This is a genomic window from Microbispora sp. NPDC046933 (assembly GCF_040644635.1).
Lineage (GTDB): Bacteria > Actinomycetota > Actinomycetes > Streptosporangiales > Streptosporangiaceae > Microbispora.
Map to the genome: position 1 here is coordinate 168,534 of NZ_JBEYWW010000008.1, position 57,671 is coordinate 226,204.

Consider the following 57,671-nt stretch of genomic DNA (forward strand, 5'->3'; position numbering starts at 1 on the left):
GTCTCGACCTCATGATCCGCAACAGGATCAGAGACAACGTCTTCGCCGAGACGCAGCGTGTGGCGACCGACTGGATCGCGTCGATGAAGCCCGGCCGTTCTCCGGTCGCGACACCGACCACTGAGGTCAACCTCCTGCAACTCGTCGACTCGCGCGGCCGGGTGGTGGCGGCCAGCCCCGCCGTCGCGGGCAAGCCGCCGCTGAGCACTGTCCGGCCGCCCTACGACGACCGCATCCTTCACCTGACCGAGTGCTCCCACGGCGGCTGCGTCATGCTCACCGCCAACCGCGTCTCACCCCAGGAGGCCCGCTTCGTGTGGGGGGGCGAGTCGCACATCGTCTATGCCGGAAAGGCCGAACCGCCCGCCCTGGCCTCGCACATCCTGGAGGTCAGCACGCTGACCGCGGCCCTGCTGACCAGTATCTTCACCACCTGGATGGTCTGGTCGCTGGTCGGACGGACACTGCGACCGGTGGAAGCGATCCGCGCGAGAATGTCGCAGATCAGCGTCAGTGACCTGAGCTTGCGGGTGCCGGAACCGGCCTGCGACGACGAGATCGGGCGGCTGGCGCGCACGGCCAACGAGACCCTGTCCCGGCTGGAAGAGGCAGTGGAGCAGCAGCGGCACTTCGCCTCCGTCGTCTCCCATGAACTCAAAACCCCGGTGACCGGCCTTCAGACCCAGCTTGAAGAAGCGGTGCTGTATCCAGACGACGTCGATCAGGGCAAGGTGATCCAAGCGGGGCTGGCGACGACGGAGCGGCTGCGAGCACTGATCGACAACATCCTGATTTTCGCCCGGATCCGCACGGTCGCTCCCGACCCTCCCGAGCCGGTCGACCTCGGCGCGCTGGTACAGGAGGAGTTGATCACCACAACGCGGCCCGTGCCGGTGCATACCCACGTGAAGAGCGGCGTGACGGTCCTCGGCAATCCTGTCCAACTCGCCGAAGTGCTCAACAATCTGGTCGTCAACGCCCAGCGGCATACCGCGACCGGCGTCGAGGTCAGCGCCGAGCGCAAGGATGGCCAGGCGGTGGTCACGGTGAGCGATGACGGCGACGGCATCGCCCCGGAGGACCGCGAGCGGGTCTTCCAGCCCTTCATGCGACTGGACGGTGGGCAGCGCAGGGATCCCACCGGGTCCGGGCTCGGACTCGCCATCTCCCGCGCGATCGTGGCCGCCCACGACGGGACACTGGAGATCGAGGACAGCCCGCGAGGCGCACGTTTCGTCCTCCGCCTGCCGCTGCTCCAGCCTGGCACCACAGACCGTCAGGCATGACCGCGTTACTCGGCAGGCCCGCGGATCTCGTAGAGGTGGGGGAACTTCTCCTAGTGCCGCCCTTAGCGCAACATGTCACAGTAGGAATGTCAGCCTGGAGCTTGGCGACCACCATCTAGCGCAATGGCCCACCTGACGTGCTCCGATGCCGCTGGACCGCCGTATTACGCGCCGCCGGCACTTACCGCCAAGCCCGAAGAGACCGGCAAATGATCGCCAATCGGCGAGGACTTTCTCTACAGGGTCAAGGCGACGGCGCTCCGCGCCGCCGCGCGGCTCTGCGTCCGCTCGGCGGCCGGGCATGCGGCCTGGGGGCCGCTCCCGGCCGCCAGCGACTCGGGCCGCGCGCAGCGTACAGGAAAGCCATTCATCCTGGCGATCGAGCCCAAGTGAGCTGGAGCGATGCATGGCCCGGAAAGGCCGACCCTGACGGCCGGGCCGCTCCCGACCAGGAAGGACGGCGACGTCATGACCTCTGACCTGCGAGGATCGGTGCCGCATCTGGACGAGCTGCAGCGGCGGCTGCCGCTCGCGGCAGTGGCACTGCTGCGCGAGATGACCGGTTGCACCTCCGCTACGTCGACGTCCAGGTCGGTGCCCTGCGCCGCGACGGCGTGTCGAGTCGGCATCAGTTACGCGCCTTAGTCATGTCGAGGTCCTAGAGTCAGGTCCCGGCTGCGTATCCACGCCTTTCACTCCTCGGCGAGGTCGCCCATCGGCACGGAAATCGGTCCTGTCCTACGTTGGGACGTCACTTCGCATTGCGCCAGTAGGTGAGCGTGCGACTCGTGCTCTTGACTACTTGGGGGATGGACTCATTTTGTGGCCAGATCTGCAGCAGATAACGATCGATGATCGCATCCGTCGAGCAGTCCGATTCTGTGGCCCGGTCCATGTGGACGGCGTGATACCGCAATCGGTACCAGCCCGGGCCCGACGACAAGTCGGGTAGCTTGTGAAATCCCTCGCCTCCCCACTCGATAAGGAAGATCCGTCCTGTTTGGGTGTGGAAGCTGATTTCCACGATGTCCTCGTACTCGTTGACGTCCGGCTCTGGATCGCGGTCCGACACGGTCACCGAGAAGCCGACCGTCCCCGTGTGCAGGCCCGTGACCAGGAGACCTTTACCGTCCTTCACTCGAATGATGCCCACAGGGTGCTCGGGATGGTCATCGAGGAAGGTTTCCGGAGCCCCCATGTCGTCGGCGAGGTCAGCGAGGTAGATCTGACGGTAGCTGACATGGACATCGAACGACACGGTCCGATCGGTAGTCATGGTCGGGAATTCTACGGCTATAACGATTCGGAAGACCGCGCATCTCATCACGCCTGGCTGTCTCTGGAGGAGTGGCGCGGGTCCTAGACACAGGTGCGGCCCCGCCCGAGTGAGCGGGGCCGCGTGTGGGCTGGACCGTCTATCGCATCTCACCGAGCAGCAGGGCATGCCACATACCCTGCGGGCCTTCTCAATGGGCCAGCGGTGTGTCTCCTCGACCTTCGGGGTCGGTTCGGCCTGGGTGGTCTTGCGGATGAACGCCTGCCCGCCGGACTGGAGTAGTTCGTAGACAACGGCCCGGCAGTCGCACGTCCAGGCGAGAACGCGCACGCGTCCCACCCCCTCGAAGGGCTTGTGCCACACGAGCTTCACGTGATCTTTTCGGCGCATCTCCCAGTGAGGACTCAGGCACTCGTCCGGGTCCACGACGATGGCCGCCATCAGAGCCGCCGCCTCACCGTGCCCCGCCGTTGGCCCAGCCGACGATCCACCGCACGGCGGACTGCGGTTGGTCGACCGAGGGCAGCGGAACCACCGTCCCGGACTTCGGCAGCGTGATCAGAAAGCGGCGCGGCTTGTCGGTTGCCGTTCGTGATCTGACGCATGGCTCGCCCATCTGTCTCGCTGACGGGTTGAGCGTACGCCAGCCTTCCTAGTCATACCTGATCCATCTCCTAGGTACCTCTAGGTACCTGTGGCAACGACATGGAACGCTTTCGTTCCTACTCTTGAGCCCGTGATCGAGTTCCGGCCTGACCAGCTCAAATGGGAAGCCGTCCTCGAAGAGATACGACGCCGTATCCGGACGGGCGAATACCAGGTGAGACACCCCATCCCTGGCGAACCCCGCATGGCCGAAGAGTTCGGCATCGCCAAGGGCACCGCACGCCGCGTCATCAACGAACTGCTCAAAGCAGGAGACGTCTACACCGTGCTCGGCAAAGGCACCTTCGTCGCCGACCCCGAGACCGGCGGCCCGCCCCGCAGAGACACCGAAGACGAGTGAAGGCCCCCGAACGAATCCAGGGGCCTTCAGCCTTCTATCGGTTGTCAGCGAGACGATGGAAGGCGCACCAAGCGTAGAGCCGACGAGCCGAGGGCAGTAGCCTCCGGCCGTGGCGCCGCCGGCCCAACCGCTTCGCGGCCCTTCGGGTGCCTACGGCATTGCGCCGGCCGCACCACTCCCGCACTCACATCCGCCGGTCAGGCCGACTCTCCCCGCTCACGAGTGATCCGGCGCGCCGTGGCGAGATGGGTTCGAGCGCGTTCGGGTCGAAGTTGCCCCACGACCCCATGCCCTTGCCGACGGGATGGACGATCACGGCGTGGAACGCCTCCATGACCATCGCGCGCTTGGTGCCCATGGAGAGACCGCCCTGGTCCTCGGGCAGATACCAGCGCCGCCTAATGTCGGCCCCGTCAACGATGCGCCGAGCCCGCTTGCGTTCCTTGGCCGCCGTGTACGCCCGGCCCTCCCGCCGCAACTCGTTGATCCGCTGCTCACAGGTACGGGGCGACCAGGGTGACCGTCACAACCGTGACGATGAGCCCACATTTGGTGAACTGCCAGAAGCTGATCGGGGTGCCGTTGCGTGCGGCGATGCCCCAGGACGACGACGTTGGCGGCGGCGCCGACGGCGGTCGCGTTGCCGCCCAGGTCGGCCCCGAAGGCCAGCGCTCACCACAGCACCTGCGTCGGCCCGCCGCCAGGCGGCGCCTCGTAGCAGGCGCAGGCCGTTGAGGCCGACGATGACGGTGGAGCCCTCGTGTCCGGCCACGCCGAGCGGTAGTGGCAGGTCGCCGAGCAGGTCCCAGGCCACCAGTACGGCGATGAACGCGGCGGCGATGGCGAGGTTGGCGACGACCAGGCGGCGGGCGCGGCGGGCCAGGGCGATCACGGCGGGGATGGTGGCCAGCTCGTCGCGGGTGATGACGACATCGGCGGCGTCCAGGGTCAGGTCGGCGCCGGTGTGGCCCATCGCGATGCCGATGTGTGCGGTGGCCAGGGCGGGGGCGTCGTTGACGCCGTCGCCGGCCAGCGCCACCCGTGCCCCCTGCTGCTGCAGGTCCCGTACGGCGTCGACCTTGTGCTCGGGCAGCAGGCCGGCGCGGACGTCGGTGATGCCGGTCTGGGCGGCCAGGTGGGCGGCGGCGCGGGGGTTGTCCCCGGTCAGCAGGACCGGTGCGGCGTGAGTGAGGGCGGTCAGGCGGGCCACGGCGTCGGCGGCGCCGGGCCGGATGCGGTCGGCCAGGGCCAGCACCGCGGCCGGGCGGCCGTCCAGCAGCATCACCACCGCGGTGTGCCCGCCGTCTTCGAACTCGGCCACCAGGGCGCGGGCCGGGTCGGCATCGCGTTGTCCCTCCGGCAGAAGGTGGGCCGGGCTGCCGATCTCGACCAGGTGCTCGGCGACGTGGGCGCGCACGCCCCGTCCGGGCGTCGCCGCGAAGCCTGTGGCCGGGGGCAGGTGCAGGCCCTTGTCGCGGGCGGCCGCGGCGACGGCCCGGCCCAGAGGGTGTTCCGAGCCGTCCTCGGCCGCGGCGGCGAGCGTGAGCAGCTCGCCCTCGCCCAGGCCGCTGCCGGGCAGGGCGCGGATGTGGGTCAGGTGGGGGCGGCCCTCGGTGAGGGTGCCGGTCTTGTCGAAGGCCACCTGGGTGACGTCGGCGAGCTGTTCCATGACCACCGCCGATTTGACCAGCACGCCGTGGCGTCCGGCGGTGGCGATCGCGGCCAGCAGTGGCGGCATGGTGGCCAGCACCACCGCGCACGGCGAGGCGACGATCATGAACGTCATCGCGCGGAGCAGGCTGCCCTGCAGGTCCTGGCCCAAGGCCAGGGGGATCGCGAACAGCGTGAGGGTGGCGGCGACCATGACCAGCGAGTAGCGCTGCTCGACCTTCTCGATGAACAGCTGGGTGCGTGCCTTGGTGGCGCTGGCCTGCTCGACCATGGCCACGATCCGGGCGATCACCGTCTCGCCGGCGGGGCGGCCCACGCGCACCCGCAGCACGCCGGCGCCGTTGACGGTGCCGGCGAACACCTCGTCGCCGGCCTGTTTGTCCACCGGGAGACTCTCTCCGGTGATGGTCGCCTGGTCGACGTCGCCGGCCCCGGCGACCACCCGGCCGTCGGCGCCGATGCGCTCCCCGGGCCGGACCACGATGACGTCGCCGACGGTCAGATCGGCGGTCTCGACGACCTCTTCCTGTCCCGCCGGATCGAGCCGGGTGGCCGTTTCGGGCGCCAGGTTCAGCAGGGTGCGCACCGAGTCGGCGGTGCGCTTGGTCGCCACCGCCTCCAGCGCGCCTGAGGTGGCGAAGATGACGATCAGCAGCGCGCCGTCGAAGACCTGCCCGATCGCGGCGGCGGCGATCGCCGCGGCGACCATCAGCAGGTCGACGTCCAGCGTCCGCTCGCGTAGCGCCCGCAGCCCGGCCAGGCCCGGTTCCCATCCGCCGGCGGCGTAGCAGGTCAGATACAGCCCCCACCACAGCCAGGAGGGCGCCCCAGCCAGCTGGCAGATGCCGCCGGCGGTGAAGAGCACGGTGGCGGCGATCGCCCAGCGCACCTCGGGCAGTGATCCGGCCCCGGATCGCCACCACGCCCCTGGGCGGCCGGGTGCGGCTGCGGCCCCGGGAACGGGACGCGTTGTCAGGTCTGTCGTCACTCTGTCAGCTTATATGCGCACTCATGCAGATACGTAGGTAGTGGGGTTCGGGGCTATGCTGGCGGCATGCACACCTCGCTGCCCGACTTCGAAATGCCGAACGAGGAACAGGTGCACCTGGCCGCCGAGTCGTTCCGGCTGCTGTCCGATCCCACCCGCATCAAGATCTTGTGGGCGTTGCTGCAGGGCGAGTCGTCGGTGGCCTGCCTGGCCGAGCTCGCCGGCGCCGCGCCGACCGCGGTCAGCCAGCACCTGGCCAAGCTGCGCCTGGCCGGACTGGTCAAGGGCCGGCGCGAGGGGACCTTCGTCTACTACAGCGCGGCCGACGAGCACGTACGCCGCCTGCTGGCCGAAGGCCTGTTCCACGCCGACCACATCGACCGTGGCGACCAGGACTCCGCCGCCACGCCGACCGTAAGCGCCGCCTCCTGACGCTCGCGAGCGCGGCGACCGGCGGTCCGCCCGGCCTCCGATGCGGCTCCATCGCCCGTGCCTCGGCTCACACGTACTTGCCGAGCAGCGACGATTTGGGGTCGTTCGGCTCTATCGATCGGTAGGGCGGGGCGATCGTATGGAGGGCAGCACTCTCATCGTCTCGTCATTGGGGGCGCGACATGCTGCGCTGGCCGGGGCTCTGATCGCGGTGTCGGCGAGGCGGTCCACCGCGGAGTGGTCAACGCCGGCGGTGTGGTCGACATCGAGGTGACGGCCACCGCCGAGGACAGCACGTACGCGCAGATCGTCCGGCTGGCCGAGCAGGCGGGCGCGCGTTCGCGGGACCGAGTACGCGCAGGAGGAAAGCATGGCGGGGCTGACCACAGCCGAGGTCGCCGAGCGGATCGCCCGCGGCCAGGTCAACGACGTCCCCGCCCGGTCCTCCCGGTCCACCGCGGAGATCGTGCGGACCAACGTGTTCACCCGGTTCAACGCGATCATCGGCGCCTTGTTCGCCGTCATCGTGGTCGTCGGCCCACTCCGGGACGGTCTGTTCGGCCTGGTGGTCATCGCCAACACCGGGATCGGCATCCTTCAGGAGCTGCGCGCCAAGCGCACCCTCGACGCCCTGGCCCTCGTCGGGCAGGCCAGGCCCGTGGTCCGCCGAGACGGCGTGCCCGTCAGCGTTCCCGTCTCACAGATCGTCCTGGACGATCTGATCGAGATCGGCACCGGGGACAAGTGCGTCGTCGACGGCACCGTCACCCAGGCGGACGGGTTGGAGATCGACGAGTCGCTGCTGACCGGCGAACCGGACCCGGTGCCCAAGCAGCCCGGCGACGCGGTGCTGTCCGGCAGCTTCGTGGTGGCCGGCAGCGGGGCCTTCATCGCCACCAAGGTCGGCCGCCACGCCTATGCCGCCCAGCTCGCCGAGGAAGCCAGCCGCTTCACCCTGGTCCACTCCGAACTGCGCTCCGGCATCAGCCGCATCCTCAAGTACGTGACCTGGATGATGGTCCCCGTCGCGGTCGCGCTGATCATCAGCCAGCTGTATCTGCAGCACCACGACTGGCCCGAAGGGGTACGGCGGATGGTCGGGGGCATCGTGCCCATGGTCCCCGAGGGGCTGATCCTGCTGACCTCCGTGGCCTTCGCCATCGGAGTGATCAGGCTAGGCCGCAGAAGGTGCCTGGTCCAGGAACTGCCCGCCATCGAGGGACTCGCCCGGGTGGACATCGTGTGCCTGGACAAGACCGGCACCCTCACCCAAGGCGGCATGCGCGTCAGCGACCTCATCACCTTCGACCGCGCGAGTTCGACGCAGCCGGCCCAGGCCCTGGCCTGCCTCGCTGCCGCCGACCCGCGACCGAATGCCAGCCTGCAGGCCATCCTCGACGCCTACGGGACCAGTGAGCGCAATGGCTGGCGCTGTACCGCCGTGCTGCCGTTCTCCTCGGCCCGAAAATACAGCGCGGCCGTGCTCGACAGCCCGGACGGGCCGCGCGGCACCTGGCTGCTCGGCGCTCCGGACGTCCTTCTACCGGCAGGCGACCCGCGTCTGGCCACGGCCGACACGCTCGCCGCACAGGGCCTGCGTGTCCTCCTCCTGGCCACCAGCGGCAACGACCTGAACCATCCCGCACTCACCCAGCACACCAACCCCGTAGCCCTGGTCGTGCTCGACCAGCGTCTACGCTCTGACGCCGCCGCCACGCTGCGCTACTTCGCCGACCAGGGCGTCGCCGCGAAAGTCATCTCCGGTGACAGCGCGGTCTCGGTCGCCGCGATCGCCACCCGGCTCCACCTGCCCCGCACCGAACATCCCGTCGACGCCCGGCGGCTCCCCACCGAACCGGACCAGCTGGCCAGGACACTGGAGGAGACGACGGTCTTCGGACGCGTCACCCCCCGGCAGAAACGCGACATGGTCGCCGCTCTGCAGGCGCGTGGTCACACCGTCGCCATGACCGGCGACGGGGTCAACGACGTCCTCGCGCTCAAAGACGCCGACATCGGTGTCGCCATGGGCGCCGGCAGTGACGCCACCCGTGCCGTCGCGCAGATCGTGCTGCTGGACAACGACTTCGCCGTCTTGCCGGCGGTGGTCGCCGAAGGTCGGCGTGTCATCGGCAACATCACCCGGGTCGCCAACCTGTTCCTCACCAAAACCGTCTACTCGGTCCTGCTCGGCCTGCTGGTCGTCATCTGGCGGGTGCCCTACCCGTTCCTGCCCCGCCACTCCACCCTGCTGTCCGCCCTCACCATCGGGCTGCCCGCGTTCTTTCTGGCCCTGGCTCCCAACACGGAACGCGCCCGGCCCCACTTCGTCCGCACCGTCATGCGGTTCGCCCTGCCCGGCGGGCTCATCGCAGGCACCGCCACCTTCGTCACCTACCTGATCGCCCGCCGGCACTACGGCGCCCCGGGGCTCGCCGCCGCGACCAGCGCCGCCACTCTGACGCTCTTCTTGATCTCCTTGTGGGTCCTGGCCATCATCGCTCGCCCCTACACCCGGTGGCGCGCAACCCTCGTGATCGCGATGGCCGTGTCCTTCATGGCCGTGCTGGCCACCCCCTGGCTCCAACACTTCTTCGCCCTGAAACTGGTCGGCTTCCCCATCCCCTGGACTGCGGCCGGCGTCGCCGTCGTCGCGGCGGCCGGGCTCGAACTGGCCTGGAAACATATCCGCACACCCCAATGAGCCGCCACGACGCGCAGAGAGCGGTGCCGAACTTCCCCCGGTGCACTCCTTCGTCCCGCGCGGCGCGCTTCGAGTCCCGCGCGGCGCGCTTCGAGTCCCGCGCGGCGCGCTTCGAGTCCCGCGCGGGGCGCTTCGAGTCCCGCGCGGCGCGCTTCGAGAAGGGAACCATGCCTCGGCCTCCTCGCCCGTTGGGCATCACCGTCCGCAGGTCGCGGACCAGAAGCGCATGTTCAGCTCCCCACTAATCGGCCTTTACGCGAGCCATCGCAGACCATGGCCACGTTCACGGCACGCGGCCGCTCTGCAGATCGTCCTTGGACGGCTCGCTGATAATCGGCACTGTCGCTTCAAGGAAGACCCACTTCCGGTACGCCCAAAACCGAAAAATTGAGCCTAGACCGATTCCGAGTACGTTCGCTGCGTTGAGCGGTAGCGGTGTGTCCCATTTCAACGTGTACTTAGTGAAGCCGACGAGAAGCAGCCCCATCAGAAGCGCTATGCCATTAAGCAGGTAGAAGAGGAGGTACTCGCGTGTGAGTCCCACGCGCTCGCGATCCTTCCAGGTCCAGTATCGGTTGCCGGTATACGCGAATATGGTCGCCACGCTGGCGGCAAGGACCTTGGAAGTCATCGCGCCAAGCCCGAGCCCGAAGCAGGCCAGGTTGAAGAGAGTTGTCTCTATGAGGAAGCAGGCAGCGCCGACCAGGCCGAATGCCGCGAATTCCCGGAAAGGCCCAGCAAATCGCCTGTAGACGCGGCGCACGAGAGGGGTGGGGCCTCCAGGTTGGTCGGCTCTGACACTGTGAGGACCGTCGGCTGAGATCACGACGGCATTGTGTCAGGTGTTCTGTTCGCCGCCCGTGATGCCCCAGAACTCGCGCGTGCAGGGCATGCACATCTGATTCTCAGCTCTGACCGCGTCGGTCGTACTCCATTTGATGCCTTTGGATTTCGTCCGCGTTGTCGACCGTCCAGTCGTACAACCGGCCGAACGGTTCGCGCAGCGATTCGCCGAGCGGCGTGAGCGAGTACTCGACCCCGACCGGCGAGGTGGGGAGCACGCGGCGCGCGATCATCCCGTTGCGCTCCAGGCGGCGCAGGGTCTGGGTCAGGACGCGCTGGGTGACGCCCTCAAGGCGGCGCTTGATCTCGTTGAAGCGCCTGGGCTCGTTGAGGACCGCCATCACCATCATCGACCACTTGTCGGCGATCTGGTCGAGGATGGGGCGGCTGGGGCAGTCGGCCCGGTAGACGATGTCCGCTGAGGTGCCGGCTTCGGGAATGGCCATATCGGTATCCTTCGCGATCCCTGAGATGCCGAAAGTGCGTTATTGACGGCCGGTCGCAGGCCGCCACATCGTAAGTATGCATCGGGAACCTAGATGCACATCAGATACGGATCGGGGATCTCCATGAACGACGCCTACACGACCTTGCGAGTGAGCCGCGACGCCGGCATCGCCCGCGTCACTCTCGACAATCCACCTGTCAATGTCCTGGACGTCGCCCTGATGGGCGACCTCCGGCGCCTGCTGACCACGCTGCGGGACGACGACTCGGTTCGGGTCATCGTGTTCGACAGCGCCAATCCTGAGTTCTTCATCGCCCACGTCGACATGTCGCTTGGCGACACGCCGGACGCGTTCGACAAGTTCGCGCAAGACCTTCCGGAGGGTGTCAACGTTTTCCAGGCTTTGGGGGAACTGCTGCGGCACCAGTCCCAGGTGACCATCGTCAAGCTCGCTGGGATGGCGCGCGGCGGCGGGGCGGAGTTCGTCGCCTCCGCGGACATGACGTTCGCGGCGATCGGCCGTGCTGGGATCGGCCAGATCGAAGCCCTCATGGGCATCGTGCCCGGCGGAGGGGGCACGCAGTATCTCGCCACCAGGGTCGGCCGCAACCGCGCGCTGGAGGCGGTGCTGAGTGCCGACCTGTACGACGCCAAGACCGCGGAGCGCTACGGCTGGGTCAACCGGGCCGTCCCCGCCGACGAACTCGACGTCGTCGTCGACCGGCTCGCCCGCAACATCGCCGCCTTGCCCGAGGGCGTGATCGCGGCGGCCAAGCGCGCCATCCCGCCGGAGGACCTGGCCGAGGGGCTCCTGCGGGAGAACGACGCTTGGATGGGGCAGATCATTCGCCCTGCGGCCACGGAGCTGATCCGCGACGGACTGGCCCACGGCGCCCAGACCCCCGACGGCGAACGCGATCTGGAGGGCCTCCTCCGGAGACTGGCGGGTTAGGACCAAAGGGGGGGCAGGCCGTAGTGGAGGGGCGTACCGCGGTGCCGAGGCTGGGGAGGTCTGTCTACCCGTGGTTGCTGGTGTGGCGGCCCGGCGAGCGTCATCCGCTGCCTGGGGCAGGCCGAGACGCCGCGTCGATCTTTCCCCACCCTGGAAGGATCACCGGAGAACCGCGTCGGGAGCGTCGAGGAGTGTCAGCTCCGACCTGGAGGGCAGCCCTTCCCAGTCACCGTCGACCATCACTGCCAGCGCGCCCGTCCGCGCGGCGGTGTCGAGACGTACATCCGGTGGCGAGCCTCGAAGCCATTCGCTGAGATAGCCAGCGACGAACGCGTCACCGGCACCGACCGGGTCGACCTCCTTCGCGGGGTAGGCCGGTTGACGTACGAGAGAGCCCTCTGCCAGCGCCAGCGCACCGCGCTTGCCGAGCTTGATGACGACCTCGGAGGGGCCGAGCTCACTTATCGCGCGCGGAAGGTCCTCCAAGGGGGCGGCGGTGAACAGTTCGGCCTCGTGCTGTGAGGCGAAAACGATGTCGCTCATCGTGACGAGGCTCAGAAGAGCCGTGCCCGCCGCCTCCGGTGTCCACAGTCCTGCTCGGTAGTTGACATCGAAGGAGACCGTGACGCCGTGGGAGCGGGCATGTTCCACCGCCGCCGTGACCGCGGCGGCCGGCCCAGGGCCCAGTGCGGGTGTGATGCCTGTGACGTGGAGGAGCCTGGCCGTGCTGATCGCCTCGAACGGGACATCGTCCGGGCCGAGGCGGCTGGCTGCCGAGTTCGCGCGGTAGTACAGCACGCGGGATATTTCGGATGTTCGGCGAATCTTGAGCATGAGCCCGGTTGGCGCCGTGTCGTCGCGCTCGGCGATCGCCGTGACTCCGTTGGCGGCCAGGGCGCTGAGTACGAGACTCCCGAGTTCGTCATTCCCAAGGCGACTGATCCATGTCACCACGTGTCCGAGCCGGGACAGTCCGATCGCGACGTTCGATTCGGATCCGCCGACGCTGAGCCGGAATCGCTGGGACGCATGGACGGGGCCGGCCTCGGCGGTGGTGAGACAGGCCATGCATTCGCCGATGGTGACGACGGTGCCGGGCGAGGGAGCGTTCACGTGCGGTCCCCCATGCCGGCCGCCACAGCTTCCAGGACCTGCTGTGCCCTCTGGCGCAGTGCCCTCCGGTTCCCGCCGGACAGGGCGTCGCCCAGGAGCGGCCCGCCCAGGCCGACCGCGTCGGCGCCGGCGAGGATGTACGACGCCGCGTTGTCGATCTCGATCCCGCCCGTCGGGAGCAGCGGGATCGCCGGCAGCGGCCCGCGTAGTTGCCGGACGAACTGAGGCCCGCCGACGGAGGCGGGGAAGAGCTTGACCGCGGTAGCGCCGGCTTGCCATGCGTGAACCACCTCGGTCGAGGTCCAGGCCGCGGGGAAGAGCGGGATGTCACGATCTCGGCAGGTCCGCATCACCGACGGTGAGAAGTCGGGGGCGACGATGAACGCCGCGCCGCTCTCGACGGCCTGCTCCGCCTGCGAGGGCGTCATGACCGTTCCGCACCCCAGCCGTACGTCGGCGGGCAGGAGCGTACTCCATCGCGACAGGATGGCGAGGGCGTCCGGCGTGGTCAGAGTCACCTCGATGCTCTTGACGCCGGCATCGATCAAGGTCTCGATACACGCGTCGACATAGGTGGACTGGGGGCTTCGAAGAATCGCCATCACGCCGCGCGGAACCATGTCCGCCAAACGGCTGCGCACGCGTGCGCTGTCGGGCACAACGTCTCCGTTCCTGGAAATTTCACTCAATCGGGCAAGGGCGTGAGCAGGAACCTGCTTGAGCCGAGGCGCTTCGAGATGCGATCGGCTTCGGCGGCGACCATCGGGCCGAGACGGGGAACGAGTTCGCGGGTCAGCCGGTTCTCCGGGCCTGACAGGCTGATGGCGGCGGCGGGACGACCGTCGCGGCCGAACACGACGGCCCCGACGCACCGGATGCCGGGCTCGTTCTCCACCTCGTCGACGGAGTATCCCCGCTCGCGCGTCCGTGCCAGATCGCGCCGCAGTTCTTCACCGTCGACGATCGTCGTCGGCGTCCGGGACGGGAGTCCCCTGGCGATGACCTCGTCGACGACGGCGGGCAGGTAGGCCAGGAGTGCCTTGCCCGCGCCCGTGCAATACAGCGGCATCCGCACGCCGACACGGGAGTGCATCCGCAGCGCCGCGGGGCTCTCGACCTTGTCGATGTAGGTCATCTCGGTGCCCGAGTGGAGAACCAGATGTGCGGTCTCGCCCGTGCTCGCCACGAGGGATTCGAGGTGCTCGCGGGCCACGGAGCGCAGGTCGAGGCGGTCCAGGTAGATCCCGCCAAGGTAGGCCGTATGCTGCCCCAACCGATAGCCGTACGGTGATTGCTCGACGAGGCCGGCGTCGATCAGGGGTGCCAGGAGCCGGTGAACCGTGCTTTTGGACATGCTCAGTCGTTTCGAGAGTTCCGGGAGCGCGCAGTCCTGTCCGCCGTCGGACTGCCAGGCCGCGATCTCGTTCAGCACGTGGATCGCCCGTCGCAACGAAGACGAGTTGTTGCGCGTCGGTTGCTGATCTTTCGGGCTCGCCTCTGCCATCACGCCCCACATCGTGTTCGGCCCTGGACATCCGGTCTCTGTGGCCTCGACCTTGGCGGCAATCATGTCAACGCCGTTCGCATATTGCAAGATAGTGTTTTGCATTGCAGAACAGAGCTGGTAGCCCGGCATGTCCGGCCAGGCCGGACTACCCGCTCGGGTAGGCGATCGCGTGACCGCCGCCGAGGTCGAGCCGGGGCAGCGTCACTCCGCGCGCGCCGCGTGCCGGGCCGCGCCCAGTGGTGCGGCCCGGCCAGTGGTGCGGCCCGGCCAGTGGCGCCTACATCGCCGCGCACACCGGCGTGTCCGAAGCGCGATGTCTCCCGCGCATCCCGCGCCGGGACGGCGTTCGACCCGCTGTCATCCCCGGCCGAGGAGTGCCTCGACATCGGTGTAGCGGGCGAGTGCGTCCGGGTCGAGATCAATGCCGAGCCCGGGGGTGTCGGGAATGGCCAGCATGCCGTCCGCGTCCAGGGTCCAGGGGCGGGTGGGGAACTCGTCGACGTACGGCGAGCCGCTGATGTACTCCACCAGGTCGGTGTCCGGCAGTGCGGAGGCCAGTTGCAGATCGGCGGCCAGGCCGATGGCGGTGTTCCAGCCGTGTGGGATGAGCCGGATGCCGTGGTCGGCGGCGGCCCATCCGATGCGTCGCTGCTCGCTCAGGCCACCGACCTTGGTGACGTCCGGTTGGACGATGTCGAACGCCCCGGCGGCCAGCCACGGGAAGAACGCCTGGCGGCGGGTGAACACCTCGCCGCCCGAGATCGCCACATGGGACTTCCGGCGCAGGGCGACGTAGTCGTCGAGCGCGTCGGGCGGGAGCGGCTCCTCGAACCAGGCCACGCCGTACGCGTCGAGCATGCGGGCGGTGCGCAGTGCCCACTTGTAGCCGTTGGACCAGGCGCTGTCACTGGCGCCGGCGTCGACCATGAGCATCGCGTCCCGGCCGACGGCTTCGCGTGCGGCGGCCACGATCTTCTCGTCGAGTGCGTCGCCGACCCGGCCGAACGGCCCCCAGCCGATCTTGAACGCCTGCCACCCCTGGGCGGCCAGGCGGCCGAGCCGCTCGGCCAGCCGTGCGGGCTCCTCCATCAGCAGGGAGGCGTACGGCCGGACCCGGTCGCGGTATCGGCCGCCGAGGAGGCGGCCCACCGGCTGGCCGGTCGCCTTGCCGAGCAGGTCCCACAGCGCCTGGTCGATGCCGGAGATCGCGTGGGTGATCGAGCCGCCGCGGCCCATCCAGAACGTGGTGCGGTGCAGCCGCTCGGCGACCCGTTCCGGCTCAAGCGCGCTCTCGCCGATCAGGGTCGGGCGGAGTATCTCGAGTGCCCCGTTCACCAGGGCCTCGCTGGTGAACACACTGCCGATGCCGACCATCCCGGCGTCGGTGTGCACGGCGACCAGCGTGTGCACGTTGTCGTCCGGGCTCAGCTCGTCCTGCCAGCCGCCCGCCGGGGTGGCTCCGCGCAGCCCGGCCGCCCGCACATCGCGAATCCTCATCGTCCGCCTTTCAGATGTCGTCCTGCCCTGGTCCCCAGGTGCTTGCCGTTCTCGACCACCAGCGCGCCGTTGACCAGGACGTACGGCACGCAGTCCGGATACCGGTCCGGTGTCCGGAAGGTGTCCAGCCGGGCCAGCCGCGCCGGGTCGAACACGGCGAGGTCGGCCCAGGCGCCCTCGGCGATCCGGCCCCGCCCGGCCAGCCCGAAATGGTCGGCGACCATGGCGGTCATCTTGTGGATCGCCGTGGCCAGGCCGAGGGTCCGCCGCCGTAGTACGTGGTGGGCCAGGTAGTGCAGGTGGCCGGAGAAGAACAGCGGGTGCCGGGTGCGTACCGCGAGCGGCCCGTCGAGCCGGCTGGAGAACCCGTCGACACCCAGGCAGAACAGCGGGTGCCCGACCGCCCGGGCGACGTGCTCCTCGGTGAACAGCCGCCCGATGAACTGCACGGCGGACATGTCGGGACCGGCCGCCCGCAGGATGTCGAAGAAGCAGTCCCATTCGTCCCCGCCGAGCTCACGGGCGATCTCGGGGAAGGTCCTGCCTTCCAACTCCGGCGTCGCCGGGCTGGTGGCCAGGGTGACCCGGTCCCATTCGCCGCGGTGAACGAACCGCCAGTATCGGTCGCAGTCGCCGCGCAGCCGCTCCCGCACCTCCCGGTCGCCGAGCATGCGTGTCGCCTCCTCGGCGCCGCAGGCCAGCAGCCAGTCCGGGAGCAGGCCTACAGCCAGGCCGATCCCGTCGGGGTACGGCGTCATGTCGGCGAGCACGTCGAGCCCGCGGTCGCGTTCGGCGGCCAGCCGTTCGACCGCCCGCTCCCAGGCGCCGGGGTCCGCCCCGGTGTTGTGCCGTACGTTCAGATGGGACAGCTGCGCCCGCAGGCCGTCATCGACCCGGGCCACCTGGAAGAACTCGTCCACCGCGGCGGCCAGGCCGGCGTCCCTGTTGCGGATGTGGCTGGCGTACATGCCGCCGCGGCGGGCGACGACTCGGGCCAGATCGAGGAGCTCGCCGGTGGTCGCGTCCCTGCCCGAGCCGTACTCCAGCCCGCTCGTCATGCCGAGTGCGCCCGCGTCCATGGCCTCCTCGAGGTGCCTGATGGCGTCCCCGGTGTTCCTGAGCGCGGTGTGCCCGACGAACCACGCGAGGTTCTGCGCGGTTCCCCCGCCCTGTCCCCGGTCGTGCACGCGCTCCAGCAGTTCACCGAAGGTGCGCCAGTCGGCCTCGCCCTCGTAGCCGTACGCGCGCAGGGCGGCCGTCGCCTCCCCGGCGCCGGTGTCGGTCAGCGGGGCATAGGTGATCCCGCAGTTGCCGACCACCTCGGTGGTCACGCCCTGCCTGATCGTGCTCTGCGCGTCGCGGTTGCCCAGGATGGACCAGTCGGTATGGCTGTGCGGGTCGATCAGGCCCGGAGTGACCAGCATGCCGGTCGCGTCGATGGTGGTGGCCGCGCCGTCGAGGCCGGGCCGTACGGACACGATCGTGTCCCCGCGCAGGCCCACGTCGGCGAGGTACGGCTCGGCGCCACTGCCGTCCACCACCGTGCCGTGCTTGATTATCAGGTCGAACATGATCGATCAGTCCAGTTCCTCTCGGTGCCGGTCGCGGACGGTCGCCAGCAGGACGAGCGAGACGACCGCGCCGACGGTCAGGTAGTACGCGGGCGCGACATGGCTTCCGGTCCGGGTGGCCAGGAATGTGTTGACGAACGGCGCGGTGCCGCCGAACAGCGCGACCGCGACGTTGTACGAGCTGGAGAACGCCGAACTGCGCACCCGGGTGGGGAACATCTCCACGAACAGCGCCGCCATCGGGCCGCACAGGGCCGCGAAGGTGATGACGAACAGGAGTTGCCCGGTCAGTGCCCCGGCCATGGTGCCACCGGTGGCGAGGAGGAACATCGGGTAGGTGCCGACGGTGAAGACCGCGGTGGCCCCGATCATCAGCGGCCGGCGTCCGACCCGATCAGACAGCCACCCGGCCAGCACGATCAGCGGCACCTCGACGGCGAGTGCGATCACATTGGTCGTCAGCGCCTCGGCCAGCGGCAGCTCGGTCACCCCGGCGAGGAAGGCGGGCCAACTCGTGGCCGTGTAGCCGTACAGGGTGATGCCGAAGACGATGCCGAACAGCAGCAGCCAGTTCTTGCGGGTGGGGTCGCGTCGGACCTCGCCTTCCGCCTGGACACGTTCTTCCGTCCGGACGCGCAGGTAGGCGGGAGACTCGTCGAGCTTGAGCCGTACGAACAGGCCGATGGCCGCGACCAGCCCGCCGACCAGGAACGGCACCCGCCACGCCCACTCCTGATCCACCCGGACCAGGAGCGTCGCCACGCCCGTGCCGCTGAGGAAGCCGACCACGGTGGAGGCCTGGACGACACCGCCGAAGAAACCACGCCGGCCGGTTCCCGCGTACTCGATGAGGTAGGTCGCTCCGCCGGTCCACTCGGCGCCGACCGCGAGCCCCTGAATCATCCGCAGGGCCACGAGCAGCACGGGGGCGAGCAGGCCGACGGACGCGTAGGTGGGCAGGAGCCCGATCAGCAGGCTGGACCCGCCGACCACGACCATCGTGATCGCGAGCATGTTCCTGCGGCCGGCCCGGTCGCCGAACCGGCCGAGCACGATCGAGCCGATCGGGCGGCAGACGAAGCCGACCGCGTACGACGCCAGGGCGATCAGCAGTGAGGTGGTCGGATCGTCCGCCGGGAAGAACAGCTTTCCGATCACCGTGGCCAGTGCGCCATAGATGGCGAAGTCGTACCACTCCAGGACGGTGCCCAGGACCGTGGCGGCGACGACTCTGGGCGGCGCGGTAACCGCCGACGTACGTGACATAAAGCTGACCTCCGTTTGGCTGTGATGCGGCACCCTAGTGAGACGGATGGCAGATGGTCAACCATTTGCCATGGACTAGGATCCTGGCCATGACTAGGTCAGGCTCGATATCAGAACCCCTGAGCGCGATCCCCGAGTCTCGCCGCGACTGGCTGCTGCGATGGCTACGGCAGGCGATCTCGTCCGGGGAGCTCAAGGCCGGGGACCGCCTGGTGGAGCGGGACATCTCTGCGCGGTCGGGGGTGAGCCGCGGCCCGGTGCGCGAGGCCATCATGATCCTCGAACAGGAGGGCCTGGTCATCTCCCATCCCTACCGCGGCGCCCAGGTGGCTCCGATCTCCCAGGACGAGATACGGGAGATCCTCGTCCCGATCCGGCTCGTCATCGAGCGAATCGCGTTCAGGCGCGCGGCGGAGAACGCCACCTCCGAGTTGGTCGACCGGCTCACCGCCCTGGTCGACGACATGGAGAGGACCACCTCCCCGGACCGGCTGGCCGATCTCGATCTCGCCTTCCACGAAGCGGTCATCGCGGCCGCCAGCGAACCGCAGACGCTGGCCATCTGGCGGACCATCCAGCCGCGGGTCCGTGCCTACTTCGTCCGGGACGCACCGGCGCACACCGACCCCGCCGAAATCCCACGCCAGCACCGGGCGCTGCTGGAGGCCATCCGCGCAGGCGACCCGGAAGCCACCGAGCGAGCGATCGCCGAACACGTGGAGACCTACCTCGGCGAGTAGTGGGGTGTCCACGAACCTCGGCCGGGTCGGTCACCGCGCCGGAAGGGACCTCCGGTCCTCGCGAAGCCCGCTCCGCTCCACCCGCGGAAATTCCTTCGCGAGCTCGGAATTTCCGCGCCGGGCTGCCCGCATGGCTGCCCGGCGGATTCAAGCTTGCTCACTCCCGCGGACCGGCGCGGCCTGACTCGCTGTTCTCGCCTCCCGGCCGGCCATCGGCGACCACAGTGGCGACCACAGCGGGTCAGCGCCTGCCGACGGGGTATCGGACGGCGGACGGGTCTGAAGCCCTTCCGCGGATGATCCGCGATTGTCCGCGGCGTCCCTGATCGCAGCGGGCAGGGATGTCCGCCGGACGGTCAGTGGCGCTGCCCTGTCATCTGTGGCGGAGGTGGTCCTTGTCGTCAGAGCTGGGGCCGTAGGAAGCATGCCCTCGCGGCAGAGACGGGTCAAAGGCCGGGCTGTATCCCTCTGTGGAGCGCCCACCCTTGCGCTTCTTCAACCCGGCGAGATCACGACGTAGCCCCGCGAGAACCGACCGCAGGCGTCCTTTCACTGCACTGTCCTCCTTCACCGCACTGTCCTCCTTCGCAAGCGCCCCGCCTGGAACCTCACAGGGCTTCCGTCCTGCCCCTGTCCGGAGCCGATCTGGAGTGGTTCGTCGAACACGCCCGGCGCCCGCCGGCAGCTCAGGTGATCAGTGGAATGAAGATGGTGTCGACGATCTCTTGGATGGCTGACGAGGACATCGGTCTCAGGTTCATGAGTACTTCGTGTCTGAGCAGGTCGTAGGGCAACCGCGCGATTCGCGGGGTCAGTTTCGAACTATCGATCTCTCCTCGTTCGGCGGCACGTTGCGTCACGGACTCGATCAGCGACCACCTTTGATCGATCAGGGAGGTACGCAGCCCGGCGGGCGTTGTTCCAGTCTCTTCGAAGTAGGCGGCCAACTGTGCGGTCATGGTCGCGGCGAACATTGTGAACGCTCCGTTGAGCTGTTCGAGTAGCGCAATGGTGTCATCACGCAGGGATCCAGTGTCAGGATCGACGAGCGAGAACTGATCGCTGGCGCGGGTGATGGCGTCACGAACGAGTGTCTCCTTGGTCGCCCAGTGGCGGTTGACGACCGGCCGGCTGGTGCCGGCACGTTGCGCGACCCCAGCGAAGGTGAGCGCGGCATACCCGCGCTCCATCAGTTCGTCCCACGCGGCGTCGAGCAGTGCGGCCTCCAGCTCCGCGCCATGTCGGCGACGGGTGCGGGCAGGCTCTCCCCTTGTAAGATGCACGAATGCATCTTACACTCCTGGCCAAGCCCGCGACATGGGCAAACACGCCTCCTGCGCCAGTCATCCCGACAGTACTGGTGCAGCTACTCGCATCATGAGAGGGGATGCAATGGGCACCACTGCCGATGTGCAGCCGTCTACCTCGGTGACGGTCGACGTACACACAATGGGCCGCACGTTCGATGAGTCGACGGTGGATCAGTGGGAGTTGAAGGCCGCACGGCGAGCCCTGAGGAACCTGAAGACGGTGGCCGGTGGGCAGGTGATGATGGACCTCCTTGCCGAGCAGATCGACGCCGGCGATCGCTTCCACAAGGAGATCATCGAGGCTTCGGACGGCACCTACCGTGAGTCGCGCACCGAATTCACCGTACGCGGACTCAGCGGCACAGACCTGGCCAACTGGTTCCAGTCGCAGACCGCCACCGGCCGCTTCCAGGACAAGGCGTTGCTCCTCAACGCTCACCCCGAGCACTACGTCGAGCCGCCGAACTACACGGGTGGGATGGTGGAGACGATCGGGGGTCACCTCACTCGGTTCAAGGTGGCGGTGGCCCGCGAACTGCCCCCGCTGGTCGCTGAATACCTCGACCCGTCCTATCCGGCGACGCTGATGAATGCCCTGCTGAGCCTCGATGACGGCACGCCTTTCGCGTACGCCCTGCACCAGGCACGGGACACCGATACCGGCGCGGACGTCGTGGTGCGCATCATCTACCCGTCCGCCGCGCCGGACTCGATGATCGAGGGGCACTGCGAACACCTGGCGGTCGAGTTCCGCAGCTGGATCCGAAACGCAGCGACCGCGACCCGGTAACCGGCAAGCGATATCCATCGGCCCCCAGACCGGCGAGGGCTGAGAGCCACACGGCGAACGCCGCCTCGCGGCCCGCGCCCGCTCGGCGGCTCCGTTGGGACGTGGTGGGTCGAGTACCAGGCCACGATGCCGCCCAGGTCGCCATCCTGGAGATCCAGTGCGGTCATCGAACCCACCTCGAACCGCCGCTCAACCGCCGACATGATCATCGCGGGGGACTGGTGAACCAGGGTAGGGCCTGCGGGTTCTACGCTGGGCCGGGGGCGTCCTGGCGGCGTTCCCCCGGTGCCGCTGTGACGGCTTTCGTGCGTCCGGGCTCACGCGTGCCGTCGGCCCTGGTCGCTTGCCAGGCGCCGGCGAGACCGCGGAGTGTGGGGAGTGGGACAGTGAGAGGATTGCGAGGGTGACGGCAAGAACCAGTGACATCGAGAAGGCGGCCGCTGTGCTGCGCGCCGGAGGTCTGGTGGCCTTCCCGACCGAAACCGTCTACGGTCTGGGCGCCAACGCCGAGGATCCCGCCGCCGTCGCGCGCGTCTTCCAGGTCAAGGGGCGCCCGCCCTCCCATCCCCTGATCATCCATATCGGCGGCGCGGAGCACCTGGGCGACTGGGTCGAGGACGTGCCCGTGACCGCGCGCCTGTTGGCCGAACGCTTCTGGCCTGGGCCACTCACGCTGGTCCTGCGGCGCGGTCGCCGGGTGCCCCTCGAAGCGACCGGTGGCCTGGAGACGGTGGCCGTGCGCGTGCCCGACCACCCCGTCGCGCTCGCGCTGCTGTCGGCCTTCGGCGGAGGTGTCGCGGCCCCGTCCGCCAACCGCTTCGGCTCGGTCAGCCCCACGACGGCGAACCACGTCCGTACGGAGCTCGGTGATGCCGTCGACTTCGTGCTGGACGGCGGCCCCTGCGAGGTCGGCGTCGAGTCGACCATCGTCGACGCCACAGGCGACACCCCGAGCGTCCTTCGGCCCGGCGGGGTGACGCGGGAGGACCTCGAAGCGGTGCTGGGGGGCACGCTCGCGGTCCACTCGACGAGCCGCATTCGGGTGCCGGGCCAGCATCCGTCACACTACGCGCCGCGTGCGCGGGTCGTCCTCGTCGAGCCCGAGAAGGTCGTCGTCGAAGCGGAGCTCGCGCAGGAGCTGGGGCACCGGGTGGGTGTCTTTCTTCCCCCTTCCTATGGCGACGCTCAGGTGAAGGCGCATGCCGTGGTGGCGGTCCCCGGTTCGATGGCCGCCTACGCGCGCGGGCTGTACGGGTTCCTGCGCGAGCTCGACCAGCGGGGGTGCGACCTCATCGTCGCGTCCTTGCCGGTGGAGGAGGGGCTGGGGCTGGCGATCGCCAACCGGCTCCGCCGCGCCGCGGGGCCCCGGCCGTCCGAGTGACCGGCGCCCGCGCCGGTCGATGTTCCTGCCGACACCTGATGCGCGTCCGGCCCCGCTTGCACAAGACGGCCGAACGGAAACGCCCGGGTGAGCTCTCCACCCTGACCACCGGGTGGTGACCGAGAAGCTTCACCGCCTTCGCACGCGAGCTGAGCCGGAGCACCGGCGCCCTCGCGCCCTGTCCCGCGCCCGCTGAGGAACGGCTGTTTTCGCCGGGCACACAAAGGGCGCGTAACCCCTGTGACGCGACATGTTGGGTGTGACTTTTCCTCGCCCCCTATATATGGTGGTCGCTGCAGCTGGTTCGGCCGTCCATCCAGGACGGCCGAGGCAAGAGGGAACCCGGTGCGAGTCCGGGACTGCCCCGCAGCGGTGAGTGGGAACGACCGTTGTCACACGCACTGGATCCGGCCTACCGGCGATCTGGGAAGCGACAACCAGTAGGCAACGCGGCGACATGCCGCGCCGCCCACGAGTCCGAAGACCTGCCAGCGCGCCGCGTACTGGATGAATGGGTACGCGGCCGGTCGGAGGCCGCGCGGGACGGCTGATGGCTCTGGCGGACCGCTTTCGCGTGCTCGCCGGGATGCCTCCTGCGCGGTGCCTCGGGCCTTGGGACCGAGTTCGCGAGGAGAGGCTGTGACGGTCACAGGGGTGTCACCGGACGGGGTGTCGTCGGTGGACGCCGAGCGGCAGGTGTCCATGCCGCGACGGGTGCAGATGCACGTACGCAAGCGCAACGGGGCGAGCGAGCCGGTCGACGTCAACAAGATCGTCCGAGCGGTGGAGCGCTGGGCGGACGATCTCACCGACATCGATCCGCTCCGCGTGGCGACCAAGACGATCAGCGGCCTGTACGACGGGGCCACCACCGCCGAGCTGGATCGGCTGTCGATCCAGACCGCGGCGGAGATGATCGGCGAGGAGCCGCAGTACTCACGCCTGGCCGCCAGGCTGCTGGCCGGGTACATCGACAAGGAGGTCCGCGGCCAGGGAGTGGCCTCCTTCAGCCAGGCGATCCGGCTCGGGCACGCGCAGGGGCTGATCGGCGACGCCACGGCCGGCTTCGTCGCCGCGAACGCCCGCAAGCTCGACGACGCGATCGACCCGAGAGGCGACCTCCGGTTCGAATACTTCGGCCTGCGCACGGTGTACGACCGTTACCTGCTGCGCCACCCTTCCACCCGGCTGGTGCTGGAGACCCCGCAGTACTGGCTGCTGCGCGTGGCGTGCGGCCTGGCGACCACACCGGCCGAGGCGATCGGGTTCTACCGGCTGATGTCGTCGCTGGCCTATCTCCCCAGCTCGCCGACGCTGTTCAACTCGGGGACCCGGCACACCCAGATGTCCTCCTGCTACCTGGTCGACTCTCCCCGCGACGAACTGGGCTCGATCTACGAGCGGTACGCGCAGGTGGCGCAGCTGTCGAAGTTCGCCGGAGGGATCGGCATCTCCTGGTCGCGGGTCCGTTCGCGGGGGGCGCTCATCCGGGGCACCAACGGGCACTCCAACGGCATCGTGCCGTGGCTGCGCACCCTCGACGCGTCGGTGGCCGCCGTCAACCAGGGTGGCCGCCGCAAGGGCGCGGCCTGTGTCTATCTGGAGACCTGGCACCCCGACATCGAGGAGTTCCTCGAACTGCGCGACAACACCGGCGAGGACGCCCGCCGCACCCACAACCTCAACCTCGCCAACTGGATCCCGGACGAGTTCATGCGCCGGGTCGAGGCCGACGCGATGTGGTCGCTGTTCGACCCGAACGAGGTCCCGGAGCTGCCCGACCTGTGGGGCGAGGACTTCGACGCCGCCTACCGCGCCGCCGAGGCCGCCGGCCGGTACGTCCGGCAGGTCAAGGCCAGGGACCTGTACGCCAGGATGATGCGCACGCTGGCCCAGACCGGCAACGGCTGGATGGCCTTCAAAGACGCGTCCAACCGGCTGTGCAACCAGACCGCCGAGCCCGGCAACGTGGTGCACCTGTCCAACCTGTGCACGGAGATCATCGAGGTGTCCGGCGACACGGAGACCGCCGTGTGCAACCTCGGCTCGGTCAACCTCGCCGCGCACCTCGCCACGCACCCTGCCGGAAGCGAGATGGACTGGGAGCGGCTGCGCGCCACCGTGCGCACCGCGGTCACCTTCCTCGACCGCGTCATCGACATCAACTACTACCCGAGCCCGCAGGCCGCGGCCAGCAACCCCCGCTGGCGCCCGGTCGGCCTCGGCGTGATGGGCCTCCAGGACGTCTTCTTCGCGCTTCGGATGCCGTTCGACTCCCCCGAGGCGAAGGAACTGTCCACCCGCATCGCCGAGGAGATCTATCTGACGGCGTTGGAGACCTCGGCCGACCTGGCCGCGAAGGCGGGCCCTCATCCGGCCTTCCAGCAGACCCGGGCCGCCCGCGGGCTCCTGCAACCCGACCTGTGGAAGGTCACCGGCACCCAGGACGAGCGCTGGACGGCGCTTCGTGAGCGGATCGCCGAGCACGGGCTGCGCAACTCCCTGCTCGTCGCGATCGCGCCCACCGCGACCATCGCGTCCATCGCCGGGTGCTACGAGTGCATCGAGCCCCAGGTGTCCAACCTCTTCAAGCGCGAGACCCTCAGCGGCGAGTTCCTCCAGATCAACAGCGCGCTGGTGGCGGAGCTGAAGGCGCGCGGCCTGTGGAACGAGGAGATCAGGACCGCCATCAAGCGGGCCGAGGGCTCGGTCCAGGGAATCGAGGAACTCCCGGCGGAGCTGCGGGAACTGTTCCGCACAGCCTGGGAGCTGCCCCAACGGGCGCTGATCGACATGGCCGCCGCGCGGGCGCCGTACATCGACCAGAGCCAGTCGCTCAACCTGTTCATGAGCGCACCGACCATCGACAAGCTCTCCTCGATGTACCTCTACGCCTGGAAGAGCGGCCTGAAGACCACCTACTACCTGCGATCGCGCCCGGCTACGCGGATCCAGCAGGCGACGGTGTCCCTCGCGCCGCAGAAGGCGCAGCCGGAGCGAACGGTCTCCGAGAAGGCGGCGATGACCGCTGAGGCGCTCGCCTGCTCCCTGGAGAACCCGGAGTCGTGCGAAGCGTGCCAATGAGCACGCGGCTCCCAAACCCCCAAGCGTTACTCGAAAGGCGACAGTCATGACCACTGCCCCCGAGGCTCCGATGCTGCTCGACCCGGGAATGAGCCTCACGCTGAGGCCGATGCGCTACCCCCGCTTCTTCGACCGCTTCCGGGACGCGATCAAGAACACTTGGACGGTGGAGGAGGTGGACCTGCACTCCGACCTCAAGGACCTGGACCGGCTCTCCCCCGCCGAGCGGCACCTGGTCAGCCGCCTGGTCGCCTTCTTCGCCACCGGCGACACGATCGTGGCCAACAACCTGGTGCTCAACCTCTACCAGCACGTCAACGCACCCGAGGCCCGCCTCTACCTGTCCCGGCAGCTGTTCGAGGAGGCCGTCCACGTCCAGTTCTACCTGAACCTGCTGGACACGTACGTACCCGACGAGGACGAGCGGTTCGCGGCGTTCGCGGCGGTCGAGAACATCCCCTCCATCCGGCGCAAGGCCGACTTCTGCTTCCGCTGGATCGACTCGGTCTTCGAGCTGCGCGAGCTGCGCACCCGGGAGGACCGGCGGGCCTTCCTGCTCAACCTGATCTGCTTCGCCGCGTGCATCGAGGGCCTGTTCTTCTACGGGGCCTTCGCCTACGTGTACTTCCTGCGCTCGCGCGGCCTGCTCAACGGGCTCGCCTCGGGCACCAACTGGGTGTTCCGCGACGAGTCCATGCACATGGCCTTCGCCTTCGACGTGGTGGAGACGGTCCGCCAGGAGGAGCCGGGGCTGTTCGACGAGGAGATGGCGAACCAGGTCCGCGAGATGCTCGCCGAGGCGGTGGAGTGCGAGGTGCAGTTCGCCGAGGACCTGCTCGGCGGCGGAGTGCCCGGCATGTCGATCGCCGACATGCGAGCCTACCTGGAGCACGTCGCCGATCGCCGGCTGGCCCAGCTGGACATCCCCCCGCTGTACGGGGCGAAGAACCCGTTCGCCTTCATGGAGTTGCAGGACGTCCAGGAGCTGTCGAACTTCTTCGAGCGGCGGGTGTCGGCCTACCAGGTGGGTGTGACCGGCACGGTCAGCTTCGACGCCGACTTCTGATCGCCTCAAGGCGCGCGACGCCAAGTGGCGGGGCTCCGCTCCCTGCGCCGGCCGGGTTCACGGGGAGCGGGGCCGCCGTGGTCGCAGACGACGTCAATTCCTTCTACTTCCGCAGAGGCGTGGCCCAGTTGATTTCGTATCCAGCCTGCTGGAGTTGTATGGCTGTGCGCTCGAGATCGTCATCCCGCAGTTCCCGCCACACCTGGAGGAGGCTTTCGACAGGCGGAGGGAGAGGGACGTTCTCATAACTGGCCGGAGTGTTCCACCGGACGACGATGGCGGGTTCTTGTCCGCTGTTCACTGGCCTCAGCTGGACGTCGATCGGATGCCAATGAAGGGTATGCCCGCCGAATCGCGCGTCGAGGATGACGATGCCTGGGGCGGTGTGTTCCCCCTGGATCTCGAGAGCGGTGCGCAGGTCGAACTCTTCCCAGAGCACGAACAATCGGGTGGCTTTGATAACGGACGGGAGCACACCGAGGCCTGCCAGCGCGGAGGCGGCGTCCGCGCCTCGGTAGAAGCGACGGCACACCACATACCCGAGATAGGCGGCTTCCAGATCCTCTGCCAGAATGTGCACCTGCGGACGAGGGCAGGTGCCATCCGCTCGAATATGAGCGTCCGCCGCCTGGAGAAGGGCGGCGGGTAACTGTTCCGCAATGTCGGGCATTTCCTGAGTATTCCACACTTGCCGGTGGGAGAATGGGGAAATGCGCGACAAGTGGGTAAGCGCTCTGCGCTCGAGGCTCGCCGGCGACGTCGGCCCATATGGCCTCTTGGACCCCATGGCGCTGAACGAGGCGGAGGAGCTGTTTTCCTGCACCACCGATCCCCGTGACATCCCCGAGAGCTGTTACCTGGTCGGCCTGCTGCATTGGCGCCGTGCCGAGCTGTTCGCCGATGAGCGGGCAAAGGGAGAGCTCGACATCGCACTCCCGCTGCTGTTCGCGCTCAACGAGTCCCGATCCCGGCTGCCCCTGCCTGACTCGGTCCTGGCGGTACTCCCGCCGAGCGTCCTGATGCCGGACGAATCCGACACGAACTGGCGGCGTCTCGTCCTCCTGTTCGGATCATGGCTCGAGAATCGGGGTAACCCACACATCCTGCGGCTGGCGGTGAGCGCTGGACGCAACGTCGTGAACGGCACCTGCTCAGGACAACCCGAGAGGGTGAGTCACCTGTGCTTCCTGGCCTCCGCTCTGCACGACCTCTTCGAACACACGGGGGACCTGGCCACGCTGGAAGAGGCCATCCAGGTCGGCACTCTGGCGGCTACGGAAGCGCGCACGGCCGACGAGAGGGTGATGAGCCTGAACGGCCTCGCCCTCAGCCTGCGAGCGCGGTATGAGCGGACAGACGAGCTCCGACCGCTCGAACAGGCCGTCGACGCCTTTCGCCAGGCGCTGAGCGTCACCCGGGAAGGTGACAGCTTGCGACCCGTCCTCCTCGACGGTCTGGGCACCTGTCTGCGCCTCCTGTACGACCGCGGCGGCGACCCGGCATCGCTCGACGAGGCCGTCAGGATGAGCTCCGAGGCCGTCGACACCATGCCGAAGGACCTGCCGGCGCTCGCAGGCGTCCTCGTCAACCACAGCAACGCGCTCCGCGCCCAGTTCGAGCGAACGGGAAGCCGGCCCCTGCTGAACCGGGCGATCGCCGCGGCGTACAGGGCGGCCGACATCGCGCCGCCTCGGAGCCCGCTGTGGCAATCGTGCCTCTACAGCGTCGGGCTCATGCTGGAGACGCAGTTCAAGCAGACCGGAGACCTGCGCGCGCTTCAGGAGGCCATCGAAGTCGGACGTGTGGTGGTCGCGGGCGTGCCGCGGGGTCACCCCGACACGGCGATGCACCAGTCGGGTCTCGCGGTAAAGCTCGCAGAGCTCTTCACCCGGACGGGCGACGTTGCCGCCTTGGACGAAGCGATCGCGTTCGGGCGTGCGGCGGCGGAGACGATTCCGGAAGGGCATCCCAACCGGGGATTGTTCCTGAACAACCTCGCCGCCGCCTTGCGCGCCAAGGCGGTGCACAGTGGCGATCTCCAGATCCTGCGCCAGGCGATCGGCTGCCAGCGGCTGGCGGCCGACGTGGCCTCGGGGCGGTCTCGAGTGGCGGCCCTGGCGAACATGACCGGAGCCCTGACCGCCTATTTCGATGGGACGGGGGATACGGCTGCTCTGGAGGAGGCCGTCGCGGCCGGTCGCCGCGCCCTCGCCGAGGTTTCGGATCACGCTCCCTACCGCGCGCTCTGCCAATTCAATCTTGCTGCGGCGTTGCGCAAGCGAGGGCAGATCGCCGGTGACGATCGGCAGGTAGAGGAGGCGATCGGACTGCTGGAAGCCGCCGCTACGACGGAAGACGCCCGGCCTGCGATCCGGGTGGAGGCGGGCAAATCGGCAGGGCGGCTGGGCATGCTTCTCGGCCAGACCGAGCGTGCGGCCGACGCGTACGCCCTCGCCGTCAAGCTGCTGCCGCGCCTGGCGGCTCGTGGTCTCCACCGCGCCGACGCGAGCCATTGGATGGCCGAGTACGCGAAACTCGCCGGGGACGCGGCGGCCTGTGCCGTAGCGGCCGGGCGGGCCGAGGAGGCGGTCGAGTTGCTCGAAACAGGTCGGGGCGTGTTGCTCGCGCAGTCGATGGACGCGCGTACCGACCTGACTGATCTGCGGGAGAGGGATGCCGATCTCGCGGAAAGGTTCACCTACCTGTGCGGTCGCCTCGACGCCGACGAAGGCGCTTACGAAAGGGCCGGTGAGGGAACCGGGAATGTCACGCCCGGAGCCCATGACGTGCGGCGAGAACTGGCCGAGGAACTGGACGCGCTGGTCGCGCGGATCCGGGCGCTGCCCGGCCTGGAGCGGTTCCTGTTGCCGCTGGAGACGGCCCGGCTCCTCGAAGAGGCGCATGAGGGGCCGATCGTCATCGTCAACGTCAGTGAGTATCGGTGTGATGCGTTGATCCTGACCAGCGAGGGGGTGCAGGTTCAGGAGCTTCCCGACCTGACCCTGGCGGAGACACACGACCGGCTCGCCGAAATGCAGGAAGCGCTGGACAGGAAAAGGTACGCCCGACGTGACCGCCGGCGGGCCGAGCAGGTCATGCACACCACACTGGCCTGGCTCTGGGACACGATCACCGGACCGGTGCTGCGAGGTCTCGGGGTCTTCGGTGGCCCGGGCGAGGGCAATGATCGACGTCGCATCTGGTGGGTGCCTTGCGGAGCACTTGCCTACTTCCCGCTGCACGCCGCGGGCCATCATCTCGACGAGCCTGGTGCGGGACGCCGTACCGTGATCGATCGGGTTGTCTCCTCCTACACCGCGACCGTACGGGGGCTCCTACATGCTCGGGCCAGGGCCGCGCGACACGTGGCCGGGCGTCCGAAGATGCTGGTGGTCGCGATGCCGCGCACGCCGGAGGCCTCCGATCTGGAGGGTGCCCGGCGGGAGCTCGACGAGATCGCCAGACTCTTCCCGGACACAGACAGTTTGGTCGGCGAGGAGGCCACCCACGACGCCGTGGTTTCCCGCCTGGCGGCGAGCGACTGGGTGCACTTCGCCTGTCACGCCGCCAACGATCCGGCCGACCCCTCCGGTAGCCTGCTGCTGCTCCACGACCACGCGTGGCGGCCACTCACCGTGCTGGAGATCTCGCGACTGCGACTGGAGAGACGCGCATTCGCCTACCTGTCGGCCTGCGACACCGCGATCACGGTCGCGGAGCTGGCCGACGAGTGCCTGCACGCCGTCACGGCATTCCAGATGGCGGGATACCCGCATGTCGTGGGCACGTTGTGGAAGATCGACGACGCGGCCGCCGCCGACATCGCCGGCGAGGTGTACGAGGATCTCGCGTCGAACGGGCCCGACGCGACCCGAGCCGGACTCTGCCTGCATCGGGCGACACGAGCGATGCGAGAGCGTTACCCCCGGTCCCCAACCCTGTGGGCCGCGCATATTCACATGGGCGCGTAAGGAGTGATCATGAGCATCGGTTTGCCGGAGAAGCTGGCCGCCCTGTGCCGAGAGCTCGGCGATCCGGAATTCACGCAACAGGCGTGCGCCGCCGGAGGAGGGAAACTGCTCGAACGGCTTCGGGAAGCCTTACGTGACGAACATGACCCATATCCGGAAAGTGAACTGGACGAGCTGAACCGGCTGTTCGCGGAGGCCGACGGGTATGGGTTCTATCCGTACGCCCAGCGCGGGTACGGGCCATTACCAGGTGCGGCGAGCGCGGCGCGCGGCGCGCAGTGGTGGAGCTGTCCGATTTCGCGCTGTGCGGGCTACGGACTGGTCCGTCGCGGCCAGGCCGCACCTGTGTGCGGTGCCACGGGTGATGAGCTCGTCGCTCGGCCGTTGACATCGTGAGCGGCTTTCTCGCCGAGATCGGCAAGAAGGTCGCCGAACGCTGGGTGGCCCTCCTGGCCCTGCCCGGTCTGCTGTTTCTGGCGGCCGCGGTCACGTCATGGACGCTGGGACATCGTCACGCCCTCGATCCGGCAGTGCTGGGGCGACAGGTGACCGTCTGGTCCACCGACCCGGCGACGCGTTCGTTCGGCGGCCTCGTAGTGATCATGGTGGCGTGCACGGTCGGCGCGGTCGCCGTCGGGCTGGCCGCGAGCGGCCTCGGGCACGCGGTGGAGCGTCTGTGGGCCCTTCAGGGAGCCCGTGCCCCTGCCCGATGGCTGGTGACGCTGCGACGCCGGCGGTTCGAACGGGCCGTACGACGGGTCGAGTCGGCCGGCACGGCGGACGCCGCCGCCCGGGCCATCGCCATGGCCGACCGCATCTGCCTGCTGCAGCCCGCCAGACCCACCTGGATCGGCGATCGCCTGCGCGTTCCGCGCGTGCGCGTCGCCGAGGCCTACGGGCTCGATCTGGACTCCTGCTGGCCGCACCTGTGGTTAATCGTTCCTGAGGAGAGCCGGACCGCGGTGCAAGCCGCGCGGGACTCGCTGAACGCCGCCGCACGCCTGACGGGCTGGTCGTCGCTCTACCTGTTGCTGGCCGTGTGGTGGTGGCCTGGCGCGGTCATCGCGGGCCTTCTGTTCGCGACCGCGTGGTCGCGCGCGCGGATGGCCGCCGCCACGCTGGCGGACCTGGTGGAGGCGATCGTCGACCTGTACGTCGGCGACCTGAGCGACCGGTTGGCCCCAGCTCGTCAGGCCGTGCCCCTCACCGGCCGCTCACTGACCAGCCTCCTCAGGAAGAGCCGCTGGGACCCCGATTATCCGGGCGCGTGGAGCTCCGAGAGCGAAACCGGACAGGCACGGGATGCGCATTAGCTCCCGGCTGGCTGACGCCGGGCGGGAGCCCGCCGGACAAGCAGGCGCGGCCGTACGGTTCATCCGGGTTCGCCTGCCAGGAGTATCCTGCTGCGCACCTGTCACCGACCTCCCCCGAACCCGTGTGGGGCCCGCCGGGTGGCAACGGCACGGTACGGAGTCCGACCGGGCCGGCCGGCCTCGGCGCGAACGAAAGGGTGTCAAGTGACGCGCTGTGAGGACGCCGAGCAGGGACCGCCGGCAGCGCCCGGAGCCGGGGTGTTCGCCGCCGACGACGAGGTCGGCGGTGATCTGGCGTCGGTGGACTGGCGGGCGACCCCGCTCGGGCCGCCGGAGGAGTGGCCGCAGAGCCTGCGGACGGCGGTGAGCATCCTGCTGTCGTCCCGGTTCTCCATGTGGCTGGCGTGGGGGCCGGAGCTGACGTTCTTCTGCAACGCCGCCTACCGCCGCGACACGCTGGGCCGGAAATACCCGTGGGCGTTGGGCCGGCCCGCCAGCGAGGTCTGGGCGGAGATCTGGGACGACATCGGCCCCCGGATCGACGCCGTGCTGGCCACCGGGAAGGCGACCTGGGACGAGGCGCTCCTGCTGTTCCTCGAACGGGCCGGCTACCCGGAGGAGACCTACCACACGTTCTCCTACAGCCCGCTCCGCGACGACTCCGGCGCGGTGGTCGGCATGCTGTGCGTCGTCAGTGAGGAAACCGAGCGGGTCATCGGCGAGCGGCGGATGGCGACCCTGCGGGATCTCGGCTCCGATCCCAGCGTGGTCCGCACCGAGCAGGAGATGCTGGCTTTCGCCTGCCGGCAGCTCGGCCGCAACCTTCGGGACCTTCCGTTCACGCTGACCTATCTGTTCGAGGACGGCGGCGACGCGCGGCTGGCAGGGGTGACCGGGATCGCCGGCGGGCATCCGGCCGCTCCCCTCACGCTGCGGGTCGGCGACCCGGACGCGGTGTGGCCCACCGCGGCGCCGGCTCGGGGAGAGCCGGTGATCGTGCCGCTCGGCCCTGTTCCGCTTGACCCTGTTCCGCTTGACCCTGTTCCGCTTGACCCTGTTCCGCTCGACCCTGTTCCGCTCGACCGGGCCCCGTTCGCCGATCTCCCTGCGGGAGACTGGCCGGAGCCGCCCACGCAGGCGCTGGTGGTGCCGCTGCTCCAGCAGGGCAGCGCGCCGTACGGGTTCCTGGTGGCCGCGCTGAACCGGTACCGCCCCCTGGACGAGGCGTACCGCGGGTTCGTCGAGCTGGCCGCGGGGCACGTCGCGGCGGGCGTCGCGAGCGCCCGCAGCTACCAGGCCCAGCAGCGGCGGGCGGAGGAGCTGGCCGAGCTCGACCGCGCGAAGACCGTCTTCTTCTCCAATATCAGTCACGAGTTCCGGACGCCGCTGACCCTGATCATGGGGCCTGTGGACGAACTGCGCGGCCGCCTGCAGGGAGCCGACGCCCAGGTGCGCGAGGAGCTGGAGGTCATCCGCCGCAACGGGCTGCGGCTGGGCAAGCTGGTCAACACCCTGCTGGACTTCTCCCGCATCGAGGCCGGCCGGATGCAGGCCGGCTACGAGCCGGTCGACCTGGCCACGGTGACCGCCGAGCTGGCCAGCCTCTTCCGTTCCGCCATCGACAAGGCGGGCCTGGAGTTCCGGGTCGACTGCCCTCCCCAGGACGAGCCGGTCTACGTCGACCGCGGCATGTGGGAGAAGGTGGTGCTCAACCTGCTCAGCAACGCGTTGAAGTTCACCTTCGAGGGCTCGATCGGCGTCACCGTGCACAGGGAGGACGCCCACGCGGTGGTGACCGTCACCGACACGGGCATCGGTGTCCCGGCCGACGAGGTGCCGCGGCTGTTCGAGCGGTTCCACCGCATCGAGAACGCCCGCTCGCGGTCCAACGAGGGAAGCGGCATCGGGCTGGCCCTCGTGCAGGAGCTGGTCGGCCTGCACGGCGGCACCATCATCGCCGACAGCACCGAGGGCGAGGGCACCCGCTTCACCATCCGCCTGCCGTACGGCTCCGCGCACCTGCCCGCGGAGGCGATCACGACGGCCGGCACCGGTGCCACCTCCACCACCGCCGACCCGTACGTCGAAGAGGCCCTGCGCTGGCTGCCGGCGGACGACGGCGGCGAGCCCGCCGGGGACACCATGGAGATGCCGTCCCGCGAGGGCACCGCCGCCCGCTCCGGGGGCTCCGCCGCGCCGGCGCGTGTGCTGGTCGCCGACGACAACGCCGACATGCGCGAGTATCTCGTCCGTCTCCTCAAGGGCGCCGGCTATCTCGTCAGCACGGCAGGCGACGGGATGGAGGCCCTGGACGCAATCCGCGAGGACGCCCCCGACCTCGTGGTCAGCGACGTGATGATGCCGCGCCTGGACGGCCTGTCCCTGGTCGCGGCGCTGCGGTCCGATCCACGCACCGCCGCCGTGCCCGTGGTGCTGCTGTCGGCCCGGGCGGGCCAGGAGGCGTCCATCGAGGGCCTGCAGGCCGGCGCCGACGACTACCTGGTCAAGCCCTTCGCCGCCGCGGAGCTGCTCGCGCGGGTGCGGGCGAACATGGACATGGCGCGCCTGCGCCAGCACCAGGCGCGCTGGCGCACCGCACTGGTGGACTCGCTGCAGGAGGCGTTCTTCGTCTGCGACGAGCAGGGCGCCGTCGTCGAGATCAACGGCGCCTTCACCGACATCCTCGGCTACGGCCCCGAGAACCTGCCCTACACGCCGATCCACCCGTGGTGGCCGGACGCCGCCACCGATCCCGAGGCCTACCAGCAGGTCGCCGAGGCCTTCGGCGGCCTTCTCGGTCCCGGCCAGGGCAGCTACACCATCCCCGTCACCCACCGGGACGGGCACCAGTTGTGGATCAGCGTCACCTTCAACCAGGCGCAGGATCCCGACACCGGGCGCCATGTCGTCGTCGGCACCTTCCGCGACGTCACCGCCGAGCACTACGCCATCCAGCGCGAGAGCGCCCTCGCCTCGCTGAGCACCGTCCTGTCCCAGGCAGGGAGCCTGTCCGACGCGCTGACCGGCGCCCTGCGGGAACTGCGGGACCTGTGGCGCGCCCGGTCCGTGCTGGCCGCCGTCTTCGGTCAGGGAGACGAACCGGCCCTGACCGCCACCGACCCGTCGGTGACCTGGCACGGGCTGCCCGGCGAACGTCGCCGTACGCTCACCGATCTGCTGCAGCGGCCTCTGCTCACCCCGGTCGCGGACCGCAACGGGGTCGGCGTCCTGCTTGAGCACCCCGAGGGCCAGCTGGCCCTGTGGGTCGACATGGGCGACCACCGGCCCTTCACCGGTGAGGACCAGCTGCTGCTGTCGCTGCTGGCCGGGCGTCTCGCCCAGGGACTGGTCCGCGCCCACCAGATCGACCAGCAGCGCGAGACCGCGATCGCGTTGCAGCGCGCCATTCTCGGCCCCGCCCAGCTTCCCGAGGGGTTCGCCGTACGCTACGAGCCCGCCACCCGGCCGCTGGAAGTCGGCGGCGACTGGTACGACACCATCGCCCTGCCCGGCGGACGCATCGGCATCGTCGTCGGCGACTGCGTCGGGCGCGGGGTGGAGGCCGCCGCCGTCATGGGACAACTGCGCAGCGCGTGCCGTGCGCTGCTGCTGCAGGACGACAGCCCGGCCCGCGTGCTCATGGCCCTGGACCAGTTCGCCGCCGGCGTCCCCGGCGCCAAGTGCACCACCGTCTTCTGCGCCGTCCTCGACCCGGAAACCGGGCACCTGTCGTACTCCAGCGCCGGACATCCGCCCGGGATCCTCGCCCACCCCGACGGCAGCACGGGCCTGCTCGACGGCGGACGTTCCGTTCCGCTGGCCGTACGCCCGGGAGCGACCCGGCCGGAGAGCGAGACGGTCATTCCCGCGCGTGCCACGCTCATGCTGTACACGGACGGCCTGGTCGAGCGCCGCCGCCGCCCGCTGTATTCGGGCATCGACCAGGCCAGCCAGGCCGTACAGGACGGCAGGAACGTCGCCGTCGACGACCTCGCCACGCAGGTGATGATCCGCCTGGCGCCCGCCGACGGCTACGACGACGACGTCGCTCTGCTGCTCTACCGGCACCCGGCCCCCCTGGAGGTGACCTTCCCCGCCGAGTCGTCGCAGCTCGCGCCCGTCCGCAAGGCGCTGCGGAGCTGGCTCGGCCAGTGCGACCTGCCGACCCAGATCGTGCAGAACATCCTGGTCGCCGCCGGTGAGGCGTGCGCGAACGCGATCGAACACGGCCACCGTCACACCCCCGGTGACATCGTCCGGCTGCGGGCCGAGGCGTCCGCCGGCAACCTGCGCCTCACCGTCGCGGACACCGGCCGCTGGAAGTCCCCCGAGCCCGAGGCGAACGCCCACCGCGGCCGCGGCGTCGCGCTCATGCGCGCCATGATGCAGCAGGTCACCATCACCCCCGGCCCGTACGGCACCACCGTCGACATGCAGATGAGGATCGCCTGATGACCACGCCCCTGACCCTCACCCCTGGGGTCCGACCGGACGGCGCCGCTCTCCTGACCGTCGCCGGTGAGATCGACATGAGCAACACCGACGCCCTCGCGGCGGCTCTGGAAAGCACCTCGGGGCCCGTCGTCCTCGACCTGACCTCCGTCGAATACCTCGACAGCGCGGGCCTGAGCGTCCTGTTCGCCCATGCCGACCACATCACCCTCATCGCCAACCCCCTGCTGACCCCCGTTCTGGAGATCTCCGGGCTCGCGGACCTCGCGACCGTCCACGACGGCGACCCCGGCGTCCGGTAGGGCCGTTTCGGCGTGGTCCCAGGGCGGGTGGCCCCAACTGAGATTTTGCTCTCGTTTGCGTTGATCTCTTTACGCGAGTCATGTGATAGTTGACTATCAAGTGGCGATGGTCGCGCTCATGGTCGGCGCCTCCGGAATCGCTGTCGTCCCCGGCGCCGGCCTCCGCGACTCACCGGGCTCGTGGTGAACGACGATCCGCTCTGGAGGCATCATGACCACTGCCGACCCCCGGACCTTCCCCTTCGGCCAGGTGGACCGGCTGGAGGTGGACCCGCTTTTCTCCCGGTTGCGGCAGGAGGAACCGCTGTGCCGGGTCCGGCTGCCCTACGGTGAGCCCGCCTGGCTCGCGACCCGTTATGAGGACGTCAAGGTCGTGCTGGGCGACGCGCGGTTCAGCCGGGCCGCGGCGGCCGGCCGCGACGAGCCGCGGATGCGGCCCCTCCAGCCCCGCTCCGGGAGCATCCTCAGCTTCGACCCGCCGGAGCACAGCAGGCTGCGCAGGCTGGTGTCGAAGGCGTTCACCGTCCGGCGGATCGAGCTGCTGCGGCCACGGACACAGGAGATCGCCGACGATCTGGTGGACGCGATGCTGGCCAAGGGCGCGCCGGCCGACCTCGTCGAGGACTTCGGGCTGCCGCTGCCGATCACGGTCATCTGCGAGTTGCTGGGCGTCCCCGTCGAGGACCGCGTCGACTTCAGGACCTGGTCGGACGCGCTCCTGTCCACCACTCGGTTCACCCCGGAACAGGTGGCGCGCTGCATGGACCTGCTGCGGGAGTACATGGCCGGGCTGATCGCCCAGCGCCGGCAGACCCCGAAGGACGACCTGCTCAGCGCGCTCGTCGCCGCCCGCGACAACGAGGAGCGGCTGTCGGAGGAGGAGATGCTGTCGCTGGCCGAGGCGCTGCTGGTCGCCGGTCACGAGACCACGGCCACGCAGATCCCGAACTTCTTCTACGTGCTTCTCACCCACCCCGAGCAGCTCGCGGCGCTGCGCGCGGACCTCGGCCTGGTCCCCAGGGCGGTCGAGGAGCTGATGCGCTTCGTCCCGCTCGGGGGTGGCGCTTCCATCGCCCGCTACGCGCTGGAGGACGTCGAGCTGGGCGGCGTCATGGTGCGTGCGGGTGAGCCGGTGGTCGTGAGCCTGGCGTCGGCCAACCGTGACGAGTCGGTCTACACGAACCCCGACGAACTCGATCTCGACCGTCAGCAGGCCTCGCACGTGGGGTTCGGGCACGGGGCGCACCACTGCCTCGGCGCCCCACTCGCACGGATGGAGCTGCAGGTCGCCCTGCGTACCCTGTTCACACGGCTGCCGGGACTCCGCCTCGCCGGCTCCGAGGACGACGTCGTCTGGAAGACCGGGTTGTCCACCCGGGGACCCGAGCACATGCGCATAACCTGGGATCAGCCGTGACGGATTAATCGATAGTCGCCTATCACTTTGTTACCCTGTGGGGGTGACCACCGAGACCTCGCGGCGGCTGCGTGCCGACGCCGCACGCAACTCCGGGCGGATTCTGCGCGCCGCCCGGGAGGTCTGGGCCGAACTGGGGCCCGACGCGCTGCTCGAAGACATCGCCCGCCGTGCCGGGGTCGGCATCGCGACGCTCTACCGCCACTTTCCGGACAAGGCGGGCCTGGTCCGGGCGGCCCTCGACCAGAGCTTCGCCGAGGACATCGCCCCCGCCATCGAGCGGGCGCTCGGCGACGACGACCCCCGGCGCGGTCTGGCCACCGTGCTCGAGGCGGCGATGTCCACGGCGGCCCGTGAGCGCAACACCCTGGCCGCCGCCCGGAACTCCGGCGCCGTCACGGCGGAGGCCAGCAGCCGGTTCATCGAGTCGCTGACCCTGCTGGCCCGGCGGGGGCAGCAGGCCGGGCTCATCCGTGCCGACCTCGTCCCCGACGACCTGCCCAGGATCATGGTCATGCTGATGGGCGTGCTGTGGACGATGGATCCCGGGAGCGACGGCTGGCGGCGCTACCTCGCGCTCGTCCTCGACGCCCTGTCTCCCGGCGCGGCCACTCCGCTGCCGGCCGCGGTGAGCCTGGCGAGGGCGGCGGCCGAGGGGGTGTCCGGCTCGGCCTGGTAGGCGATGACGACCTGGCCGTCCGCCCCGCCGACCGCCAGGCTGTGACGCCGCAGCACGAGCGGCCCGACGACGGGATGGCTGAACTCCTTCGTCTCGTCGCGCGTCGGGCGGACGTCGTGGCGTTCCCACAGGCGGCGGAAGTCGTCCGAGGCCGCCGACAGCTCCCCGACCAGCTCGCGGAGGGCCGGGTCGTCGAGGTCGGCACCGGCCACGGCCCGCAGCGCGGCGACCGAGTCGGCCGCGACGGAGTCCCACGTGGGGAACAGCGCCCGCGCGCCGGGGTCGAGGAAGACGTCTCTGACGAGGTTGCGGCCGGGCCGATACATGGGCGCCAGGGCGATCGCCGTCGCGTTGGCGGCCAGCACGTCGAACCGGCGTCCCCGCAGGTAGGCGGGCGTGCCCACCCACGTGTCGAGGAGCCGCTGGGTGCCCGGGGCCGGTCGTTCCTCCGGCCGGTGGGGTGGCTCGCCGCTCCGTCTCGGCGCTTCGCGCGCCAGGGCGTGCAGGTGGGCCGTGAGATCGGCGTCGAGGCGCAGGGCGGCGGCGAGCGCGTCGAGCACCTGCTCGGAGGGGTTGCGGTCGCGGCCCTGCTCGAGCCGGGTCAGGTAGGCGAGGCTGACGCCCGCGAGCGCGGCGAGCTCGTCGCGGCGCAGCCCGGCCACCCGGCGCCGCCCGGTCTCGGGAAGCCCGGCGTCTTTCGGGCGTACGAGCGCGCGGCGGGCCTTGAGGAAGCTGCCGAGAGCGTTGTTGCCGGCCATGTCACCCGCCACTGTAGGCAGGGCCCGCCGGTGATGGTGACCCTGTCACGGTGATGGCTGTTCCGTCCCGCGTCGGCCAAGGTGTTCGGTATGAGTAGCGAACACACACGCACCTGGTTCATCACCGGAGCATCCCGCGGCTTCGGGAACGTGTGGACGCGGGCGGCCCTGCGGCGCGGTGACCGGGTCGTCGCGACGGCCCGGGATGTTTCCACGCTGAAGCCGCTCGCCGACGAGTTCGGTGACACCGTCCTCCCGCTGACGCTCGACGTCACCGACCGGGAGGCCGCCTTCACCACGGTGGCCCGGGCGGCCGAACGCTTCGGCGGGATCGATGTCGCCGTCAACAACGCCGGGTATGGCCTGTTCGGCGCGGTGGAGGAGGTCACCGAGGCCCAGGCGAAAGCTCAGTTGGAGACGAACCTGCTCGGCGCGCTCTGGGTCACCCAGGCTGTGCTGCCCGGCATGCGGGAGCGCGGGCGGGGTCACATCCTCCAGGTGTCGAGCATCGGCGGCGTCGCCGCGTTCCCCATGCTCGGGCTCTACAACGCGTCGAAGTGGGGCCTTGAGGCGTTCAGCGAGTCGCTCGCCCAGGAGGTCGCCCCGCACGGGATCCGGGTGACGATCATCGAGCCCGGCCCGTACGGCACCGACTGGAGCGGATCGTCGGCCGTCCACGCCGAGCCGCTGCCCGCGTACGAGCACGTCCGGGAGGCCCGCCGGGCCGCCGCGGCGGGGAGGGTCCCGATCGACCCCGAGGTCACGGCCGAGGCGGTCCTCGCGGTCGTGGACGCGGAACGGCCCCCGCTGCGCCTGTTCCTGGGCGGCTACTGCCTGCCGATCGCGGAGCGGGTCTACGCCGAACGCCTGGGCACCTGGCGGGAGTGGCGCTCCCTCGCCGAGTCCGCCGACGGCTGACCCTCGGCGCGGCTTACCACGGCCCGCCGGCGCTGCTCGCGGTCACCGTACGCCGCCGGGAGGACCGCCGCGAGGACGCCTGAGCCGGCGGCTACCCGACTCTGGTCGCTCCGGCGTGGAGTTCGGCGAACAGCCGCTCCCAGGCCAGGCGTATCCCGTCCATGTCGTACCGCCTGACCGACATCCTGGCCGCCTCGCCCAGCGCGTGCCGTAGCGACGAGTCGCCGATCAGCGACTTCATGGCGGCGGCGAGCGCGCTGACGTCCTCGGGGGGAACCAGCAGCCCGTCCCGGCCGTGCGTGACGATGTCCGCGGGCCCGTGGGGGCAGTCGAAGCTCACGACGGGCAGCCCGTGGGCCATCGCCTCGATGAGCACCATGCCGAAGCCCTCGTATCGCGAGCTGAGGACGAACATCGCTCCCTTGGCCAGTTCCTGTTCGAGCGTGGTCGTGCCGCCCATCAGGAAGGCGTGGTTGTAGAGATGCAGGCGGTGGATCAGCCGCCGGAGCCTGCCGTGCTCCCTGCCGTCGCCGTAGATGCGCAGCTGCCACCCGGGGTGGTCGGCGACGACCTCGGCGAACGCCTTGATCAGCAGGTCGAACCCCTTCTGCCGGGTGAGCCGCCCCGCCGCCACGACGATCCCGCCGTCCAGCGCGGCGGGAGCCCGGTCGGCGGGCGTCAGGCCGTTGGGGATGGTCGCCAGGCGGGCCGGCGCGCCGTCGAGCAGCGCCGCGTACTCGACCGCGTCGGCGTCGGTCAGGCTGACCACGGCGTCCAGCCGCGGGTACCAGCGGGCGATCTCGGCGACGAGCTCGGGCTTGTGGGAGCGCAGGTACATGTGTTCCTGGGCCACCCGTACGACGTTCCGCGGGGCGTAGCGGGCGGACAGCAGGTTGAGCGCGGGACGGGTCGTGACCAGCACCCCGCCGTCGAGCGAACGCAGGTATCTCACGATCTTCTGGTCGCTCAGCCGGCTGAAGGTGGCGTAGCGCACCTCCGCGGGCGGGACGAGGCTGCTCGGCCGGTGCCGGAGCCAGTCGCGGACGGGATGCCGCCAGCGCGGGCCGCGCAGGTCCGCCAGGGCGCGCGTGCGGACCCGGGGATCGACGGGAAACCTGGGCCGGTCCCCGGTCCGGAAGACGCTGACCAGCTCCACGTCGTGATCGGCGGCAAGGGCGTTGGCCTGGTTGATCACGGTGCGGATGGTGCCGCCGACTCCGTAGGCGTTCATGAGGAGGTAACGGATCTTCATGAGTGCACCGGCCTGGAGATCAGCGACAGGTTCCGCATCACCGTGTAGTAGGGCTTGACGCTGACGGCGCCCGCGGGCGCCTCGCTCGTCTGCGCGGGGAAGGTCATGACCTTCTTCTTGTCGCGGATGTCGTCCAGGTGGCGTCCCACCCTGAGCGGCTCCGGGTCGCCGGGCAGCCTGAGATGGAGATCCCAGACCTGACGGCCGCCGATCTCACGGCAGGCCACGGCCGAGACGACCAGTTCGATGGGGAAGGCCGCCCGGAACCGCCCGCCGTCCACGGTCGCCGGGCAACTCAGCACGAGATCGGGGCGGTCGCGGTTGGTGAGGGTGAGGATCGCGGTCGTCCGCGCCGGCGGGGTGAGGGCGGCGTCGACGATGCGGCCGATCACCAGGACCCTTCCGTCCCGCGGCCAGACCTGCTCCACCTCGGCGTGCCTGGATGTCATCGGCCCTGCCTCCTGTGCGTTCCCCGTTCACGGGGTAGCCTCGACCTACTAGTCCGATAGTAATTACTATCGTGATAGTAGTTCGTGCTCAGGGAGGTCGAGTTGATGACGGGCGAGGCGGGACATGGCGACAGACGTCCGGCGGGCATGCTGGAAGACGAGGTGCTCGCGGTGTTGTGGTCGAAGCCGGCGCCCCTGAGCCCGGCCGAGGTCCAGGCCGAGCTCGGCGGCTCCCTGGCGTACACCACGATCATGACCACGCTCGCGCGGCTGGAGCGCAAGGGCCTGGCCACCCGGCGGCGTTCGGGCCGGGGATTCGTCTACGCCCCCGCGGTGGACGAGGCGTCCCACACCGCCGAGGCGATGAACGAGCTGCTCGCCCGCAGGAGCGACCGGGCGGCGGTGCTCGCCCAGTTCGTGTCACGGCTCAGCGCGGACGACGAGCAGATCCTGCAGCAACTGCTCCGGGAGATGGACGACTGACATGCGGATCATCGTCTACCTGCCGTTCGTCGTCTCGGCCCTGCTGGGTCTCGCGATTCCGCGATTCGGGCGCAGGCTCGCGCCGGCCACCGCCACCCGGCTCCTGGTCGTGGCCGGTGCGGCCTGCGCGGTCAGCTCGGTCCTCGCACTCGTCTTCCTGGCCTGCACCTACCTCGGCCAGGTGCCGCTGGTCGCGTCATTCGGCGACTGGTCGGCCGGCCTGTTCGAAGCGCTCGACCCGGTGCCGCGCCCGGCCGCACAGCTCGCGCTGGTGGTGCTCGCGGTCGTGGGAGTCCTGACGATCAGGACCGCGGCGCGGCAGTGCCTCGCGTTGAGGCGTGCGTCGCGGGCCTGTCGCCACGCGTCCGCCGCCTCGGGTGGCCTGGTGGTCGTCGACGACCCGGTTCCGCACGCGTACGCCGTGCCAGGGGGCTTCGGCGGTCCCGGCCGCGTCGTCGTGACGACCGGGATGCTGCGTGCCCTCGGCGCGGAGGAGCGCAGGGTCATGCTCGCCCACGAGCATGCTCACCTGCGCCATCACCATCACGTCTATCGGACCGTGGCCGTCGTGGCCGCCGCGCTGAATCCGCTGCTGGCGTCCCTGCCGCGGGCGGTGGAGTACACCACCGAGCGCTGGGCCGACGAACGGGCGGCCGCGGAGGTGGGCGATCGGCGGACGGCGGCCCGCGCCATCGTCAAGGCGGCGCTGGCCACCGGGGACCGGCGGCGGGCGGGCCTCGCCGCCCTCGCCTTCGGCCATGGCGACGTGCTCCCACGGGTCAACCACCTGCTGGCCGCGCCGCCGCGCCGGCGTCCCCTGACGGCGGCCGCGCTGATCGTGGCCGTGGCCGCCTGCCTGGTCGCGACCAACGAGTCGCGCACCGACACGGAGTCCTTGTTCGAGGAGGCCGAGTCTTCTCCGCCGGTGGTGCATGTCGTCGACGGCGGGCACCACGCGGGCGCGGCGGAGGTGTCCGCCCTGCGCGGTGCGCCGCCGGGCTTCGTGCGGTGAGTCCCGCCAGGGATTCGGCCCCTTCGGATCGGAGGAGTTCCATGATCCTCAGGCGTCTCCGCCTGCCCGTCCTGCTCGTCGTCGCCACCGGTCTGCTGGGAGTCGCCGCGAGGAGCGCCACGGTGACCGGCCTGGACCTGAACGCCGACATGACGGTGGAAGCGCTGCGCACCCCCGCCCTGACACGGGTCGCCGACATCCTCGACGTCGCCTTCGGGCCGGTCGCGGGGGTCGTGGTCATCGCGCTTCTCGCGGCCGCGCTCACCCTGATGGGACGCGTGCGCTCCGCCGTACTCGTGGCCCTGGTGGTCACGGCCGGCTGGACCACCAGCGCGGTCTTCAAGCAGATCATCGCCCGGCCCCGCCCTCCGGTCGCGGGCCGGCTTCTGTTCGAGGCCGGTCACGACAGCTTTCCCAGCGGGCACGTCGCGCTGACGCTGTCGCTGGCGGTCGCCGCCGCCTTCCTCGCGGCCCGTACGCGCTGGTTCGCGCCCGTGGTGTGCGCCGGGGGCGTTCTGGTCGTCGCGCAGGCGTTCGCGCGCATGTATCTCGGTGTCCACTACCCCACCGACGTGATCGGCTCCATGCTGGCGGGCACCGCGGGCACCTCGGCCGTCATCGCTCTGCGAGGGCGTATCAGTGCTGCTCTCGAGCGCCTTCCCGGCCTCGGCGGACGCGAGGTGCCGCGGGATCGCGTCGCCATGTCCCGGCGCGCTCATCGTCCTGGGCACTCCTCCCGTAAGGGCAGCTCCAGCACGTAAGGTACGCGGCTTTTGCTGGAAGCGGAAGCAGTAATTTCTCCGCCGGGTCGAACTGCTTGGTTTCTATGGAGTTCTTTCGTCTCTATCGATGGAAAGTAGGGCTGATCGTTGACAAAGTTCTGAAGCCCAGCTCACACTTCCCAGAGTCATCGCGTTGGACTGGGATGGGGCTCGTGGGGTCGGCGTCGCAGCGCGGTGGGCTTCTGTCCGACCGACAAGAGGAGTGACATGCCTTCCTCTCGACCACGTCCCAGGCCGCGATCTCGTTCTGCCCTGGCCTCCGCCGTGCTCACGGTGCCGGCCCTGCTGCTCGGCGCGCCGGGTGCGGCCCTCGCCGCGGAGTCCGGAGCGGCGCCCGTCCTCGACACGGCCACGCTGTCGCCGGTCGCCGAGGTGCTGAACTACAACGGCGCGACCACCACCGCGTACACGCCGTCGAGCACCACCGGGACCAACGGCTGGTTCACCGGCGACGAGGTGACGTTGCGTCTGTCCGCGACGGACGACGACGCCGTCGCGTCCTTCCGGGTGACGGTCGGGTCGGATCCCGCCGTGGAGGTGCCGGCCGTACGGAACGGCGCGCGCGGCACGGCCGACTACGTCATCAGGGGCGATCGCAACAGCACCGTCCGCTACAGCGCCGTCGACGCGGCCGGCAACGCGTCGGCCGCCAAGACGATCACGGTGAAGATCGACACCAAGCCGCCGGTCGCCGCCTGGCCGGGCGTCGCGAACGGCAAGGTGCCGCACAGCGCGCTCGCCTCCTCCATCACGCCCACGCGCACCGACCCCACTCCGGGCTCGGGCGGCGCCGCGGTGCGGGACATGTGGGTCGACGGCACGTGGACCTACCCGCTGCCGCTGGACCCGGCCACCCTGTCCGTCGGCGGGCACACCTGGGCGGTCAACCTCGGCGACTCCGCAGGCAACGGTGCCAAATACACGTTGACCTTCCAGATCACCACCTCGGTCGGGGACCTGCGCGCCTTGGTCCAGCGCTACGTCGCCGCCGGCAAGGTCTCGTCCCCGAACGGCGACCGCCTGCTGGCCCTGCTGGCCGAGGCGGACGGCGGCGGCGACGCCCAATCCGCGCTGACGCGCTTCGGCCGGCTCGCCGGCGAGGTCGTGCCCGAGGGCTACATGCGCGACTCCCTCGTGAAGGACGCCGCCTACCTGGTGGAGGAGCTCAGGGGAGTCAAGCACCCCGACATCGCCACCGGCGTCACGGTGAGCGAGGGGCAGGGCATGGCCCGCGCCCCCTTCCGCGTCCCGACCGAGCCGGTGCGCAACGAGAAGCCGAAGTTCAAGATCCTTCTCTTCGGGCCGAAACCGGGCGCCTTCCGGCACGAGCACATCCCGCTGACCATGTCCGTGATCCAGGACATGGGCCGGGCCAACAACTTCGACGTCGACGTGTACGACTACCTGAGCCCCGACGTGTCGGTCCCGAACCCCTTCGAGAGCATCGAGCGCCTGTCGCGGTACGACGCGATCGTGGGCGTCTCCAGCGTCGGCAACGACACGTTCTCCACGGCGCGCCCCTCGGGGGCCGACCCGAACGTCAAGGTGAACGAGCAGGCCGTCCTCAAGCAGTACATCAACAACGGCGGCGGCTTCGTCGCCCTGCACGGCGCCACCGACTCCATGCACCAGTGGGACTGGTACAAGGGCCTGGCCGGCGGCGAGTTCGACAACCACGGGTCCAACGGCGGCGGCATCCAGAACACCTGCGGGGCCTGCAACATCGGCGAGCTGGTGACCGAGGACCGCACCAACCCGGCCACCCGGCAGTTCCCGGAGACGCTGAAGATCGTCGACGAGCTGTACAACTGGACCTTCCTGCCGCGCGAGAAGGTCCACGTCCTGCAGACGCTGAACGAGTCCACCTACGTGGGCAGCATCGGCGCCGGCGCCGGCCGGATCGAGGGCGCCGACCACCCGATCTCGTGGTGTCAGAACTACGACGGCGGGCGCTCGTTCACCCAGGCGCTCCTGCACAACTGGGAGAACACCCTCGACCCGTTGTTCCAGAAGAACATCCTCGAGGGCGTCAGGTGGGCGGCCGGTCAGACCGAGGCCAACTGCGTCACCCACGACGAGCTGCGCAAGCTCGTCGCCGCCGGTGCGGCGGACGGGTCCGTCGGCGCCGACCTGGCCTCCGGGCTGAACCAGGCGCTCGGCGCGTCGTACGACGCGTACCGCGTCAAGGACTATGCCGACGCCCTCGCGCAGGCGAAGACCTTCCGCCATCTGGTCGACGCCAACCTTCACGGGCCCGGCCACGCCACGCTCCGCGAGCGGGCGGACGAGCTGGTCTCGTGGATGAAGGTGCTCGACGACAAGGGCGCCGGACTGCGGTTCACGTCCCAGCCGAAGTCGAGGACCGTCGGCGCCGGCGAGGACGCGGTGTTCTCCGCCCCCGCGGAGGGCCGGAACGTCGCCTACCAGTGGCAGGTGAGGTCGCCGGGCTCGGCGGAGTGGACCGACGTGACCGGGCAGACGTCCTTCGCGATCGTCGTCACGGCGGCGCCGGAGCTCTCCGGTACGGAGTACCGGGTCCGCGTGTCCGACCCGACCGGTGAGCTGTTCTCCCGCTCGGCGTCCCTCAAGGTCAGCGGCCGCTGACCAGGACCGGTCGCGGTGGCCCGGGCGCTGATCGGCGCCCGGACCGCCGCGACGGCGGTTCCGCCGGCAGGCAGAGCCGGGAAGGCCATGCGACGCCGACGGCGAGCCGCCGGGTGAGCCCCTGGGTGGGCCCCTGGGTGGACCGCCGAGTGAGCCCGGGCGGGGTGCCCGCCCCGCCGACCGGACAGGAGTGGATCGATGCGTCATGCCCTCGCGCGGGCCGCACTCGCCCTGACGTCGCTCGTGTGCTGCGGCGCGTGCGGTGCGACGTCCGCCGCCGCGCTCGGCTCCCGGCCGGACGGCTCACCGCAGGTGGCGGTGTCGTCGCCGGTGTCGTCGTCGGTGTCGTCACTCGCGGCGCCTGCCCCGGCCGCGTCGGTGTCGTCGCCGGTCGGCTGCCGCACCGGGCCGCGCGCGCCCGCCGGCGAGGCCGGCTCCTGGACGCACCCGGCACAGTCCTTCTACGGCCCGTCCGACAAGGACAGGCCGACGAGGGCCAGTCTGGAGCACCTGCTCGTCAGTGACAACGCCGTGGTGATCGAATACTCGCCACGGCTGCCGGAGGCGTCGATCAGGGCGCTTCGCGACTGGACGTACCTGCAGACCGCGACCGTGGCCGTGCCGGGCGGGAGCGAACCGGCTGTGCGTGCCGCGACCGCCTCGACAGAGCTCACGTGCGACGGCGTGGACACGATCCAGCTCTCGGCGCTGGCCGGGACGAGAAGCTTCGGCCGGGTGGCCGAACACGGCGACGCCGATGAAAGGTGATCCCGTGTCTTCCGCGGCCGCGGAGTTCGGCGGAGTTGTCAATGAAAGTTTCATTGCCGGGCGTTGCCCGGATCCGGCCCGACTTCCGCGCAAATCCTTCTCGGATGAGCAGGTGCTGCGCAATTCCAACCAGAGCCGGACTTCGCGCGGATGACGGATGAGGCGTCACCCGGTGAGAAACTTGGGAGGTGGAGACTTCGGTGCCAGGTCGAGCCGAAACGCGGCTCCAGGCCAAAATACTTACGCGATTGCGTGACGCCGGTCCGCAATCTCGCATTCAGCTGTCGGAACACTTCGAAGTGTCACGTACGACGATCGGGGCGGAACTCGGCCGGCTTACGGCGCTTCAACTCGTCGAGGAAATCGGGCCGGCCGCGTCTCGCGGAGGCCGCCGGTCGACCGTCATCGATCTCGCCGGCCGGGTCCGCTTCGTCGGCATCGCCGTCGGCGCGACCTCGGTGTCCGCCGCGGTCACCGATGGCCGGCTGCGAGTCCTCGCATTCGAACGCACCGAATGCGACGTACGCCAGGGGCCCGAACCCGTGCTCGAACTCGCCGCGGAACAGAGCCGCCGGCTGCTCCTGAAATTGGGAGTGGACAGGCCGCTCGGACTCGGCGTGGGCGTGCCCGGACCGGTGGACTTCTCGCGCGGTATCCCGGTGTCGCCACCGATCATGCCGGGGTGGGACGGTTATCCGGTCCGCGATCTGCTCGGCCGGCAGTTCGATTGTCCGGTCGTACTGGACAACGATGTCAATGTAATGGCCCTGGGCGAACAACACGCGGGTGCGGCGAGCACCGTCGAGAACTTCCTGTTCGTCAAGGTCGGCACGGGCATCGGCTGCGGAATCGTGGCCAAGAGTGAGCTGTATCGCGGCATGGACGGGTGCGCGGGGGATATCGGGCACATACCGGTCGCCGACTCCGGCGAGACCTGCGCCTGCGGCAACACGGGATGCCTGGAGGCGTCCTTCGGCGGCGACGCGCTGGCTCGCGACGCGCTCGCCGCGGCCCGGTCGGGGCGCTCGCCCCTGCTCGGAGAACTCCTCGAACGCGACGGGACGCTGACCGCCGCGCAGGTGGGCGAGGCGGTCGCCGCCGGTGACGCGACGTCCGTCCAGATGGTGCGCGACGGCGGGCGGCGCCTGGGCGAGGTGCTGGCGGGCCTGGTGTCGTTCTTCAACCCGAGCCTCATCGTGCTGGGCGGTGGGCTCACGCTGCTGGGTCACGTCCTGCTCGCCGAGATCCGCGGCGCGATCTACCGCCGCTCTCTGCCCCTCGCCACCAGGAACCTGCCGATCATGATGAGCGACCTCGGCCCGCAGGCCGGCGTCATCGGCGCGGCCAGGCTCGTGAGTGAGGAGGTCTACGGGTTCCCTCGCTGATCGGCGCTCCCACCTCGACGGTCGCCGGTGGCGACATCAAGGCCGCACGGGATTGCATGATCATGCATTCCCGTGTATATATTCTACTCGTGTCCAAGGTGCTCACTTCTCTGCCTGTCGGCGAGCGTGTCGGGATCGCCTTCTCCGGCGGCCTCGACACTTCGGTAGCGGTCGCGTGGATGCGGGAGAAGGGTGCAGTGCCGTGCACCTACACCGCCGACGTCGGCCAGTACGACGAACCTGACATCGCCTCGGTGCCCGGGCGTGCCACCGCGTACGGCGCGGAGATCGCCCGGCTGGTCGACTGCCGGGCGGCTTTGGTCGAGGAGGGGCTCGCGGCCCTGGCCTGCGGGGCGTTCCACATCAGGTCCGGCGGCCGCACATACTTCAACACCACCCCGCTCGGGCGGGCCGTCACCGGCACCCTGCTGGTGCGCGCGATGCTCGAGGACGGCGTGCAGATCTGGGGAGACGGCTCCACCTTCAAGGGCAACGACATCGAGCGGTTCTACCGTTACGGGCTGCTCGCCAATCCCTCCCTGCGGATCTACAAGCCGTGGCTGGACGCCGACTTCGTCAACGAGCTCGGCGGCCGCAAGGAGATGTCCGAGTGGCTGCTCGCCCGGGGGCTGCCCTACCGGGACAGCGTGGAGAAGGCCTACTCCACCGACGCCAACATCTGGGGCGCGACTCACGAGGCCAAGTCCCTTGAGCACCTCGACACGGGCATCGAGATCGTCGACCCCATCATGGGCGTGCGCTTCTGGGACCCCGCCGTCGAGATAGCCACCGAGGACGTCACGATCGGCTTCGAACAGGGACGCCCGGTGACGATCAACGGCAAGGAGTTCCCCTCCGCCGTCGATCTGGTGCTGGAGGCCAACGCCATCGGCGGCCGGCACGGCCTGGGCATGTCCGACCAGATCGAGAACCGGATCATCGAGGCCAAGAGCCGGGGCATCTACGAGGCGCCGGGCATGGCGCTGCTGCACGCGGCCTACGAGAGGCTGGTCAACGCGATCCACAACGAGGACACGCTCGCCAGCTACCACATCGAGGGGCGGCGGCTGGGCAGGCTGCTCTACGAGGGCCGCTGGCTGGACCCGCAGGCGCTGATGCTGCGCGAGTCGCTGCAGCGCTGGGTCGGCATGGCCGTGACCGGGCAGGTGACCCTGCGGCTGCGGCGCGGTGAGGACTACTCCGTGCTGGACACGTCCGGACCGGCGTTCAGCTACCACCCGGACAAGCTCTCCATGGAGCGCACCGAGGACTCCGCCTTCGGCCCGGTCGACCGCATCGGGCAGCTCACAATGCGCAACCTCGACATCGCCGACTCTCGCGCCAAGCTGGAGCAGTACGCCAGGCTCGGCATGGTCGGCAGCCAGCAGCCGGCGCTGATCGGAGCCGCGCAGGCGGCCTCGACCGGGCTGATCGGCGCGATGCCCGAGGGCGGGGCCGAGGCGATCGCCTCTCGTGGAGAGGCCCCCACCGAGGAGGAGCTGCTCGACCAGGCCGCCATGGAGCTCGGCACCGACTGACAGCCACGACCGAGGGCGCCCGGCCTGCCGGGCGCCCCAGCGGATGAGGCGGATGCGGTGTGACGGCGTGACGCCATGACGCCATGAAACGCCATGGTGGCGGCGGGAAGTCGGGTCAGGCGCGGACGCGGGGGTTCAGGATCTCGGTGATCCGGATGAATCCGTCGGCGCCGTGGCCCTGGCCGATGACGCGGCGGGCCCAGCCTTCGGCCGCGCGCATCACACTCGCGTCGATGCCGTGGGCCTCGGAGGTGTGCACGATGTGGGCCATGGACGAAGCCGCCGAGGTGATCGGGTTGCCCTCGCCGGAGAACCCGCCGCCGTCCACTTCCGCCGCCGCCTGTTCGAAGATGGGCGGAAGGATCGCGCCGATGCCCTTGGCGAACGGCGCCAGCTCCCGCGCCGTCACCCCTTCGGCCCGCGCCACCGCCAGCGCGTGGGCGTAGCCCGCCATCGCCGTCCAGAAGACGTCGAGCAGCGCGATGTCGTAGGCCGCCGCCCGGCCGATGTTCTCACCGAGATAGGTGTGCGTGCCGCCGAGGACGTTCAGCACCGGCTGGTGCCGTTCATAGAGCTCCTCCGGGCCGCTGTGGAGGAACGCCGCGGCCGGGGTGCCGATGGTCGTGGTCGGCGTCATGATCGCACCGTCGAGATATCCGATGCCGTGCTCGGTCGCCCAGGCCGCGGTGCTCCGGGCGCGGTCGGGCGTGTCGGCGGTCAGGTTCACGAGCGTGCGTCCCCGGAGCGCGCCGGCGACCGCTTCGCGCCGCACGATGGCGTCCACCGCGTCGTAGTTCACCACGCAGATCACGGTCAGCCCGCTCGCGGCGACCGCCGCTTCCGGCGTGAGGGCGGCGTACGCGCCCCGCTCGGCCAGCTGTCGATCTCTGCCCGGTGTCCGGTTCCAGACCGTGGTCCGGACGCCGGCATCCAGGAAGGCTCCGGCCAGGGCCCGGCCCATCGGCCCCAGGCCGAGCACGGTGACGGCAGACTGATCGGTGTGCTTGCTCATATCTCAACTCCTGCGTGCATGACAGCGCTGGCGGTGAACGGGGTGGAAGAATGACGCGTAGCCGTGTCCAGGACCTGAACGTCTGCGGGGTGACCGCCGCGATCGCCGTGATCGACGGCAAGTGGAAGACGATCCTGCTCTGGCTCCTGGAAACCGCTCCGCGTCGTCCCGGCGAGCTGGTCCGGCGGCTGCCGGGCCTCACCGAGAAGGTGCTGACTCAGACGCTCCGGGAGATGGAGGCCGACGGGCTGGTGCACCGTGAGGTGCACGACGGCCGTCCGTTGAAGACCGTGTACTCACTGACCGAGTTCGGCCGTGAGCTGTCCGAGGCGCTGGCGCCGCTGTCCGACTGGGGACATCGCCGCCTGGAGAAGCTGGCCCTGGAGAAGACGGCCCCGCAGAAGACGGCCGGGGAGAAGACGGCCCTGCAGAAGCCGGCCCTGCAGAAGTCGGCCGGGGAGAAGCCGGCCGGGGCTGCGCCGGCAGGGCCCCTTCCGGTCTCCTGACACACCGCCGACACCCCCGTTCCGCCTGAATCAGGGCCGCCCTCCGGCCGCCCGGAACCAAGCTTCACGCCGCTCCGGCCCGCCGACAAGTACCCACAAAAAGGTGGGTAGACGGCACGCCCCGGCACGCGCCCCTGCCCCGACGCGGCCCCCGAGGCCGCCGCCCCTGCCCCCGACCCGGCCTCCGGTGGACGACTGTCTTTTGCACAGTGCATACGTTCCCTTTACGCGGGTAGCGCGGCCTTGTTCGCGAGATCGACCACCGGAGGGGGAGGCGCGGTGGCACTGCGGATCGAGGACTACGGGCTGCTCGGCGACCTGCACACGGCCGCACTGGTCGGGCGCGACGGGTCGATCGACTGGCTGTGCCTGCCCCGGTTCGACGCCCCCGCGTGTTTCGCCGCCCTGCTGGACGACGAGCGGGCGGGCTTGTGGCGCCTGGCTCCCGCGGCCGGCGGGCTCTGCGCGCGCCGCCGCTACCGCGGCGACTCCCTCGTCCTGGAGACGGAGTGGGACACCCCCGAGGGATCCGTACGCGTGATCGACGCGATGCCGCCACGCGGCAGGCGGCCGACGTGGTGCGAGTCGTGGAAGGCGTCAGCGGACGGGTGCCGATGCGGATGGCGCTGCGGCTGCGGTTCGACTACGGGCACATCGTGCCCTGGGTGCGGCACCAGGACGGGCGCCTCGCGGCGGTCGCCGGTCCGGACGCCGCCTGGCTGGAGACACCGGTGCCGCTCCACGGCGAGGACATGGCCACCTATGCTGAGTTCGAGGTCGCCGCCGGACAGCGGGTGCCGTTCGTGCTGACCTACCGGCCCTCGCACGAGCGCAGGCCGCGTCCGGTGGACGCGGAGAAGGCCCTCGCCGACACCGAGGCGTTCTGGACGTCGTGGATGCGCGGCTTCCGATACGAGGGCCGGTGGGAGGATGCCGTGCGCCGATCGCTGGTCGTGCTGAAGGCGCTGACCTACGCGCCGACCGGCGGCATCGTGGCCACGGTCACCACCTCGCTGCCGGAACAGCCGGGCGGGCCGCGCAACTGGGACTACCGGTTCTGCCGGCTGCGCGACGCGACGTTCACGCTGCAGGCGCTGCTGGGCACCGGCTTCGTCGCCGAGGCCAGGGCCTGGCGGGAGTGGCTGCTGCGGGCCGCGGCCGGAGATCCGGCCGACCCGCGGGTGGCCGGCACCGTCGAGGCGGTGCGACGCGAGCTGTGCTCCGACGGGTTCCTGCTGCGCTACCAGCCGCAGGCCGACGGCAACGTCGCGGGCCTTCCCGGCGCCGAGGGCGCCTTCGTCACCTGCACGTTCTGGCTCGCCGACGCCCTGTACGGCATCGGCCGCCAGCGGGAGGCGTACGAGCTGTTCGAACGGCTGCTGAGCCTGCGCAACGACCTCGGCCTGCTGAGCGAGGAGTACGACCCCGTCACCGGGCGGCAACTCGGCAACACCCCGCAGGCGTTCAGCCACGTCGGGCTGGTGAACGCCGCCCGTCACCTGTCCGGCACCCGGCCGGCCGAGCACGTCGCGCACGGCCACGAGCACGTTGGAGGTGAGCACTGATGCTCGCTCTCACCGTCATTCCGCTGCGGAAGGACTCCCTGGCGGTCACCGAGGTCCCCGATCCCGAGCCGGGCGAGGGGGACCTGCTCGTCGACGGTCTCGCCGTCGGCGTGTGCGGCACCGACAAGGAGATCGCCGCCGGCGAGTACGGCTGGGCCCCGCCCGGCCGCGACCGCCTGGTCATCGGCCACGAGTCGCTGGGCAGGGTGCGGCAGGCGCCCTCCGGCAGCGGATTCGCCCCGGGCGACCTGGTGGTCGGAGTGGTCCGGCGGCCAGACCCGGTGCCGTGCGGCGCCTGCGCGCACGGCCAGTTCGACATGTGCCGCAACGGCCGCTACACCGAGCGCGGCATCAAGGAGCTGGACGGGTACGCCAGCCAGACCTGGGCGGTGGAGCCCGGTTACGCCGTCAGGCTGGACCCCGGGCTGGCCGACGTCGGAATGCTCCTCGAACCCACCAGCGTCGTCGCCAAGGCTTGGGACGAGGTCGAGAAGGTCGGCGCCCGGGCCTGGTTCGCGCCGAAGACCGCGCTGGTCACCGGCGCCGGGCCGATCGGCCTGCTCGCCGCGTTGCTCGGCGTGCAGCGCGGGCTGGAGGTGCACGTCCTCGACCGGGTCACGGAGGGCCCAAAACCGGGCCTCGTGCGGGACCTCGGCGCGGTCTACCACGCCGAGGACGCCGGCGAGGTCGCCGCGAAGGTGCGCCCCGACGTCGTCATCGAGGCGACCGGCGCCGGACCTGTCATCTTCGCCGTGGCCGCCAACACCGCGCCGTACGGCATCGTCTGTCTCACCGGCGTCTCGTCGGCCGGGCGCCGGATCACGCTCGACGCGGGCAGCCTCAACCGCGAGATCGTGCTGGAGAACGACGTGCTCATCGGCTCGGTCAACGCCAACCTCGGCCACTACGCCGCCGCGGCCGACGCCCTGGCCAAGGCCGATCTCGCCTGGCTGAACCGGCTGATCACCCGCAGGGTGCCGCTGGAGTCGTTCCGCGGCGCCTTCACCGCCGGGCCGGAGGACGTCAAGGTCGTCGTCACGCTGTGACGTCCGCGGGTTCACCGCATCGCCTGTCTCACCCGATCCCGGCATGTTTCAGCACAGACCGGGGCTCACAGGTATGAGGTACGCGCCCGGTGGCGGAACATCCACCAGTTCCAGATCTGGGAAAGCAGCATCAGCGGCACCATGACCGCGGCGAAGCCCGCCAGAAGCCGCAGCGTGCCCGCCTCCGCCATCGTCTCCGCCAGTCGCAGGCCCGTGCCGGGGGTGCCGGAGGAGACCAGCACGAAGGGGTGCAGGCCCGCCCCGAGGGCGACGACGGGCAGGGCGGCGGCGCACGAGGTGGCGGCGAAGGCCCGGCCGGTACGGCCCGCGCGCAGCAGGGCAGCCGCGGCGAGGAGCACGACCACCAGGGCCGCGCCGGTCGCGAGTGCGGGCCAGGCGTTGACGACGGCGTGCCGCGCCGAGGAGAGTGATCCGGTGACGAGGATGGCCGCCGCCGCCACGGCCGCCACGAGCAGGGCGTGACGGCCGGCCCTCGCCGCCCGCGCGCCCGTCTCGCCGTCGGTTCGCCAGGCCAGGAAGGCCGCCCCGTGCGCGAGGAACACCGCGGTGGTCGTGGCGCCGCACAGCAGCACGAAGGGATGGACCAGGTCGGCCGGGCCGAGCGAGAAGGCGTTCCGGGCGTTCAGCGGCACCCCGGCGAGGAGACGGCCCGCCACGAGCCCCCACCCCGCGGCGGGCACCAGCCCGCCCAGGAAGATCAACCCGTCCCAGAGCCTGCGCGCCGAGGCGCTCCGGTGGCGGCTGCGCAACTGTACGGCGGCGTTGCCGACGACGATCCCGGCCAGGATCGCCGCGAACAGGAAGTACATGCCGGACAGCAGCCGCCCTTCCAGGAAGGGGAAGGCGCCGAAAAGCACCCCGGCCGCGGCCACCAGCCAGACCTCGTTGCCCAGGAAGAACGGGCCGAAGGCGTTGAGCAGCGCCCGCCGCTCGCCGTCGTCACGGCCGAGCCAGAGGGTGAGCATCTGCACGCCGTAGTCGAAACCGGCCAGGACGAAGTAGCCGGCGAGCAGCAGCCCCAGCAGGGCCGGCCACACGAGTTCGAGGGTCACGGTGTTTCCTCTTTCACAGGGCGAGCGACGCCGTGGGCCGCTCCGCCTGCCCGTCGCCCGGTGATCCGCCCAGGTCGGTGACGGCCGGGCCGCGGCGGGCGTACCGGGCGATCAGCGTCCAGTCGGCGACCGCCAGCGCGAGGAACACCCCGCAGAACAGGACCAGGGACGCCGTCATCGAGCCGACGGGCGACCGCGCGGCGGCCGTGGTGAGCTCGCCGTACACGGTCCACGGCTGGCGTCCCACCTCGCGCAGCAGCCACCCGCCGAGCGCGGCGACGAAGGGCAGGGGAACCGCGACCAGCATCAGGTACGCCGCCGGGCGGAACCGGAGGTACCAGTCCCGGTAGAGCAGGACGAGGGCCACGACGACCAGCAGGAAGATCAGATAACCGACGCCCTGCATGACGTCGAAGGCGGTGGCGATCCAGGCGGGTGGCCGGTAGTCGCCCGCGCCGAACCGCTGCGCCAGTTGCGCCTGCACGTCCTCGACCCGCAGGGAGCCGACGTCGTCGATGTGGCCCCGCAGGGTCGCCGCCTTCATCGGCTGGGTGTCCACGAGCGTCGGGATCTGCACGAACCCGTAGTAGAGCGCGACGAACGCCGCGGGCGTGGCCGTGAACAGGCCGAGCCGCAGCGAGGCGCGGAAGAACTCCCGCTCCGCCGTGCGCTTGAGGAAGTGGTAGGAGCTCACCCCCGCCACGAACACGCCACCGGTCATCAGCGCGGCGGTGCCGGCGTGCACCAGCGCGTTGATCGCGTTGGGGTTGGTGAGCATGGCGCCGAAGTCGGTGAGGTAGGCGACGCCGCCGCGCACCTCGTGCCCCACGGGGTGCTGCAGGAAGCCGTTGGCCACCATGATCCAGTACGCCGAGGCGTACGCGGTGAGCGTGACCAGCCAGATCAGCGTGACGTGCACGGCCTTCGGCAGCTTCCCCCAGCCGAAGATCCACATGCCGAGGAAGGTCGACTCGGCGAAGAAGGCGACGATCGTCTCGAGTGCGAGCGGGGCGCCGAAGACGTTGCCCGCGTACTCGGCCAGCCCGCTCCACGCCAGCCCGAACTGGAACTCCATGACCAGGCCGGTGACGATGCCCAGCACGTAGTTCACGACGTAGATCTGCCCCCAGAACCGGGTCATGCGCTCCATGAGCGGTGCGCCGCCGAGGGCGTGCCGGGTGTGCATCACCGCGATCAGCGGGGCGAGGCCGAGGGTGAGCATCACGAACAGCCAGTGGAACCCGGCGGTGGTCGCGAACTGGAGGCGCGCCAGCGTCTCGTCCGTCATCGGCGTACGCCCGTCACCCGGCGAGGAGAGGTCCGGGGCGCGTGGTAGAGCGACAAATCAGCCCTTTCCTCGCAAAGTCCGCAAGAGTGGACGGATCATATCCTCACAACCACGTCTCGCGGCAGGTGATCGGGGGCCGCCGGCCCGATCAGGAGGATGAGAGGGTC

General features: G+C 70.0%; 46 protein-coding genes, 1 pseudogene and 1 riboswitch (1 of these 48 only partly in view). Of the genes and pseudogenes, 28 read left to right on the forward strand and 19 right to left on the reverse strand.

The genetic code is table 11. The annotated features are described in order from the left end of the window. Positions 1-1,286, forward strand: the 3' portion of a protein-coding gene (locus ABZ857_RS13440) for a HAMP domain-containing sensor histidine kinase (RefSeq protein ID WP_357042295.1). The gene continues 37 nt to the left of window position 1, outside the view; 1,286 of the gene's 1,323 nt are visible here — the last part of the coding sequence; the start codon falls outside the window, past its left edge; it ends in the stop codon at positions 1,284-1,286. A gap of 751 nt (positions 1,287-2,037) precedes the next feature. On the opposite strand, the gene ABZ857_RS13445 is transcribed toward ABZ857_RS13440, so the two are convergent. Beyond that, entirely contained in the window at positions 2,038-2,562 is a 525-nt protein-coding gene (locus tag ABZ857_RS13445; RefSeq protein WP_357042298.1) for a hypothetical protein, read from the reverse strand. A gap of 736 nt (positions 2,563-3,298) precedes the next feature. Here ABZ857_RS13445 and ABZ857_RS13450 point away from each other — a divergent pair. Beyond that, a complete protein-coding gene (locus tag ABZ857_RS13450; RefSeq protein WP_357042300.1) occupies positions 3,299-3,568 on the forward strand; it encodes a GntR family transcriptional regulator in 270 nt (89 codons plus the stop codon). Positions 3,569-3,752: 184 nt separating this feature from the next. On the opposite strand, the gene ABZ857_RS13455 is transcribed toward ABZ857_RS13450, so the two are convergent. Then, positions 3,753-4,046 carry a hypothetical protein gene (locus tag ABZ857_RS13455; RefSeq protein WP_357042304.1) on the reverse strand — a complete coding sequence of 98 codons (294 nt, stop codon included), beginning with the start codon at positions 4,044-4,046 and terminating at the stop codon, positions 3,753-3,755. A gap of 45 nt (positions 4,047-4,091) precedes the next feature. After that, positions 4,092-6,128, reverse strand: a complete 2,037-nt coding sequence (locus ABZ857_RS13460) for a heavy metal translocating P-type ATPase (protein WP_357042307.1) — start codon at positions 6,126-6,128, stop codon at positions 4,092-4,094. A gap of 165 nt (positions 6,129-6,293) precedes the next feature. Here ABZ857_RS13460 and ABZ857_RS13465 point away from each other — a divergent pair, with 165 nt between their 5' ends. Together ABZ857_RS13465 and ABZ857_RS13470 are read left to right on the forward strand one after the other, a co-directional pair. Then, positions 6,294-6,659: a metalloregulator ArsR/SmtB family transcription factor gene (locus ABZ857_RS13465; protein WP_357042310.1), complete on the forward strand. Its 366-nt coding sequence runs from the start codon at positions 6,294-6,296 to the stop codon at positions 6,657-6,659. A gap of 370 nt (positions 6,660-7,029) precedes the next feature. Further along, the gene (locus ABZ857_RS13470) at positions 7,030-9,363 is read left to right on the forward strand and encodes an HAD-IC family P-type ATPase (protein WP_357042313.1); all 2,334 of its coding nucleotides are present in this window, start codon (positions 7,030-7,032) and stop codon (positions 9,361-9,363) included. A gap of 283 nt (positions 9,364-9,646) precedes the next feature. Here the strand turns inward: ABZ857_RS13470 and ABZ857_RS13475 are convergent, their stop codons facing one another. Then, positions 9,647-10,189 (reverse strand): GtrA family protein, encoded by a 543-nt coding sequence (locus tag ABZ857_RS13475; protein ID WP_357042315.1) that lies wholly within the window; start codon positions 10,187-10,189, stop codon positions 9,647-9,649. Positions 10,190-10,268: 79 nt separating this feature from the next. After that, positions 10,269-10,652 carry a helix-turn-helix domain-containing protein gene (locus ABZ857_RS13480; RefSeq protein ID WP_357042318.1) on the reverse strand — a complete coding sequence of 128 codons (384 nt, stop codon included), beginning with the start codon at positions 10,650-10,652 and terminating at the stop codon, positions 10,269-10,271. 123 nt (positions 10,653-10,775) lie between these two features. On the opposite strand from ABZ857_RS13480, the gene ABZ857_RS13485 reads away from it, so the two are divergent. Beyond that, complete coding sequence (locus tag ABZ857_RS13485) at positions 10,776-11,606, forward strand: enoyl-CoA hydratase/isomerase family protein (protein ID WP_357042321.1); 831 nt, start codon at positions 10,776-10,778, stop codon at positions 11,604-11,606. 159 nt (positions 11,607-11,765) lie between these two features. Here ABZ857_RS13485 and ABZ857_RS13490 read toward each other — a convergent pair whose 3' ends face one another. From ABZ857_RS13490 to ABZ857_RS13515, 6 genes are all read right to left on the reverse strand, one after another. Continuing rightward, positions 11,766-12,719, reverse strand: coding sequence for a sugar kinase (locus ABZ857_RS13490; RefSeq protein WP_357042324.1), 954 nt, complete (start codon positions 12,717-12,719; stop codon positions 11,766-11,768). Further along, complete coding sequence (locus ABZ857_RS13495; protein ID WP_357042327.1) at positions 12,716-13,321, reverse strand: bifunctional 4-hydroxy-2-oxoglutarate aldolase/2-dehydro-3-deoxy-phosphogluconate aldolase; 606 nt, start codon at positions 13,319-13,321, stop codon at positions 12,716-12,718. The genes ABZ857_RS13490 and ABZ857_RS13495 overlap by 4 nt, the downstream gene beginning before the upstream one ends. A gap of 83 nt (positions 13,322-13,404) precedes the next feature. Next, a complete protein-coding gene (locus ABZ857_RS13500) occupies positions 13,405-14,355 on the reverse strand; it encodes an IclR family transcriptional regulator (RefSeq protein WP_357042330.1) in 951 nt (316 codons plus the stop codon). A 228-nt stretch (positions 14,356-14,583) separates the two neighbouring features. After that, the gene (locus ABZ857_RS13505; protein WP_357042333.1) at positions 14,584-15,723 is read right to left on the reverse strand and encodes a mandelate racemase/muconate lactonizing enzyme family protein; all 1,140 of its coding nucleotides are present in this window, start codon (positions 15,721-15,723) and stop codon (positions 14,584-14,586) included. Continuing rightward, positions 15,720-17,294, reverse strand: coding sequence for an amidohydrolase family protein (locus tag ABZ857_RS13510; protein WP_357042336.1), 1,575 nt, complete (start codon positions 17,292-17,294; stop codon positions 15,720-15,722). Before ABZ857_RS13510 ends, ABZ857_RS13505 begins: the two co-directional genes overlap by 4 nt. A 6-nt stretch (positions 17,295-17,300) precedes the next feature. Continuing rightward, a complete protein-coding gene (locus tag ABZ857_RS13515) occupies positions 17,301-18,560 on the reverse strand; it encodes an MFS transporter (protein WP_357042339.1) in 1,260 nt (419 codons plus the stop codon). Positions 18,561-18,649: 89 nt separating this feature from the next. Here ABZ857_RS13515 and ABZ857_RS13520 point away from each other — a divergent pair, with 89 nt between their 5' ends. Next, positions 18,650-19,300 (forward strand): GntR family transcriptional regulator, encoded by a 651-nt coding sequence (locus ABZ857_RS13520; protein ID WP_357042342.1) that lies wholly within the window; start codon positions 18,650-18,652, stop codon positions 19,298-19,300. A gap of 686 nt (positions 19,301-19,986) precedes the next feature. Here ABZ857_RS13520 and ABZ857_RS13525 read toward each other — a convergent pair. After that, entirely contained in the window at positions 19,987-20,583 is a 597-nt protein-coding gene (locus ABZ857_RS13525) for a TetR/AcrR family transcriptional regulator (protein WP_357042345.1), read from the reverse strand. Between the two features lie 109 nt (positions 20,584-20,692). Here ABZ857_RS13525 and ABZ857_RS13530 point away from each other — a divergent pair, with 109 nt between their 5' ends. The 4 genes from ABZ857_RS13530 to ABZ857_RS13545 all read left to right on the forward strand — a co-directional run bounded on the left by ABZ857_RS13530 (position 20,693) and on the right by ABZ857_RS13545 (position 26,931). Continuing rightward, positions 20,693-21,400 (forward strand): hypothetical protein, encoded by a 708-nt coding sequence (locus ABZ857_RS13530; protein WP_357042348.1) that lies wholly within the window; start codon positions 20,693-20,695, stop codon positions 21,398-21,400. 403 nt (positions 21,401-21,803) lie between these two features. Next, on the forward strand, positions 21,804-22,781 hold the full coding sequence (locus tag ABZ857_RS13535) for an L-threonylcarbamoyladenylate synthase (RefSeq protein ID WP_357042349.1): 978 nt from the start codon (positions 21,804-21,806) through the stop codon (positions 22,779-22,781). Between the two features lie 283 nt (positions 22,782-23,064). Then, positions 23,065-23,289: riboswitch (cobalamin riboswitch) on the forward strand. A gap of 131 nt (positions 23,290-23,420) precedes the next feature. After that, positions 23,421-25,865: a ribonucleoside-diphosphate reductase subunit alpha gene (locus tag ABZ857_RS13540; protein ID WP_357042352.1), complete on the forward strand. Its 2,445-nt coding sequence runs from the start codon at positions 23,421-23,423 to the stop codon at positions 25,863-25,865. Positions 25,866-25,911: 46 nt separating this feature from the next. Then, positions 25,912-26,931 carry a ribonucleotide-diphosphate reductase subunit beta gene (locus ABZ857_RS13545; protein WP_357042355.1) on the forward strand — a complete coding sequence of 340 codons (1,020 nt, stop codon included), beginning with the start codon at positions 25,912-25,914 and terminating at the stop codon, positions 26,929-26,931. A gap of 103 nt (positions 26,932-27,034) precedes the next feature. Here the strand turns inward: ABZ857_RS13545 and ABZ857_RS13550 are convergent, their stop codons facing one another. Further along, positions 27,035-27,601 (reverse strand): hypothetical protein, encoded by a 567-nt coding sequence (locus ABZ857_RS13550; protein WP_357042358.1) that lies wholly within the window; start codon positions 27,599-27,601, stop codon positions 27,035-27,037. Between the two features lie 40 nt (positions 27,602-27,641). Between ABZ857_RS13550 and ABZ857_RS13555 the strand changes: the two genes are divergently transcribed. From ABZ857_RS13555 to ABZ857_RS13585, 7 genes are all read left to right on the forward strand, one after another. Next, positions 27,642-30,902 carry a CHAT domain-containing protein gene (locus tag ABZ857_RS13555; protein ID WP_357042361.1) on the forward strand — a complete coding sequence of 1,087 codons (3,261 nt, stop codon included), beginning with the start codon at positions 27,642-27,644 and terminating at the stop codon, positions 30,900-30,902. Between the two features lie 9 nt (positions 30,903-30,911). Next, positions 30,912-31,298 (forward strand): hypothetical protein, encoded by a 387-nt coding sequence (locus ABZ857_RS13560; RefSeq protein ID WP_357042364.1) that lies wholly within the window; start codon positions 30,912-30,914, stop codon positions 31,296-31,298. Further along, positions 31,295-32,215: a hypothetical protein gene (locus ABZ857_RS13565; RefSeq protein WP_357042367.1), complete on the forward strand. Its 921-nt coding sequence runs from the start codon at positions 31,295-31,297 to the stop codon at positions 32,213-32,215. Before ABZ857_RS13560 ends, ABZ857_RS13565 begins: the two co-directional genes overlap by 4 nt. A gap of 204 nt (positions 32,216-32,419) precedes the next feature. Further along, positions 32,420-36,667, forward strand: coding sequence for a SpoIIE family protein phosphatase (locus ABZ857_RS13570; RefSeq protein WP_357042369.1), 4,248 nt, complete (start codon positions 32,420-32,422; stop codon positions 36,665-36,667). Then, on the forward strand, positions 36,667-36,969 hold the full coding sequence (locus ABZ857_RS13575) for an STAS domain-containing protein (RefSeq protein WP_357042372.1): 303 nt from the start codon (positions 36,667-36,669) through the stop codon (positions 36,967-36,969). Before ABZ857_RS13570 ends, ABZ857_RS13575 begins: the two co-directional genes overlap by 1 nt. 211 nt (positions 36,970-37,180) lie before the next feature. Beyond that, positions 37,181-38,386 (forward strand): cytochrome P450, encoded by a 1,206-nt coding sequence (locus tag ABZ857_RS13580; RefSeq protein ID WP_357042375.1) that lies wholly within the window; start codon positions 37,181-37,183, stop codon positions 38,384-38,386. A gap of 43 nt (positions 38,387-38,429) precedes the next feature. Beyond that, on the forward strand, positions 38,430-39,065 hold the full coding sequence (locus ABZ857_RS13585) for a helix-turn-helix domain-containing protein (protein WP_357042378.1): 636 nt from the start codon (positions 38,430-38,432) through the stop codon (positions 39,063-39,065). Here the strand turns inward: ABZ857_RS13585 and ABZ857_RS13590 are convergent. Further along, positions 38,954-39,823, reverse strand: a complete 870-nt coding sequence (locus ABZ857_RS13590) for a helix-turn-helix transcriptional regulator (RefSeq protein WP_357042381.1) — start codon at positions 39,821-39,823, stop codon at positions 38,954-38,956. The two genes, ABZ857_RS13585 and ABZ857_RS13590, sit on opposite strands and share 112 nt — an antisense overlap. 90 nt (positions 39,824-39,913) lie before the next feature. On the opposite strand from ABZ857_RS13590, the gene ABZ857_RS13595 reads away from it, so the two are divergent. Then, positions 39,914-40,741 (forward strand): SDR family NAD(P)-dependent oxidoreductase, encoded by an 828-nt coding sequence (locus ABZ857_RS13595; protein ID WP_357042384.1) that lies wholly within the window; start codon positions 39,914-39,916, stop codon positions 40,739-40,741. A 91-nt stretch (positions 40,742-40,832) separates the two neighbouring features. On the opposite strand, the gene ABZ857_RS13600 is transcribed toward ABZ857_RS13595, so the two are convergent. Beyond that, positions 40,833-41,993: a glycosyltransferase family 4 protein gene (locus ABZ857_RS13600; protein ID WP_357042387.1), complete on the reverse strand. Its 1,161-nt coding sequence runs from the start codon at positions 41,991-41,993 to the stop codon at positions 40,833-40,835. Continuing rightward, positions 41,990-42,442 carry a hypothetical protein gene (locus tag ABZ857_RS13605; protein ID WP_357042390.1) on the reverse strand — a complete coding sequence of 151 codons (453 nt, stop codon included), beginning with the start codon at positions 42,440-42,442 and terminating at the stop codon, positions 41,990-41,992. Before ABZ857_RS13605 ends, ABZ857_RS13600 begins: the two co-directional genes overlap by 4 nt. A gap of 84 nt (positions 42,443-42,526) precedes the next feature. Between ABZ857_RS13605 and ABZ857_RS13610 the strand changes: the two genes are divergently transcribed. The 7 genes from ABZ857_RS13610 to argG all read left to right on the forward strand — a co-directional run bounded on the left by ABZ857_RS13610 (position 42,527) and on the right by argG (position 51,014). Then, positions 42,527-42,925 (forward strand): BlaI/MecI/CopY family transcriptional regulator, encoded by a 399-nt coding sequence (locus tag ABZ857_RS13610; protein ID WP_357042393.1) that lies wholly within the window; start codon positions 42,527-42,529, stop codon positions 42,923-42,925. Position 42,926: 1 nt separating this feature from the next. After that, entirely contained in the window at positions 42,927-43,937 is a 1,011-nt protein-coding gene (locus tag ABZ857_RS13615; protein ID WP_357042395.1) for a M48 family metalloprotease, read from the forward strand. 41 nt (positions 43,938-43,978) lie between these two features. Further along, positions 43,979-44,698 carry a phosphatase PAP2 family protein gene (locus ABZ857_RS13620; protein ID WP_357042398.1) on the forward strand — a complete coding sequence of 240 codons (720 nt, stop codon included), beginning with the start codon at positions 43,979-43,981 and terminating at the stop codon, positions 44,696-44,698. A gap of 285 nt (positions 44,699-44,983) precedes the next feature. Beyond that, on the forward strand, positions 44,984-47,323 hold the full coding sequence (locus ABZ857_RS13625) for a ThuA domain-containing protein (RefSeq protein ID WP_357042401.1): 2,340 nt from the start codon (positions 44,984-44,986) through the stop codon (positions 47,321-47,323). A 198-nt stretch (positions 47,324-47,521) separates the two neighbouring features. After that, positions 47,522-48,091, forward strand: coding sequence for a hypothetical protein (locus ABZ857_RS13630; protein WP_357042404.1), 570 nt, complete (start codon positions 47,522-47,524; stop codon positions 48,089-48,091). A 299-nt stretch (positions 48,092-48,390) separates the two neighbouring features. After that, entirely contained in the window at positions 48,391-49,476 is a 1,086-nt protein-coding gene (locus ABZ857_RS13635; protein ID WP_357042407.1) for an ROK family protein, read from the forward strand. 89 nt (positions 49,477-49,565) lie between these two features. Beyond that, positions 49,566-51,014 carry an argininosuccinate synthase gene (gene argG / locus ABZ857_RS13640; protein ID WP_357042410.1) on the forward strand — a complete coding sequence of 483 codons (1,449 nt, stop codon included), beginning with the start codon at positions 49,566-49,568 and terminating at the stop codon, positions 51,012-51,014. Between the two features lie 115 nt (positions 51,015-51,129). On the opposite strand, the gene ABZ857_RS13645 is transcribed toward argG, so the two are convergent. Continuing rightward, positions 51,130-52,026: an NAD(P)-binding domain-containing protein gene (locus ABZ857_RS13645; protein WP_357042413.1), complete on the reverse strand. Its 897-nt coding sequence runs from the start codon at positions 52,024-52,026 to the stop codon at positions 51,130-51,132. A gap of 50 nt (positions 52,027-52,076) precedes the next feature. Between ABZ857_RS13645 and ABZ857_RS13650 the strand changes: the two genes are divergently transcribed. The 3 genes and pseudogenes from ABZ857_RS13650 to ABZ857_RS13660 all read left to right on the forward strand — a co-directional run bounded on the left by ABZ857_RS13650 (position 52,077) and on the right by ABZ857_RS13660 (position 55,143). Further along, the gene (locus ABZ857_RS13650; RefSeq protein WP_357042416.1) at positions 52,077-52,532 is read left to right on the forward strand and encodes a helix-turn-helix domain-containing protein; all 456 of its coding nucleotides are present in this window, start codon (positions 52,077-52,079) and stop codon (positions 52,530-52,532) included. Between the two features lie 279 nt (positions 52,533-52,811). After that, a pseudogene (locus ABZ857_RS13655) lies at positions 52,812-54,097 on the forward strand (glycoside hydrolase family 15 protein). After that, positions 54,097-55,143 carry a glucose 1-dehydrogenase gene (locus ABZ857_RS13660; RefSeq protein WP_357042419.1) on the forward strand — a complete coding sequence of 349 codons (1,047 nt, stop codon included), beginning with the start codon at positions 54,097-54,099 and terminating at the stop codon, positions 55,141-55,143. Before ABZ857_RS13655 ends, ABZ857_RS13660 begins: the two are co-directional and overlap by 1 nt. Positions 55,144-55,208: 65 nt before the next feature. On the opposite strand, the gene cydB is transcribed toward ABZ857_RS13660, so the two are convergent. Together cydB and ABZ857_RS13670 are read right to left on the reverse strand one after the other, a co-directional pair. After that, positions 55,209-56,216, reverse strand: a complete 1,008-nt coding sequence (cydB, locus tag ABZ857_RS13665) for a cytochrome d ubiquinol oxidase subunit II (protein WP_357042422.1) — start codon at positions 56,214-56,216, stop codon at positions 55,209-55,211. Positions 56,217-56,229: 13 nt separating this feature from the next. Beyond that, a complete protein-coding gene (locus ABZ857_RS13670) occupies positions 56,230-57,504 on the reverse strand; it encodes a cytochrome ubiquinol oxidase subunit I (protein WP_357042426.1) in 1,275 nt (424 codons plus the stop codon). Between the last annotated feature and the right edge of the window lie 167 nt (positions 57,505-57,671).

What these genes read in the sequence shown, in the direction of transcription:
- ABZ857_RS13445 (WP_357042298.1), bottom strand. Translation starts at nt 2,562, where the DNA reads ATGACTACCGATCGGACCGTGTCGTTCGATGTCCATGTCAGCTACCGT.
- ABZ857_RS13465 (WP_357042310.1), top strand. Translation starts at nt 6,294, where the DNA reads ATGCACACCTCGCTGCCCGACTTCGAAATGCCGAACGAGGAACAGGTG.
- ABZ857_RS13470 (WP_357042313.1), top strand. Translation starts at nt 7,030, where the DNA reads ATGGCGGGGCTGACCACAGCCGAGGTCGCCGAGCGGATCGCCCGCGGC.
- ABZ857_RS13480 (WP_357042318.1), bottom strand. Translation starts at nt 10,652, where the DNA reads ATGGCCATTCCCGAAGCCGGCACCTCAGCGGACATCGTCTACCGGGCC.
- ABZ857_RS13485 (WP_357042321.1), top strand. Translation starts at nt 10,776, where the DNA reads ATGAACGACGCCTACACGACCTTGCGAGTGAGCCGCGACGCCGGCATC.
- ABZ857_RS13495 (WP_357042327.1), bottom strand. Translation starts at nt 13,321, where the DNA reads ATGGCGATTCTTCGAAGCCCCCAGTCCACCTATGTCGACGCGTGTATC.
- ABZ857_RS13500 (WP_357042330.1), bottom strand. Translation starts at nt 14,355, where the DNA reads ATGCCGGGCTACCAGCTCTGTTCTGCAATGCAAAACACTATCTTGCAA.
- ABZ857_RS13505 (WP_357042333.1), bottom strand. Translation starts at nt 15,723, where the DNA reads ATGAGGATTCGCGATGTGCGGGCGGCCGGGCTGCGCGGAGCCACCCCG.
- ABZ857_RS13510 (WP_357042336.1), bottom strand. Translation starts at nt 17,294, where the DNA reads ATGTTCGACCTGATAATCAAGCACGGCACGGTGGTGGACGGCAGTGGC.
- ABZ857_RS13515 (WP_357042339.1), bottom strand. Translation starts at nt 18,560, where the DNA reads ATGTCACGTACGTCGGCGGTTACCGCGCCGCCCAGAGTCGTCGCCGCC.
- ABZ857_RS13520 (WP_357042342.1), top strand. Translation starts at nt 18,650, where the DNA reads ATGACTAGGTCAGGCTCGATATCAGAACCCCTGAGCGCGATCCCCGAG.
- ABZ857_RS13530 (WP_357042348.1), top strand. Translation starts at nt 20,693, where the DNA reads ATGGGCACCACTGCCGATGTGCAGCCGTCTACCTCGGTGACGGTCGAC.
- ABZ857_RS13545 (WP_357042355.1), top strand. Translation starts at nt 25,912, where the DNA reads ATGACCACTGCCCCCGAGGCTCCGATGCTGCTCGACCCGGGAATGAGC.
- ABZ857_RS13550 (WP_357042358.1), bottom strand. Translation starts at nt 27,601, where the DNA reads ATGCCCGACATTGCGGAACAGTTACCCGCCGCCCTTCTCCAGGCGGCG.
- ABZ857_RS13555 (WP_357042361.1), top strand. Translation starts at nt 27,642, where the DNA reads ATGCGCGACAAGTGGGTAAGCGCTCTGCGCTCGAGGCTCGCCGGCGAC.
- ABZ857_RS13560 (WP_357042364.1), top strand. Translation starts at nt 30,912, where the DNA reads ATGAGCATCGGTTTGCCGGAGAAGCTGGCCGCCCTGTGCCGAGAGCTC.
- ABZ857_RS13575 (WP_357042372.1), top strand. Translation starts at nt 36,667, where the DNA reads ATGACCACGCCCCTGACCCTCACCCCTGGGGTCCGACCGGACGGCGCC.
- ABZ857_RS13580 (WP_357042375.1), top strand. Translation starts at nt 37,181, where the DNA reads ATGACCACTGCCGACCCCCGGACCTTCCCCTTCGGCCAGGTGGACCGG.
- ABZ857_RS13590 (WP_357042381.1), bottom strand. Translation starts at nt 39,823, where the DNA reads ATGGCCGGCAACAACGCTCTCGGCAGCTTCCTCAAGGCCCGCCGCGCG.
- ABZ857_RS13595 (WP_357042384.1), top strand. Translation starts at nt 39,914, where the DNA reads ATGAGTAGCGAACACACACGCACCTGGTTCATCACCGGAGCATCCCGC.
- ABZ857_RS13600 (WP_357042387.1), bottom strand. Translation starts at nt 41,993, where the DNA reads ATGAAGATCCGTTACCTCCTCATGAACGCCTACGGAGTCGGCGGCACC.
- ABZ857_RS13605 (WP_357042390.1), bottom strand. Translation starts at nt 42,442, where the DNA reads ATGACATCCAGGCACGCCGAGGTGGAGCAGGTCTGGCCGCGGGACGGA.
- ABZ857_RS13615 (WP_357042395.1), top strand. Translation starts at nt 42,927, where the DNA reads ATGCGGATCATCGTCTACCTGCCGTTCGTCGTCTCGGCCCTGCTGGGT.
- ABZ857_RS13620 (WP_357042398.1), top strand. Translation starts at nt 43,979, where the DNA reads ATGATCCTCAGGCGTCTCCGCCTGCCCGTCCTGCTCGTCGTCGCCACC.
- ABZ857_RS13630 (WP_357042404.1), top strand. Translation starts at nt 47,522, where the DNA reads ATGCGTCATGCCCTCGCGCGGGCCGCACTCGCCCTGACGTCGCTCGTG.
- ABZ857_RS13645 (WP_357042413.1), bottom strand. Translation starts at nt 52,026, where the DNA reads ATGAGCAAGCACACCGATCAGTCTGCCGTCACCGTGCTCGGCCTGGGG.
- ABZ857_RS13650 (WP_357042416.1), top strand. Translation starts at nt 52,077, where the DNA reads ATGACGCGTAGCCGTGTCCAGGACCTGAACGTCTGCGGGGTGACCGCC.
- ABZ857_RS13660 (WP_357042419.1), top strand. Translation starts at nt 54,097, where the DNA reads ATGCTCGCTCTCACCGTCATTCCGCTGCGGAAGGACTCCCTGGCGGTC.
- ABZ857_RS13670 (WP_357042426.1), bottom strand. Translation starts at nt 57,504, where the DNA reads ATGACGGACGAGACGCTGGCGCGCCTCCAGTTCGCGACCACCGCCGGG.